Annotated in this window: 44 protein-coding genes (1 of these 44 cut by a window edge); 16 read left to right on the top strand and 28 right to left on the bottom strand. The window is 70.7% G+C overall.

Translation table 11 applies throughout. The annotated features are described in order from the left end of the window. From P8T65_RS16045 to P8T65_RS16010, 8 genes are all read right to left on the bottom strand, one after another. Positions 1-322 carry the 5' end (the start) of a transglycosylase SLT domain-containing protein gene (locus P8T65_RS16045; RefSeq protein WP_184898961.1) on the bottom strand. The gene continues 404 nt to the left of window position 1, outside the view, so 322 of the gene's 726 nt are visible here — the first part of the coding sequence; its start codon is at positions 320-322; its stop codon lies beyond the left edge, outside the window. A gap of 386 nt (positions 323-708) precedes the next feature. Beyond that, positions 709-2,034, bottom strand: coding sequence for a PhoH family protein (locus tag P8T65_RS16040; protein ID WP_316726036.1), 1,326 nt, complete (start codon positions 2,032-2,034; stop codon positions 709-711). A gap of 326 nt (positions 2,035-2,360) precedes the next feature. Continuing rightward, positions 2,361-3,134 carry an isoprenyl transferase gene (locus P8T65_RS16035; protein WP_316726035.1) on the bottom strand — a complete coding sequence of 258 codons (774 nt, stop codon included), beginning with the start codon at positions 3,132-3,134 and terminating at the stop codon, positions 2,361-2,363. Positions 3,135-3,745: 611 nt separating this feature from the next. Then, entirely contained in the window at positions 3,746-4,528 is a 783-nt protein-coding gene (locus P8T65_RS16030) for a class I SAM-dependent methyltransferase (RefSeq protein ID WP_316726034.1), read from the bottom strand. A gap of 194 nt (positions 4,529-4,722) precedes the next feature. Further along, on the bottom strand, positions 4,723-5,256 hold the full coding sequence (locus P8T65_RS16025) for a carboxymuconolactone decarboxylase family protein (RefSeq protein ID WP_316726033.1): 534 nt from the start codon (positions 5,254-5,256) through the stop codon (positions 4,723-4,725). An 84-nt stretch (positions 5,257-5,340) separates the two neighbouring features. Then, positions 5,341-7,695 carry an FtsX-like permease family protein gene (locus P8T65_RS16020; protein ID WP_316726032.1) on the bottom strand — a complete coding sequence of 785 codons (2,355 nt, stop codon included), beginning with the start codon at positions 7,693-7,695 and terminating at the stop codon, positions 5,341-5,343. Continuing rightward, the gene (locus tag P8T65_RS16015) at positions 7,692-8,396 is read right to left on the bottom strand and encodes an ABC transporter ATP-binding protein (RefSeq protein WP_184898971.1); all 705 of its coding nucleotides are present in this window, start codon (positions 8,394-8,396) and stop codon (positions 7,692-7,694) included. The genes P8T65_RS16020 and P8T65_RS16015 overlap by 4 nt, the downstream gene beginning before the upstream one ends. After that, entirely contained in the window at positions 8,393-8,917 is a 525-nt protein-coding gene (locus P8T65_RS16010; RefSeq protein WP_033531809.1) for a PadR family transcriptional regulator, read from the bottom strand. Before P8T65_RS16010 ends, P8T65_RS16015 begins: the two co-directional genes overlap by 4 nt. A 344-nt stretch (positions 8,918-9,261) precedes the next feature. On the opposite strand from P8T65_RS16010, the gene P8T65_RS16005 reads away from it, so the two are divergent. Further along, positions 9,262-11,640: a transglycosylase domain-containing protein gene (locus tag P8T65_RS16005; RefSeq protein ID WP_316731603.1), complete on the top strand. Its 2,379-nt coding sequence runs from the start codon at positions 9,262-9,264 to the stop codon at positions 11,638-11,640. A 181-nt stretch (positions 11,641-11,821) separates the two neighbouring features. On the opposite strand, the gene P8T65_RS16000 is transcribed toward P8T65_RS16005, so the two are convergent. From P8T65_RS16000 to P8T65_RS15985, 4 genes are all read right to left on the bottom strand, one after another. Next, positions 11,822-13,948 carry a SpoIIE family protein phosphatase gene (locus tag P8T65_RS16000; protein ID WP_184898973.1) on the bottom strand — a complete coding sequence of 709 codons (2,127 nt, stop codon included), beginning with the start codon at positions 13,946-13,948 and terminating at the stop codon, positions 11,822-11,824. Positions 13,949-14,291: 343 nt separating this feature from the next. Next, positions 14,292-14,984, bottom strand: a complete 693-nt coding sequence (locus P8T65_RS15995) for a DUF402 domain-containing protein (protein ID WP_316726031.1) — start codon at positions 14,982-14,984, stop codon at positions 14,292-14,294. 114 nt (positions 14,985-15,098) lie between these two features. Beyond that, a complete protein-coding gene (locus P8T65_RS15990; RefSeq protein ID WP_316726030.1) occupies positions 15,099-16,484 on the bottom strand; it encodes a class II fumarate hydratase in 1,386 nt (461 codons plus the stop codon). Positions 16,485-16,696: 212 nt separating this feature from the next. Further along, the gene (locus P8T65_RS15985; RefSeq protein ID WP_316726029.1) at positions 16,697-18,364 is read right to left on the bottom strand and encodes a fumarate hydratase; all 1,668 of its coding nucleotides are present in this window, start codon (positions 18,362-18,364) and stop codon (positions 16,697-16,699) included. A gap of 189 nt (positions 18,365-18,553) precedes the next feature. Between P8T65_RS15985 and P8T65_RS15980 the strand changes: the two genes are divergently transcribed. Continuing rightward, entirely contained in the window at positions 18,554-19,276 is a 723-nt protein-coding gene (locus tag P8T65_RS15980) for a DUF1707 domain-containing protein (RefSeq protein WP_316726028.1), read from the top strand. Between the two features lie 184 nt (positions 19,277-19,460). After that, positions 19,461-19,838 carry a WhiB family transcriptional regulator gene (locus P8T65_RS15975; RefSeq protein ID WP_184898982.1) on the top strand — a complete coding sequence of 126 codons (378 nt, stop codon included), beginning with the start codon at positions 19,461-19,463 and terminating at the stop codon, positions 19,836-19,838. A gap of 91 nt (positions 19,839-19,929) precedes the next feature. Here the strand turns inward: P8T65_RS15975 and glpX are convergent, their stop codons facing one another. After that, the gene (gene glpX / locus P8T65_RS15970; protein WP_184898984.1) at positions 19,930-20,964 is read right to left on the bottom strand and encodes a class II fructose-bisphosphatase; all 1,035 of its coding nucleotides are present in this window, start codon (positions 20,962-20,964) and stop codon (positions 19,930-19,932) included. Positions 20,965-21,098: 134 nt separating this feature from the next. Between glpX and P8T65_RS15965 the strand changes: the two genes are divergently transcribed. After that, positions 21,099-21,608 carry a DUF4245 domain-containing protein gene (locus P8T65_RS15965; protein WP_316731602.1) on the top strand — a complete coding sequence of 170 codons (510 nt, stop codon included), beginning with the start codon at positions 21,099-21,101 and terminating at the stop codon, positions 21,606-21,608. Positions 21,609-21,706: 98 nt separating this feature from the next. On the opposite strand, the gene P8T65_RS15960 is transcribed toward P8T65_RS15965, so the two are convergent. The 3 genes from P8T65_RS15960 to xseA all read right to left on the bottom strand — a co-directional run bounded on the left by P8T65_RS15960 (position 21,707) and on the right by xseA (position 24,029). Beyond that, positions 21,707-22,297 (bottom strand): malonic semialdehyde reductase, encoded by a 591-nt coding sequence (locus P8T65_RS15960; protein WP_184898986.1) that lies wholly within the window; start codon positions 22,295-22,297, stop codon positions 21,707-21,709. 192 nt (positions 22,298-22,489) lie between these two features. Beyond that, complete coding sequence (locus tag P8T65_RS15955) at positions 22,490-22,768, bottom strand: exodeoxyribonuclease VII small subunit (RefSeq protein WP_316726027.1); 279 nt, start codon at positions 22,766-22,768, stop codon at positions 22,490-22,492. A 10-nt stretch (positions 22,769-22,778) separates the two neighbouring features. Continuing rightward, complete coding sequence (gene xseA / locus P8T65_RS15950) at positions 22,779-24,029, bottom strand: exodeoxyribonuclease VII large subunit (protein ID WP_316726026.1); 1,251 nt, start codon at positions 24,027-24,029, stop codon at positions 22,779-22,781. A 285-nt stretch (positions 24,030-24,314) separates the two neighbouring features. Here xseA and P8T65_RS15945 point away from each other — a divergent pair, with 285 nt between their 5' ends. Together P8T65_RS15945 and ppgK are read left to right on the top strand one after the other, a co-directional pair. Next, the gene (locus P8T65_RS15945; protein ID WP_316726025.1) at positions 24,315-25,325 is read left to right on the top strand and encodes a 4-hydroxy-3-methylbut-2-enyl diphosphate reductase; all 1,011 of its coding nucleotides are present in this window, start codon (positions 24,315-24,317) and stop codon (positions 25,323-25,325) included. Between the two features lie 141 nt (positions 25,326-25,466). Next, complete coding sequence (gene ppgK, locus P8T65_RS15940) at positions 25,467-26,213, top strand: polyphosphate--glucose phosphotransferase (RefSeq protein WP_316726024.1); 747 nt, start codon at positions 25,467-25,469, stop codon at positions 26,211-26,213. 792 nt (positions 26,214-27,005) lie between these two features. Here ppgK and P8T65_RS15935 read toward each other — a convergent pair. Continuing rightward, positions 27,006-27,473 carry a DUF6542 domain-containing protein gene (locus tag P8T65_RS15935; RefSeq protein ID WP_399099015.1) on the bottom strand — a complete coding sequence of 156 codons (468 nt, stop codon included), beginning with the start codon at positions 27,471-27,473 and terminating at the stop codon, positions 27,006-27,008. A gap of 453 nt (positions 27,474-27,926) precedes the next feature. On the opposite strand from P8T65_RS15935, the gene ychF reads away from it, so the two are divergent. Further along, positions 27,927-29,015, top strand: a complete 1,089-nt coding sequence (gene ychF, locus P8T65_RS15930; protein ID WP_316726022.1) for a redox-regulated ATPase YchF — start codon at positions 27,927-27,929, stop codon at positions 29,013-29,015. Positions 29,016-29,290: 275 nt separating this feature from the next. Here the strand turns inward: ychF and P8T65_RS15925 are convergent, their stop codons facing one another. The 5 genes from P8T65_RS15925 to fxsA form a co-directional block, all read right to left on the bottom strand. After that, positions 29,291-30,340 (bottom strand): aKG-HExxH-type peptide beta-hydroxylase, encoded by a 1,050-nt coding sequence (locus tag P8T65_RS15925; RefSeq protein WP_316726021.1) that lies wholly within the window; start codon positions 30,338-30,340, stop codon positions 29,291-29,293. Next, positions 30,337-31,617, bottom strand: coding sequence for an FxsB family cyclophane-forming radical SAM/SPASM peptide maturase (locus P8T65_RS15920; RefSeq protein WP_316726020.1), 1,281 nt, complete (start codon positions 31,615-31,617; stop codon positions 30,337-30,339). Before P8T65_RS15920 ends, P8T65_RS15925 begins: the two co-directional genes overlap by 4 nt. A 90-nt stretch (positions 31,618-31,707) precedes the next feature. Next, a complete protein-coding gene (gene fxsT / locus P8T65_RS15915; RefSeq protein ID WP_316726019.1) occupies positions 31,708-35,679 on the bottom strand; it encodes an FxSxx-COOH system tetratricopeptide repeat protein in 3,972 nt (1,323 codons plus the stop codon). Continuing rightward, positions 35,669-36,970 carry a TIR-like protein FxsC gene (locus P8T65_RS15910; protein ID WP_316726018.1) on the bottom strand — a complete coding sequence of 434 codons (1,302 nt, stop codon included), beginning with the start codon at positions 36,968-36,970 and terminating at the stop codon, positions 35,669-35,671. The genes fxsT and P8T65_RS15910 overlap by 11 nt, the downstream gene beginning before the upstream one ends. Before the next feature lie 160 nt (positions 36,971-37,130). Beyond that, the gene (fxsA, locus tag P8T65_RS15905; RefSeq protein WP_184899050.1) at positions 37,131-37,301 is read right to left on the bottom strand and encodes an FxSxx-COOH cyclophane-containing RiPP peptide; all 171 of its coding nucleotides are present in this window, start codon (positions 37,299-37,301) and stop codon (positions 37,131-37,133) included. Between the two features lie 301 nt (positions 37,302-37,602). Between fxsA and P8T65_RS15900 the strand changes: the two genes are divergently transcribed. Further along, entirely contained in the window at positions 37,603-37,776 is a 174-nt protein-coding gene (locus P8T65_RS15900; RefSeq protein ID WP_316726017.1) for a hypothetical protein, read from the top strand. A 42-nt stretch (positions 37,777-37,818) separates the two neighbouring features. On the opposite strand, the gene P8T65_RS15895 is transcribed toward P8T65_RS15900, so the two are convergent. Next, positions 37,819-38,925 (bottom strand): threonine synthase, encoded by a 1,107-nt coding sequence (locus P8T65_RS15895; RefSeq protein WP_316726016.1) that lies wholly within the window; start codon positions 38,923-38,925, stop codon positions 37,819-37,821. A 247-nt stretch (positions 38,926-39,172) separates the two neighbouring features. Between P8T65_RS15895 and P8T65_RS15890 the strand changes: the two genes are divergently transcribed. The 6 genes from P8T65_RS15890 (at position 39,173) to P8T65_RS15865 (ending at position 46,134) form a co-directional block, all read left to right on the top strand. Continuing rightward, positions 39,173-40,390: a DUF4190 domain-containing protein gene (locus P8T65_RS15890; RefSeq protein ID WP_316726015.1), complete on the top strand. Its 1,218-nt coding sequence runs from the start codon at positions 39,173-39,175 to the stop codon at positions 40,388-40,390. 147 nt (positions 40,391-40,537) lie between these two features. Next, positions 40,538-41,290, top strand: coding sequence for a GntR family transcriptional regulator (locus P8T65_RS15885; protein ID WP_316726014.1), 753 nt, complete (start codon positions 40,538-40,540; stop codon positions 41,288-41,290). Between the two features lie 446 nt (positions 41,291-41,736). Beyond that, positions 41,737-41,937, top strand: a complete 201-nt coding sequence (locus tag P8T65_RS15880) for an SPOR domain-containing protein (RefSeq protein ID WP_184899060.1) — start codon at positions 41,737-41,739, stop codon at positions 41,935-41,937. Between the two features lie 45 nt (positions 41,938-41,982). Beyond that, entirely contained in the window at positions 41,983-42,390 is a 408-nt protein-coding gene (locus tag P8T65_RS15875) for a (deoxy)nucleoside triphosphate pyrophosphohydrolase (protein ID WP_316726013.1), read from the top strand. A 230-nt stretch (positions 42,391-42,620) separates the two neighbouring features. Further along, the gene (locus P8T65_RS15870; RefSeq protein ID WP_316726012.1) at positions 42,621-43,028 is read left to right on the top strand and encodes an ATP-binding protein; all 408 of its coding nucleotides are present in this window, start codon (positions 42,621-42,623) and stop codon (positions 43,026-43,028) included. A 316-nt stretch (positions 43,029-43,344) separates the two neighbouring features. Beyond that, entirely contained in the window at positions 43,345-46,134 is a 2,790-nt protein-coding gene (locus P8T65_RS15865; RefSeq protein ID WP_399099008.1) for a SpoIIE family protein phosphatase, read from the top strand. 56 nt (positions 46,135-46,190) lie between these two features. Here the strand turns inward: P8T65_RS15865 and P8T65_RS15860 are convergent, their stop codons facing one another. The 5 genes from P8T65_RS15860 to P8T65_RS15840 all read right to left on the bottom strand — a co-directional run bounded on the left by P8T65_RS15860 (position 46,191) and on the right by P8T65_RS15840 (position 52,162). Further along, on the bottom strand, positions 46,191-48,098 hold the full coding sequence (locus P8T65_RS15860) for a hypothetical protein (RefSeq protein ID WP_316726011.1): 1,908 nt from the start codon (positions 48,096-48,098) through the stop codon (positions 46,191-46,193). Positions 48,099-48,263: 165 nt separating this feature from the next. Next, complete coding sequence (locus P8T65_RS15855; RefSeq protein ID WP_316726010.1) at positions 48,264-49,040, bottom strand: succinate dehydrogenase/fumarate reductase iron-sulfur subunit; 777 nt, start codon at positions 49,038-49,040, stop codon at positions 48,264-48,266. Next, a complete protein-coding gene (locus P8T65_RS15850) occupies positions 49,037-50,986 on the bottom strand; it encodes a fumarate reductase/succinate dehydrogenase flavoprotein subunit (RefSeq protein ID WP_316726009.1) in 1,950 nt (649 codons plus the stop codon). The genes P8T65_RS15855 and P8T65_RS15850 overlap by 4 nt, the downstream gene beginning before the upstream one ends. Further along, complete coding sequence (locus P8T65_RS15845; RefSeq protein ID WP_316726008.1) at positions 50,986-51,822, bottom strand: hypothetical protein; 837 nt, start codon at positions 51,820-51,822, stop codon at positions 50,986-50,988. Before P8T65_RS15845 ends, P8T65_RS15850 begins: the two co-directional genes overlap by 1 nt. Positions 51,823-51,871: 49 nt before the next feature. Next, a complete protein-coding gene (locus tag P8T65_RS15840) occupies positions 51,872-52,162 on the bottom strand; it encodes a hypothetical protein (protein ID WP_316726007.1) in 291 nt (96 codons plus the stop codon). 611 nt (positions 52,163-52,773) lie between these two features. On the opposite strand from P8T65_RS15840, the gene P8T65_RS15835 reads away from it, so the two are divergent. Both P8T65_RS15835 and typA read left to right on the top strand, forming a co-directional pair. Continuing rightward, the gene (locus P8T65_RS15835) at positions 52,774-55,122 is read left to right on the top strand and encodes an ABC transporter family substrate-binding protein (RefSeq protein ID WP_316726006.1); all 2,349 of its coding nucleotides are present in this window, start codon (positions 52,774-52,776) and stop codon (positions 55,120-55,122) included. Positions 55,123-55,377: 255 nt separating this feature from the next. Next, positions 55,378-57,285, top strand: a complete 1,908-nt coding sequence (gene typA / locus P8T65_RS15830) for a translational GTPase TypA (protein WP_316726005.1) — start codon at positions 55,378-55,380, stop codon at positions 57,283-57,285. Positions 57,286-57,671 lie beyond the last annotated feature (386 nt).

Raw genomic sequence — 57,671 nt, 5'->3', positions numbered from 1 at the left:
CCTTCTGCTTGTCGATCGCGTCCTGGGCCGCCTTCTTACGGGCGGTCTCCTCGGCGTCCTTGCGGGCGCTCGCGTCGGCGGCGATGGCCTGGGCGTCGGCCTGAGCAGTCAGGGACGCGGTCTGCACCTGGGCCTGCTGGCCCACGGGTATGTCGGCGAGCAACGTGGTGTCGTTCGCGACCGCCTCGGCGTCGTCAGTGGTCGTCTGCGCGGTGCTGCCCGAGGCAACTCCGACGACACTGCCGACTGCGGTGACCGCGGTGGCCGAGGCCACTGCGAATCCCCGGACCGAAATCCGGCTCACACGGTTTCCTTCCAGCATCGCCCGCCTCGGTGACCCTGGCGGACGCAATCGTGCCCCTGACGCTGGCCTCCCAACTGCGGGGTCACGGAGGCGCGGGCCCGGTGGGCAACTCCCCTGCGGGGAGCGCCGCGTGGTGCTCGGGCGGCATACGACGACGCTGTTGAGTTGACCTGGTGGTGCTGTGGTTCCGTACCGCTGGGGGTACAGGTGTGTCGTATGCGGGGCCTGACAGGAATGAGACTCTGCCGTAACCCGACACCGGGAGGCAATTCAGTGGTGAGTGTGAAAGGTCACACCTCGTTTGACGCCGGAGATTCCAGGAAAAGCCCACACGCCGAGGCGCCGCCCGGCTAGGCTGCTGAGCCTTTTGCCGGGCGGCGCCCCGGGGTTGTGCGGGAGTCGGGTTAAATCTGGCCGTCCTCCAGCATTTCGGTCACAAGGGCCGCGATCTGGGACCGTTCGGACCTCGTCAACGTGACGTGGGCGAAGAGGGGATGGCCCTTCAGCTTCTCGACCACGGCCACGACACCGTCGTACCGACCGACCCGCAGGTTGTCCCGCTGGGCGACGTCATGCGTCAGAACGACTCGCGAATTCGCACCGATCCGGGACAGAACGGTCAACAGGACGTTCCGCTCCAGCGACTGGGCCTCGTCCACGATCACGAACGCGTCGTGCAGGGAACGGCCGCGGATGTGCGTCAGCGGCAGGACCTCCAGCATGCCGCGCGCGGTGACCTCCTCGATGACCTCGCGGCTGGTGACCGCGGACAGCGTGTCGAAGACCGCCTGCGCCCAGGGGCTCATCTTCTCGGACTCGGAACCGGGCAGATAGCCGAGTTCCTGCCCGCCCACCGCGTACAGCGGCCGGAAGACCATCACCTTCTGGTGCTGGCGCCGTTCGAGCACGGCCTCCAGACCCGCGCACAGCGCGAGCGCCGACTTGCCGGTGCCGGCCCGGCCGCCCATCGACAGGATGCCCACGTCCGGGTCGAGCAGCAGATCCAGCGCGATGCGCTGCTCGGCGCTGCGCCCCTTGATGCCGAACGCCTCCCGGTCGCCGCGCACCAGACGGATGTTGCCGTCGGGCGTGACGCGGCCGAGCGCCTTGCCGCGCTCCGACTGGATCGTCAGGCCGGTGTGGACGGGCAGCGTGCTCGCCTCGGGGACGTAGATCGACCCTTCCTCGAAGAGGATGTCGACCTGTTCGCCCGGCAGCGTCAGCTCGGACATCCCGGTCCAGCCGGAGGCGTCCGTGATGGCCAACTCCGCGCGGTACTCCTCGGCGAGGAGGCCCACGGAGGACGCCTTGATCCTGAGCGGGAGGTCCTTCGACACGACGGTGACGTCGAAGCCCTCGGCCTGCAGATTGCGGGCGACCGCGAGGATCCGGGAGTCGTTGTCCCCCAGGCGGTAGCCGCTCGGCAGCACGCTGGGATCCGAGTGATTGAGCTCGACCCGTACGGTGCCGCCGAGGTCCCCGATCGGGATGGGGGCGTCGAGGCGGCCGTACCGGACCCGGAACTCGTCGAGCAGGCGCAGGGCCTGCCGGGCGAAGTAGCCGAGTTCGGGATGGTGCCGCTTCGCCTCCAGCTCCGTGACCACCACGATCGGCAGCACGACTTCGTGCTCGTCGAAGCGGCTCAAAGCATTCGGGTCGGCCAGCAGGACGCTGGTGTCGAGAACGTAGGTGCGCCGGTCTGGCATGCGGCGCTTTGTGCTGGTCACCACGGAAGGACGTACCCCCTCGGATGAGGTCGGGGAGCGACGGGTTCGAACTGGGCCGGTCGTCGGCGCCGTTGCACGGGCCGGTGACCGGCCCTCCGCTGCTTCGTCCGTGCTGTGACCGCACGATCGGGCTGGTGCAAAGGGCCTCCCGGGCGGACGGCCCCGAGCCGCCCGCTGAGATCCGACACCCGTGGTTCGGGCGTCGACCTGACTGGCTTATGCCCTCGAACGTGCGCTGCCATGCCAAGCGGTACGACGGCGGCCCGGTGAACTCCTCGTTACTTCTGTCCCGGTGGGGGTGATACGCACCTCACGCGTATCGCGGAAGGTCAGCCTCCGTAACGGCGGTGTCGCGCAGCGTAGTCGCGGAGTGCGCGCAGGAAGTCCACCTTGCGGAAGGCCGGCCAGAAGACGTCGCAGAAGTAGTACTCGGAGTGCGCGGTCTGCCAGAGCATGAATCCGGACAGCCGCTGCTCGCCGCTCGTGCGGATCACCAGATCCGGGTCGGGCTGGTCGACGGTGTAGAGATGACTGCCGATCAGGTCCACGGAGACGTTCTCGGCGAGTTCCTCCATCGAGGTGCCGCGCTCCTGCGCGTCCTGGATCATCGACCGGACGGCGTCGGCGATCTCCTGACGTCCGCCGTACCCGATGGCCACGTTGACCAGTATTCCGTCGATGTCCGCAGTGGACTCCTCGGCCTCCTTGAGCGCGCGCTGCATCCCGGGGGAGAGCAGGTCCAGCGCGCCGACATGATGCACGCGCCAGCGACCGTCGGCGGCGAGGGAGCGGACGGTGTCCTCGATGATCCCGAGCAGCGGGACGAGCTCTTCCTTCGGGCGGTTGAAGTTGTCGGTGGAGAGCAGCCAGAGAGTGACGACCTTCACGTCCGTCTCGGTGCACCAGCCGAGGAACTCCTCGATCTTGTTCGCTCCGGCCTGGTGGCCCTGCACCGTGGTGGAGCCCGCGGCCTTCGCCCAGCGGCGGCTGCCGTCCACGATGACGCCGATGTGCTCGGGCACCTGGGCGTGGTCCAGGTGGCCCTCGACCCTGCGTGCGTAGACCTTGACCAACAGGCCGCGCAGTGTGTCGCGCAGGTTCACGTCTTCCAGCCCCTCCGGTGCGGTGGCAGTCCCCTAGGTTGGCAGAGCCTACCGGGGCTGGAGGCCAACTACGCCAAGGGGTGCGCGGGGTCGGACGCCCTCCGGGCCCCGGCGGCGGCCTCGTCGGAGGGCCGCCTTCCGGGCAGAAAAAACGGGCCGGTCCGTGGGGGGGAGACGGACCGGCCCGAGGGGGGGTTTCCACCATAACCCTTCGTGAGTGATGCTGCGTGCATCGGCGTGCCACAACTACTCTCCGAAGTCGGACGACAGCGTGACGGTGAGCGCGTAGCCGTTCATTCAGGGTGTGATCGAGGGTGAGCATGGCCGAATTCCGGCGGATTCCAAGGGGAAATGAAGGAATCCCAGTGGGAATATGGGGTTTGGGTACCCTTGTGCGACTTTCGAGGGGGAGGGTCTTCGCGCCCCCGTACGGGTGAGCGCGGGCGGAACGCGCGCTTGACGCCGACGGCGGGGCGCACGGCTTCGCGCAGCCCCCTCCACCGCGCGAGGCCGTGCCGCGCAGCTTTGCTCACGCGAATTACCTTGGTCTGAACCTATGCGAGTAGACCCGGATAAGCCAAGCCGCGGGCGATAACGATGTGGACACCGGCTCAGCCGGCCGACGGCCTGCGGGCCTCGAACAGATGGCGGGCGCTGTGCGCCACGAACGGGCCCTCGGCCTCGATCCGCTCGTGCAGGGCACGGAGCTGCGGGAGATACGCCTCGACGGTGAAGCCGGGGACCATCCAGACGACCTTCTTGAGGAAGTGCACGACCGCCCCGATGTCGAAGAACTCCATCCGCAGCCGCTCGGCCCGCAGATCCACGATCTCCAGGCCGGCCGCCTCCGCGCCGGCGCGCTCCCCGTCCGGGTGGCGGGCGTTCCGGTTCTCCTCGGGCAACGGTCCGGTGAAGTGCTCGACGAGTTCGTAGACACTGCCCGGCCCCACGTGCTGCGCGAAGTACGTGCCGCCGGGCCGCAGCACCCGGGCGATCTCCGACCAGTGCGCCCGCACCGGGTGCCTGCTGGTGACCAGGTCGAACGCCCCGTCGGCGAACGGCAGCGGCGCGTCCTCCGCGGCGGCCACCACCACCGCGCCCCGGGGGTGCAGCAGGGCGGTCGCCTTCGCGACGTTCGGCGGCCACCCCTCCGTGGCCACGGTCACCGCCGGAAACCGGGGAGCGGAACCGAGCACTTCACCGCCCCCGGTCTGGATGTCCAGCGCCGCCGAGGCCCGCCCGAGCCGCTCGGCCATCCCGCGCGCGTACCCCCACGAGGGCCGGGCCTCGGTGGCCCGCCCCTCGAACCAGGAGAAGTCCCACCCGTCGGTGGGCACGGCATCGTCCTCGGCGACGAGGCTCTCGAAGGTACGGGGGAAGGGGGAGGAGGCCATGGGGCGAGCTTCCCAAGGAGGCGAGTGCGCGCGCGACCGCATTTGTGAAGGGCCGCAGGCTCCTTCAGGGGCGCGGGGAACTGCGCGATCAACCACATCCGACCCGCGGCCGCCCCACGACCCCGCCCCCCGAGCTCGTAGGCGATTCCAGGCCACCCCGCTCCCGCCGACCTGCTCGGAGAGAATCCCGCGCCCTACTCGCAGAGAATCGACTCCGCCTCCACCGTGACCCCCACCGCCTGCACCACCGACGCGACCCGGAACGCCTCCTGCACGGTCTCCCGGCTGACGCCGGCCCCCCGCAGCACCCGCTCGTGCGAGTCCAGACACGCCCCGCACCCGTTGATCGCGGACACGGCCAGCGCCCACAACTCGTAGTCGACCTTGTCCACCCCGGGGTCGCCGATGACATTCATCCGCAGCCCCGTGCGCAGCGCCCCGTACTCGTGGTCGGAGAGCAGATGCCGCGTACGGAAGAAGACGTTGCTCAACGCCATCGCCGCGGCCGCGGACTTCGCCGCCGTGTACGCCTGCGGCGACAGCCGCGCCCTCGCCTCCGGCGCCAGCTCGCGCAGCACGACCGGCGAGCGCGAGGCGATCGCCGTGGCCAGCACCGTCCCCCACAACCGCTGTGCCGACAGCCCGGACTCACCGAGCACCGCGTCGAGGTTCCGGCGGAGATCCTTGGCGTAGTCCGGGATCAGGGACCTCAGGGTGTCGAGCGACATGGCGTCCTCACTTCGTCCTCACTGCCGGGCGAGCGGCTGGCGGGGTCCAGTGTGACGGCGCCGCGGGGCCGCCGCGGCACCCGTCTACTCCGTCCGCAGCCCCTCCGGACGCATCATCCGCATCAGCGGCGGCATGCTCAGCGCCGTGACCAGGACGACGACGCCCGCCCCGATGCCGGTCATGGACAGCACCCCGGACCAGCCGACGGACACCTCCACGTTCGTCATCCGCAGCAGGACCGCGCCCAGGGTCACCCCGACCGTCATGGCGAGGGCCAGGCCCAACGTGATCGGGACGGCGGTCTGCCACAGCACGGACAGGCCGAGCGTGCGGCGCCGGGTACCGAAGGCGACCAGCGCCGACAGCAGCTTCCGGCGTTCACGCAGCTGCTCCAGCTGGGAGACGAGGAGGCTCGCGCCGATGAGGACCAGTACGGCGGACGCGCCGACCAGCAGACCGGTGCGGATGTCCGTGAACTCGTCGGCCCGTGTGGTCGACTCCCACTCCCAGGTCCGGATGAGCGGATCGATGGCGACGGCGGCGTTGCGCACCTCGTCGAGGGCGTCCGGAACCCGGGGATCCGCCCGTACGTAGACGGTGGTGGAGAGCTGGTCCTCCGCCTTGGCGGGCAGGGCGCTGGGAGTGGCCAGCAGCCCCCCCGTCCCGGGCCGCAGCGTGTCGGCGCGGGCGGACACCTTCCGCAACGCGTCCGGCAGTTTCCAGGCGATCTCGGCGCCCCGCTCGTCTCCGCTGTAGGACGCGTCGAAGTACAGCGTGTTCCCGGCGGTCATGAGCTTCGCCGTGACCGGGTCCTCCGAGGCCCCCAGCGTGAAGACGTCGCCGTCGCGGCAGGAGGAGATCTTTGCGAGCTCGCGCAGCGCGGCGCAGTCGCCGACGGTCACCCGGACCCATTCCTCGGGGTCCTTGGCGGTGGCGGAGAGCTCCGCGTCGGACAGCGCCGCGGCGGCCTCCGCGCCCTTGGCCCGCTTCAGCTCCTGGCTCACGGCGCTCACCGGGAGGTCGTCCGGCATGGAGAGTTCCAGTTGGGTCCGTGCGGTGTCCTTCCCGGTCGACTGGGTGAACCTGCCCTCGACTCCGTCGAACAGCATCTGCAGGGCGATCGCGCCGGCCACCGCCACCGCGATGCCGTTGACCATGCGGGCCGCCGGTCCGCTGCTCAACTGGAGCCTGCGAACGGCCAGTTGCCAGGAGAGAGGGCCGGAGCCCAGCCGGGCGACGAACGCCTCGACGACCCACGGCAGCAGCGCGGTGACGCCGACGAGGAGCAGGACGACACCGCCGGTCACCAGGTACTCGTTGAACTCCCCGTTCTCCGACCCCTGGCCGACCATCGGGTAGAGCAGCGCGAGACCGCCGAGCGGCAGCAGCAGCCGCCACCAGAGCCTGCGCCGCGCGGGCCTGGCCGTACGGACCACCCCGAGCGGTTCGATGACGACGCCGCGCAGCGCGAACAGGGTGACGAGGACGGCGGCGGCCGGCACCGCGAACGCGACCAGCAGCGCGAGGCCGGGGGAGGGGTCGAGGTAGCTCGGGAACACACTGACGTCGAACACCTCGACCGAGCCGGCGATCTGCCGGCCGAGCAGGAAGAACCCGGTGCCGAAGACCAGCCCCAGCACGGCGCCCGCGAGGGCCTCGCCCGCCGCGATCCGGCGCGTCATCCGCCCGTCGGAACCGACCAGCCGCAGTGCCGCCAGTCGGCGGTCGCGCCGCTCCCCGCCGAACCGTACGGCCGCCGCGATGAAGACGGCCACCGGCATCAGCAGCACCACGAAGACGACCAGGACGAGCAGGAGCAGGATGGGGTCCATCTCCTCGTCGGCGGGCTGCTCGGTCGCCCCGAACCGGTCGATCCGGGCCACCACCGAGCCGTCGATCCGCTGGGCGAGCCCCTCGGCGCCGGCGTAGTAGGCGAGTTCCCCCGAGCCGATCAGCCCGGCCTCGCCGATGGTGCCCGCCGTCTCGTACGGCAGCCGGTCGCGCAGCAGTTTCCCGGCGTCCGACTTCAGCAGTTCGGCGAGCGCGGGGGAGACGATCATCTCGCCCGGCGCGGGGAACTCGTCCAGCCCCGGCGGTGGCGGCGCGTGCTCGCCCTCCGGTTCGAGGAGCCGTCCCCTTATCTCACGGTGCCGGTACTCGGTGTCGGTGTCGGCGACGAGCAGACTCCTGTCGGTCGGCTTGGACCGGATGTTGTCCTCCAGGTAGCCGATCCCCCGGTCCTGCCGGGCCTCCTCCCGGGCCCCCCGCGTCGACAGCGCGTTCGGTACCGCCGCCGTGAGCAGCAGCAGCGCCACCCCGAGGCCGACGCCCACCGCGGTGAGCGCGGCGCGCACCCAGCCCTCACGGCCTCCGGTGAAGGCGAACCGCACCCCCATCGCCAGGTCCCGGTACCACTGGCGGAACACGGCGGACCTCATACGACGCGCTCCATGTCCCGGGACTTCCCGTCCCGTACGACGATCTCGCGGTCCGAGTAGGCGGCCACCCGTGCCTCGTGCGTGACGAGGACGACGGCGGCGTTGGTGGACCGGGCGGCCTCGGTGAGCAGCTCCATCACCCGCTCGCCGTTGAGGGAGTCGAGCGCGCCGGTGGGCTCGTCGGCGAACAGCACCCGGGGGCCCGTGACCAGCGCCCGCGCGACGGCGACCCGCTGGCCCTGGCCGCCGGAGACCTCACCGGGACGCTTGCGGGCGAGGTCGTCGACCTCCAGGCGTTCCATCCAGCCGAGGGCGGTCCGCTCGGACTCCTTGCGGGAGGCGCCGTTCAGCCGCAGGGGCAGGGCCACGTTCTCCACGCACGTCAGCTCCGGGACGAGCTGGCCGAACTGGAAGACGAACCCGAACTCGCTGCGCCTGAGCGCGCTGCGCTGGGCGTCGTTCATGGTGGCCATCTCGCGGCCGTGGTACGTGATCGAGCCCGAGTCGGGCGGCACGATCCCGGCGAGGCAGTGCAGCAGCGTCGACTTCCCGGAACCGGAGGGGCCCATCACCGCGACGACCTCGCCGGGGTGGATGGAGAACTCGGCGCCGTCCAGCGCGGTGGTCGGGCCGTAGGCCTTGCGCAGGTCGGTCGCGACGAGCAGGGAGCCGGCGGGGGCCGGCGAGGCGGTCGGGTTCACCGGGTCACCGCCTCGGCCAGCTTGCCCAGTCGGGCGGCGGTCAGCTCCAGCCATCGCAGATCGGCCTCCAGATGGAACAGGGCGTGGTCGCAGATCAGCTGGTCGGCCAGGTCGCCCTTGCGTTTGCGGTCGGTGAGGATGCGCATCATGCGCAGGTGCTCGGAACGCTGGGTGTCGAGGATGTCGGCCGCGTTCCGGTCGGTGAGCAGGGCGAGGACGACCTTCGTGTAGAGGGTCGACTGCAGGTACGGCTCGGGCTTCTCGGGTGTCGCCAGCCACCGCTGGACGTCCGTGATGCCGGCCTCGGTGATCGCGTACCGCTTGCGCTCGGGCCCGCCGCCGGGCTCGATGCCGTCGACCTCGACGAGGCCGTTCTTCAGCAGGCGCGACATCGTCGAGTAGACCTGGCCGTAGTGCAGCGGCCGGTCGTGACCGAACTTCTCGTCGAAGGCCCGCTTCAGGTCGTAACCGTGTCGGGGCCCGGACTCAAGGAGCCCCAGGAGAGTGTGACCGATGGACATGAGCACGACTGTACACACGAGGTATACACCGCACGTATACCTACCGTGTATAGGTCCCTGTCGGAGGGGAGGGGGCGCAGGTCAGCGGTGATTGTCACGGTTCTGTCACCGAGAACGTCAGGAACTCGTCGGAAACTCGTGAGTCGGGTGGGGCAACCATCGCCCCTGCTGGAACGTCCGTTCCGGTGGGATGAGGTCTGTGGACACGCGTCGCGCGTGCGCTTTGTCACGTCGTCACAGCGTGGACCGACTCCCTCTTGTCATAGTCCTCGGTGTTAGCTTGCTGAGCCGACAAGACCCGAGTGACGTATGAGACCGAGCAGAAGGCGGAGCGGACCGGAGCCATGGGACGAGCGGAAGAAAGACGAGCGCGGCAGCGCGGCGGTCGCCGCGCGGCGCCCCAGCCCTCGTCCGGAGGCGATGCGGGGGCGACGGCGGTCATAACCCCGCCGGAGGGCGGAGGTCGGGCGGCGGCCCGCGCTGCGGCCAAGGCCGGCAACAAGAAGCAGAAGAAGGGCCAGAGGAGCTTCCTGCGCCGCCTCTTCACCTGGAAGAAGATCCTCGGCGCCTTCTTCGGTGTCTGTCTCCTCGGCATGGGCGCCTTCATCGTGCTCTACCTGATGATCGACATCCCCAAGGGGAACCCCGAGGCGACGCAGGAAAGCAACGTCTACAAGTACTCCAACGGCAAGATCTTCGCCCGCACCGGCGACACCAACCGCGAGATCGTCGAACTCGACAAGGTCCCCAAGAAGGTCCAGCTGGCCTTCGTCGCCGCTGAGAACAAGACCTTCTACAACGACCCCGGCGTCGACCTCAAGGGCATGGCGCGCGGTGTCATCAACACCCTCTCCGGCAAGGGCAAGCAGGGTGGCTCGACCATCACCCAGCAGTACGTCAAGAACTACTACCTGACGTCCGACCAGACGGTGACCCGCAAGCTCAACGAACTGGTCATCTCCCTGAAGCTGGAGCGCGAGGAGACCAAGGACTACATCCTCGCGGGCTACATCAACACCAGCTACTACGGCCGCGGCGCGTGGGGCATCCAGGCCGCCGCCCAGGCGTACTACCGCAAGGACGCCAAGGACCTCGACGTCGAGGAGGGCGCGTACCTCGCCGCGCTGCTCCAGGCCCCCAGCCAGTACGACCTGGCCACGGCCACCCCGACCGGCAAGAAGCTGGTCACGGCGCGCTGGAACTACGTGCTGGACAACATGGTCGAGATGGGGGAGTTGACCGCCTCGGAGCGGGCGGACCTGAAGCTCCCCAAGCCGAAGGCGCCCCAGGCCGCCGCCGGCATGGCCGGCCAGAACGGCTACCTGGTCGAGGCCGCCAACAACCAGCTGGCCAAGCAGCTCGTGGCCTCGGGCAAGGCGGACGACACCGAGGACGCCAAGGCGCTCATCGACCTGCGCGGCTGGACGATCACGCTGAACATCAACCCCAAGAAGCAGGCCGCGCTGGAGAAGGCCGTCAAGGAACGCCTCACCAGCAAGCTCGACCCGAAGAAGCGCAAGGTCGACAAGCACATCCAGGCCGGTGCCGTCTCCGTCGACCCGAAGACGGGCAAGGTCGTCGCCATGTACGGCGGCGTCGACTACGTCAAGCACTTCACCAACAACGCCACCCGCCGCGACTACCAGCCCGCCTCCACCTTCAAGCCGGTGATCCTCGCCGCGGCCGTCGACGAGAACGCCGAGACGCAGGACGGCGACCCGATCACCGCCAGCACGGTCTACGACGGTGACAGCCGGCACAAGGTCAAGGACGACGGCACCGCGGTCGGCTTCGCCCCGCCGAACGAGGACAACGTCGACTACGGCGACGTCACCGTGCAGACCGCCATGAACAAGTCCATCAACTCCGTCTTCGCGCAGATGGGCGTCGACGTGGGCATGGAGAAGGTCATGGAGGTCGCCGGGAAGCTCGGCATGGACACCGAGGGCATGCAGGCGGTCCCCGCCCAGACCCTGGGTTCCATGGGCGCCAGCCCGCTGGAGATGGCCGGCATCTACGCCACCCTCGACAACCACGGCAAGAAGGTCACCCCGACCATCATCGCCGAGGCCAAACGCCGGGACACCGAAGTCGAGTTCGACGACCCGATCGGCGAGCAGGTCATCACCCGCGAGGCCGCCGACACGGTCACCTCGGTCCTCACCGGCGTGGTCGACGACGGTACGGCCAAGACGTCCGTCCGCGACAACCCGGCCCGCAACGGCCAGCAGGTCGCCGGCAAGACGGGTACCTCCGACGAGAACCGCTCCGCCTGGTTCACCGGCTACACGCCGAACCTCGTGACCTCCGTCGGCCTGTTCGGCGAGGACATGAGCAAGAACGGCAAGCACGTCTCCATGTACAACGCCCTCGGCGTCCCCCGGGTCAACGGCGGTGGTTTCCCCGCCCAGATCTGGGCCACGTACACCTTCGGCGTCATGGGCAAGACCACCAAGTTCGACCTCGACACCAAGCAGGGTGCCGCGGTCGCGCCGACGGAGTCCCCGACCCCGTCGCAGACGCCGTCGGAGACTCCTTCGGAGACGCCGTCCGAGACCCCGTCGGAGACGCCGTCCGAGACTCCTTCGGAGACGCCCACCACGGAGGAGCCGACCAGCGAGCCCCCGACGACTCCGCCGACCTCCCCGGACGAGACCCCGTCGGGCGACAGCGGCGGCATCGAGTTCCCGACGAACCCGAACGATCCGCAGGCGAACGGCTAGCGCAGACGACAAGCGAAGGGCGCCCGGTGATCTCACCGGGCGCCCTTCGCTTGTGTTGCTTGTGTCTTTTGCTTTTGAGGGGCGCGGGGAACTGCGCGACCAGCCACGACGAACCCGCACCCCGCGGAGCACAGCCGCTCCCGAGCTCTCAACGGCTCAACGGCTCGACCCAGCAGAGCGCTCACGCCTGGTTGAGCTCGAACCACACAACCTTCCCCGCGCTCAACCGAGTGGCCCCCCACCGCTTGGCCAGCCGATTGACCAGGTAGAGCCCACGGCCCCCCTCGTCCGTCGCCCGGGCCTGCCGAAGCCGTGGCAGCTGAGGCACGTCATCGGTCACCTCGCACCGCAGCACATCGGTCCGCAACAACCGCAGGGTGACGGGCCGCGTCGCATACCGCACCGCGTTCGTCACGACCTCGCTGATGAGCAGCTCGACCGAGTCGGTCAGTTCCTCAAGACCCCAGCGGGACAAGGCGTGCCGGGCCAGCCGACGCGCCCGCCCCGGAGCCATCTCCTCCGGTTCCAGGAACCAGTACGCGACATCGCTGGGAGCGATCCCATCGAAGCGCGCGGCGAGAAGCGCGATGTCGTCGTCCCGGTCCCCCGGGCCGAGCATGTCCAGCACCTCGTCGCACAGCGCTTCCAGCGGCGGCGGATGATCCGGCCCGGTCAACTGCGCGGTCGCGGCCAGCTTCTCCCGCAACTGCTCTATCCCGGTCCACACGTCCCGCAGCCGGGACTCCACGAGCCCGTCGGTGTACAGCAGCAGCGTGCCACCGGCCGGCGCGTCCAGCTCGACGGCCTCGAAGTCGACCCCGCCCACACCGATCGGCGCGCCCGGCGGCACCCGCAGCACCTCGGCGCGCCCGCCGAGATGCAGCAGCACCGGCGGCGGATGCCCGGCGTTGGCGATGGTGATCCGGTGCGATACCGGGTCGTACACCGCGTACAGACAGGTCGCCATGCGATCCGTACCGAGCCGCTGGGCCTGCTCGTCGAGGTGGTGCAGCACCTCCTGCGGCGGAAGGTCCAGCCCCGCCAGCGTCTGCGCGGTGGTCCGCAGCTGACCCATGATCGCGGCCGAGGTCATCGAATGACCCATCACATCGCCCACGACCAGCGCGACCCGGCTCCCCGGCAGGGGAATCGCGTCGTACCAGTCGCCGCCGACCCGCGCGGTCTCGGCGGCCGGCAGATACCGGTGCGCGAGCCGCACGCCGGTGCACTTCGGCAGCGCCTCCGGCAGCATCGTGCGCTGCAACTCGTCGGCGATGTACGCCTCGCGGCCGTACAGCACCGCCTTGTCGATGCCGAGCGCGCTGTGCGTGGCGAGCTGCGCGGCGACCAGCAGGTCGTCCTGCTCGAACGCCATCCGCTCCGGGCGGCGCAGGAACACCGCCGCGCCGATCACCCGGCGCCGGCCGCGCAGCGGGGCGAGGATCGCCCGCTGGCCGGTCGGCACGGTCAGTTCGGCGTCCGGGCCGAGCAGTTCCGGCAGCGCGTCGTGCGCGGCGGGCGCGTCCGCGAAGACCGGGCGCACACCCCGCAGCACCTCGGCGAGCGCCCCTCCGGGCCGCACCTCGCACTGCTCGGCGGTGACGACCGCCAGGTCCATGGGCTGCTCGGGCTGGAGCGAGGAGGGCATGAAGCCGCCCTCGGTGTCCCGTTCCTCCGGGATCCGGTCGGTGCGGCGCAGCCGCAGCACCATGGGCCCGGTGGGCCGCTCGTCGCCGACCGGCAGCGGCTCGCGCAGATACACGAGGATCGCGTCCGAGAACGTCGGCACGGTGGCCCGGCACAGACCCATCACGATCTCGTCGAGGTCTATGCCCCGGGCGATCCGCCGGGTCGCGGCGCCCACGAAGCGCAGCCGGTCGCCGTCGCGCCGCATCGGCATGGGGGCGCCGGGCGGCACTCCCTGCCCGCCGCGCCGCTCCGGACCGCCGCCGGTGCCGCCGCCCGACCGGTCCGGCTCGCCGCCGGGCTGCGCCGGGATGGTCTCCGGCGCGGGCCTCGGACGGTGCGGGTCGGGCTCGGTCGCCGCGGGCTGCGAGTGCTCGGAGACCGCCGGCTGGGCGTGCTCCGAGGGGGCCTGTCCGGCCTGTCCGCTCTTCGCGCACGAGGCCGCGGTACCCGGCTCGGCCGACGCGTCACCCTTGCGTGCCTGAGCGGGTAAGGCCGTGGCGGGCGCGGTGCGCATCGGCTCCTGGGTACGCAGAAGCGCCCCGCGGGGGTCCGTGGGGCCGGCGCCGCCCTGAGGGCGCTCGTGGGAGGTGGGGTGCTCCGTCACGCGTGTCGAATCCATCCGTCCGGGACTGCGCGTCGTGAGCGCAGTGCGTCCCGCAAACCCGATCCTTCGTCCCGCAGAAAGGCCGATACCCGGATTACGTGTCCTGGGAACGGAATTCCCGCGTGGTCAGAGGCAGTTTCTGTGCCACACACGGTACCGGCGGGCTCGGCGAACGACAGTACTGCCCGTCCGTCGGGCCGTCTCCGGCTCGTCCCGGTGTAACCCTCGTACCCCTTGATCACGTCTTGCCGCCCCTCGGTGACGTACGGTCAAGCCCTGCCCGAACTGCGGGAGTTGCCCCTGTGAACCATTGCGGAGGACGATCCTACGGTTGCGGACCGGGGGCGCATCAAGGGTCTCATGAGGACAAGTGCGCGGGCGTACGGTCCCAGTCGTCCGGGAGAGACGGTACTCCCCACGCCGGATTCGGGCGCCAGTGCTGCCAGCCGTCCGAGAACGGCGCGCCCCACGCGTGGATCACCTCCACGGCCGAATGCCCCGCTTCCCGTACCCGCTCCGCCGCCTGAGCATCCATCAGACCGTCCTGCTGGGCCTGCGCGAACTCGTCCTCGTCGAGCCAGTTCCACGTTCGGTCCGGATACACGCAGATGTCCAGGAAGTGGTCCTCGGAGTCCACGCCGCCGCCCCAACGGGCCAGCGGCGACTCCAGGTTGACGTACCAGTTCTTGAAACGCCAACCCTGCTCCCAGAACAGCCACACCGACCACGGCTCTCCCGGCCGCGCCAGCTTCAGCACTCCGGAGCCCGACCATCTGCCGAGCCGTACGCCGCGCGGCTCCTTGTAGCGGGACGCGAGGGGGACCGAGTTCAGCGAGGCACCGTCCGCCAGCACGGGCCGTACACACTCGGTACCGGGTGCCATCCACACGGCCAGCAGCTCCGCGTCGTCGCGCACCACCGTGACGGGACGCGCGATATGGAAGCGTTCGCCGCTGTTCTCCCGGTAACGCCACAGGATCTGACTCCCCGGCTCCCAGAACGCCGCCGACCCGCCCGCTTCCACTCGTCTCACCACTCCGTCGTCTCCCATGCGCAGATATTAGGTGTCATGCGCATATGACGCTGCGGTACCGGTCACGGTTCACGCCTTGGCGGGAATCGGTTACCCGGGTGACACCCACGAAGGCCGGAACCCGCCGTCCGGTCACGGCCGCGTCATCCGCAGGACATCCAGTGCCTCGTCGAGCTGTTCCAGTGTCAGGTCGCCGCCCTCGACGTACCCGCCGTCCAGGACGACCTCCCGGATGGTCCTGCGCTGCGCCTGCGCCTTCTTGGCGACCTTCGCGGCCTCCTCGTACCCGATGTACTTGTTGAGCGGGGTGACCACGGACGGGGACGACTCGGCGTACTCGCGGGCCCGCTCCCGGTTCGCGACGATCCCGTCCACGGTCCGGTCGGCGAGCAGCCGCGAGACGTTCGCCAGCAGCCGGACGGACTCCAGGACGTTCTTGGCGATGACCGGCAGCATGACGTTGAGCTCGAAGTTGCCGGAGGCGCCGGCCGTGGTGACCGTGACGTCGTTGCCCGTGACCTGCGCGGCGACCATGAGCACGGCCTCCGGGATCACCGGGTTGACCTTGCCCGGCATGATCGAGGAGCCGGGCTGGAGGTCGGGCAGGGCGATCTCCGCGAGACCGGTCCTCGGGCCCGACGCCATCCACCGCAGATCGTTGGCGATCTTGGTGAGGGAGACGGCGATCGTCCGGAGCTGCCCGGAGGTCTCGACGATCCCGTCCCGCGCGCCCTGCGCCTCGAAGTGGTCCCGCGCCTCGGTGAGCGGCAGCCCGGTGGTCCGCGCGACCTCCGCGATGACGGCCGCGGAGAACCCGGGCGGCGTGTTGATGCCGGTCCCCACCGCCGTTCCGCCCAGGGGGAGTTCGGCGAGCCGGGGGAGCGAGGCCGTGAGCCGCTCGATCCCGTACCGCACCTGGGCCGCGTACCCGCCGAACTCCTGGCCGAGAGTGACCGGTGTGGCGTCCATGAGATGCGTACGACCGGACTTCACGACATCCGCGAACTCCACGGACTTGCGGGTGAGGGCGTCGGCGAGATGCTCCAGCGCGGGGATCAGATCACGGGTGACGGCGGCGGTGGCGGCGATGTGGATGGAGGAGGGGAACACGTCGTTGGACGACTGCGAGGCGTTGACGTGGTCGTTCGGGTGCACGTCCCGTCCGAGCCGCTCGCTCGCCAGGGTGGCGACGACCTCGTTGGTGTTCATGTTCGACGAGGTCCCGGAGCCCGTCTGGAACACGTCCACCGGGAAGTGCTCGTCCCAGCGGCCCTCCGCGACCTCCTCGGCCGCCTCCCGGATGGCCTCGGCGATGTCCTTGTCGAGCACACCCAGTTCGGCGTTGACCTTCGCGGCCGCGCCCTTGATCCGGGCCAGGGCCTCGATGTGGGCGCGCTCGATGCGCTGCCCGGAGACCGGGAAGTTCTCGACCGCCCGCTGGGTCTGGGCCCGCCACTTGGCGTCCGCCGGCACGCGGACCTCGCCCATGGAGTCGTGTTCGACGCGGTAGTCACTCATGACGGGTACAGCGTCCCGACCGCCCGTGGTGTTCCCGGCGGTAGGCCATGAGGGTGGGCCCGGATCAACCCGTCCGGCGTTCGAGGACGAGGCCGTTCAGACCGGAACGGGGTCGGGGGCGGAGTCCCAGCGGGGTCGAAGGGGCGCAGCGCCCGGGATGGGACGGGTAGGGGCGGCGGGGGCGGGATTCATCCCACGCCGCCCCGAAGGCACTACGCCAGCCCCGGCCCCCGCACCGGGATCGACGTGAACGTCGGCGCCGGGGCCGGGTCCTTGAAGAAGTCGTTGCCCTTGTCGTCGACGACGATGAACGCCGGGAAGTCCTCGACCTCGATCTTCCATACGGCCTCCATGCCGAGCTCCTCGTACTCGACGACCTCGACCTTCTTGATGCAGTCCTGCGCGAGGCGCGCGGCGGGGCCGCCGATGGAGCCGAGGTAGAAGCCGCCGTGCGACCCGCACGCGTCCGTGACCTGCTGCGACCGGTTGCCCTTCGCCAGCATCACCTTGGAGCCGCCCGCCGCCTGGAACTGCTCCACGTAGGAGTCCATGCGCCCGGCCGTCGTCGGACCGAACGAGCCCGACGCGTACCCCTCGGGGGTCTTCGCCGGTCCCGCGTAGTACACGGGGTGGTCCTTGAGGTACTGCGGCATCTCCTCGCCCGCGTCGAGCCGCTCCTTGATCTTGGCGTGCGCGATGTCGCGCGCCACGACCAGCGGCCCGGAGAGCGAGAGCCGCGTCTTCACGGGGTACTTGGTCAGCTCGGCGAGGATGTCGTCCATCGGCTGGTTGAGGTCGATCTCGACCACGTCGCCGTCGGCCTGAAGGTGCTCGTCCGTGGTCTCCGGCAGGAACCGCGCCGGGTCCGTCTCCAGCTGCTCCAGGAAGACCCCCTCGGCGGTGATCTTCGCGACGGCCTGGCGGTCGGCCGAGCAGGAGACGGCGATCGCGACGGGGCAGGAGGCGCCGTGCCGCGGCAGCCGGACGACCCGCACGTCGTGGCAGAAGTACTTGCCGCCGAACTGCGCGCCGATCCCGATCTTCTGCGTCAGCTCGAAGACCTTCTCCTCCAGCTCCTTGTCCCGGAAGCCGTGCCCGAGCGGCGATCCCTCGGCCGGGATCTCGTCCAGGTAGTGCGCGGAGGCGTACTTCGCGGTCTTCAGCGCGTACTCGGCGGACGTACCGCCCACGACGATCGCCAGGTGGTACGGCGGACAGGCGGCCGTACCCAGCGAACGGATCTTCTCCTCCAGGAACTTCATCATGGAGGCCTCGTTGAGGACGGCCTTCGTCTCCTGGTAGAGGAACGACTTGTTGGCGGAGCCACCGCCCTTGGCCATGAAGAGGAACTTGTACGCGCCGCCGTCGGTCGCGTACAGCTCGATCTGCGCCGGCAGGTTCGACCCGGTGTTCTTCTCCTCCCACATGGTGAGCGGAGCCATCTGCGAGTAGCGCAGGTTCAGGTTCAGGTACGCGTCGTAGATGCCCTGGGAGAGGGCCCTCTCGTCGCCGCCTTCGGTGAGCACGTTCTGCCCGCGCTTGCCCATCACGATCGCCGTACCGGTGTCCTGGCACATGGGCAGCACACCGGCAGCCGCGATGTTCGCGTTCTTCAGCAGGTCCAGCGCGACGAACTTGTCGTTGCTCGACGCCTCGGGGTCGTCGATGATCCGACGGAGCTGCGCGAGGTGCGCCGGACGCAGATAGTGCTGGATGTCGTGGATCGCCTCGGCGGCCAGCTTGCGCAGCGCCTCCGGCTCCACCTTGAGGAACGTCCGCCCGTCGGCCTCGAAGGTGGAGACACCCTCGGAGGTCACCAGCCGGTACGGGGTGGTGTCCTCTCCCATGGGGAGCAGATCGGTGTACTCGAACTCAGGCATGTCGCCCATTCCTCACTCGGCACTCGGCGCTCGGCGCTCGACAAGACGGCGCGGCTGGCCTCCATCGGCAGCGTCCACCAGCGTAGGACCTGGCTCGCGGGGCGGGCTTGTGAGGTAAGGCTCAGTTCGCCGGTCCCGAGTTGTCCACACCCCTGGTCGCGATCTATCGCGAGTGGGTACGCTGCTGCCGTGGACCTTCACAAGCGCCCCACCCAGGAACCGCCGTTGTCCGCCGCCGAGCTGCGCGCCTCCGACGCCGACCGCGACCGGATCGCCGACCTCCTGCGCGACGCCCTCGCCGAGGGCCGTCTCACCGCCGACGAGCACGCCGAGCGGGTCGAGGGCGTGCTCGCCGCGAAGACGGTGGGCGAGCTGGACGTCTTCGTACGGGACCTGCCGGCCGGCCAGGCCCGCAAGGCGGGCCCGGTCTATGTGCCGGCCGTCTCCTCCGTGCCCAACCGGCCGACGCCCGGCGCCATCCCCGTCGACCCCGACGACCGCCTGGTCGCCGTCTTCAGCGCCTCCACGCGCAAGGGCCGCTGGCGGCCCGGCCGCCGTATCCACGCCTACGCGATATTCGGCAGTGTCGAGCTGGACCTGAGCGAGGCGCTCTTCGAGCACCGCCAGGTGATGATCAAGGTGATATCCGTCTTCGGCAGCGTGGAGATCCGCGTTCCGGAGAACGTCTCGCTGCGCGGCAGTGGCGGCGGCATCCTCGGCGACTTCACGGTGGACGCGCTGGACTCGGGCGAGACCGACGCCCCCGTGGTCTATGTGGACGGACTCGCGGTCCTCGGGAGCGTCGAGGCCAAGCCCAAGCGGGGGAAGGTGATCGCGGACCTCCTCGGCCGGGTCACCGACCATGTGGCCCGCAAGGTCGACGACCATTTGCGCAAACGCATGGATCGTTGACGCTTGTGAATTCGACCACGCCCGGACAGCTCCGAAGGGATCCGATCCGGTGCCGATCCGGTGGTGACCACGCGGTGTTGACAACGAATTCCAGCGGTTCGGGACTCAGTGCATAGGCCCGCGCACAGCGGGTATCCCTTGCTGCATCGTCTCTCGCTCGCGAAGCCGTCGTCAGGAGTAGACCGTGCTGCATCCGCCGCATTCGTCCCTGCAGGTCGCTGCTGTACCGCCCCAGCGGGTGCCAGTGCGAGACAGGGACCAGGACGCCCCGTGGCACACGGAGGCCGTGTGCCGGCGTGACGAGGCCGGGCTGTTCTTCGCCCCCTCCAAGGAACCCACTGCGTCCCGGCTCTCCCGCGAGGAGGCCGCCAAGCGAGTCTGTGCCCGCTGCCCCGTCATGGTCGAGTGCCGGGAACACGCACTCCTGCAACCCGAGCCCTACGGTGTCTGGGGCGGCCTCACCGCCGCCGAGCGCCGGGTGGTGCTGGCCCGCAGGCGCCGCCGCGACCTCGAACTGCAGAAGGCCGCGCGGGCGAACGGGACGATAGCGGCGGCGGGTTGAACCCCGCCGACACCGTAGAGGGCGCCCTCTCCGTACAAGAGGGCGCCCTGTCGGTGTCGAGGGGCAGCGCCCCGTCAGGGGCGAGCTCGACCTACTTGGCCTTCTCGAAGTCGATGGAGCTGTAGGCCCGCAGCTTGCTCAGCCGGTGCGTCGAATCGATCCGCCGCACCGTCCCCGACTTGGACCGCATCACGATCGAGTCGGTGGTCGCGGTCTCCGACCGGTACCGCACCCCACGCAGCAACTCACCGTCGGTGATCCCCGTGGCCACGAAGAACACGTTCTCCCCGGACACCAGGTCGTCGGTCGTCAGCACCCGGTCCAGGTCGTGCCCCGCGTCGATCGCCCGCTGCCGCTCCGCGTCGTCCTTCGGCCACAACTTGCCCTGGATCGTGCCGCCGAGGCACTTCACCGCGCAGGCCGAGATGATGCCCTCGGGCGTACCGCCCACCCCGAGCAGCAGGTCGACGCCCGTACCCTCACGCAGCGCGAGGATCGAGCCGGCGACGTCACCGTCGGAGATCAGCTTGATCCGCGCCCCGGCCTCCCGGATCTCCTTGATGATCCCCTCGTGCCGGGGCCGGTCCAGGATGACCACGGTCACATCGTCCGGGGCGGACCGCTTGGCCTTGGCCACCCGTCGGATGTTCACCGAGATCGGAGCGTCGATGTCGACGAAGTCGGCCGCCTCGGGACCGGTGACCAGCTTGTCCATGTAGAAGACGGCCGACGGGTCGAACATCGTGCCCCGGTCGGCCGCGGCCAGTACGGCGATCGCGTTCGTCATGCCCTTGGCCGTCAGTGTCGTGCCGTCGATCGGGTCCACGGCGATGTCGCACTCCGGGCCGGTGCCGTCACCGACGCGCTCGCCGTTGAAGAGCATCGGGGCCTCGTCCTTCTCGCCCTCCCCGATCACGACGACACCGTTCATGGACACGGTGGAGACGAGGGTCCGCATGGCGCGCACGGCCGCTCCGTCCGCCCCGTTCTTGTCCCCGCGGCCGACCCAGCGGCCCGCGGCCATCGCGGCCGCCTCGGTCACCCGTACGAGTTCCAGGGCGAGGTTGCGGTCGGGGGCCTCGGAGGGGACTTCGAGCTCGGACGGCAGATGATGGTTCTCGGTCATCGGAACGCACCTTTCTGATACGGCGACGGCCGGATGAGGGTTCCGTTCGACTCTATCGTCAGTTCGACAGAATGAGCAGGGGACCCCACGGATGAGCAGACCAGGGCACCTGCGACGATGAGGGCGTGGCAGGTATGAAAGGCAAGCAGACCGTTCGCGACATGGTCCTCTCCCTGGGGCTCATCGTGCTGGCGGCGTGCGTCATCTATCTCTTCATCCCGCATGACGAGACCGAGCAGGAGCCCAAGCGCGTCGACTACCGCGTCGAACTGCTGACGGCACGGCGCGCGGCGTCCTATCCGGTGGCCGCGCCCGAGGGTCTGCCCGCCGACTGGAAGGCGACCTCCGTCCGCTTCCGGGGCGACGAGTCCGACCGGTGGCACCTCGGGTTCCACGATCCCGACGGGCAGTACGTGGGGATCGAGCAGTCCGCCGAGAAGCCGTCCCGGTTCATCGCGGACGCCACGCAGGACGCGAAGAAGACCGGGACCACGCAGGAGATCGGCGACGAGACCTGGACCCGCTACGAGGGCGGCCGCTACGACGCCCTGGTCCTGGAGGGCACGGACTCCACCACGGTGGTCACCGGCTCCGCGTCCTTCGCGCAGCTGACGAAGATGGCCGAGGCGCTCAGGACGGAGTGACCGGCGCTCGGACGGAGAGACCGCGCGAGCGGTGGGACGAGACGTGCGAAGGGCCCCGGCGAGGTCGCCGGGGCCCTTCGTCATGCCTGCGGTGGGGCTCAGACCGTGGTGACGACGTGGTCGAAGTCCAGGCGCGGGGAGCGCGGGTACGAGGCGCCCTCACCCGGCCGGCCGATGTTGACGACCATCAGCGGGGTGTGGTCGTCGTCCAGGAACTCCTTCTGGACACCGGCGAAGTCGAAGCCCGTCATCGGACCGGCGGCCAGGCCCGCGGCGCGGACGCCGATGATGAAGTACGCGGCCTGGAGGGCGGCGTTCATCCCGGCCGCGGACTCACGCGCCGCGCGCTCGGCGAAGAAGAGGTCCTTGGCCTGCGGAAATGCCGGGAACAGGGTCGGCAGTTCCTCGTGGAACTCGTTGTCCGCGGCGAGGATCGCGACCAGCGGGGCGGTCGCCGTCTTGGCCTGGTTGCCCTCGGACATGTACGGCACGAGACGCGCGCGAGCCTCGGCGGAGCGGACCAGGACGATGCGCAGCGGCGTCTGGTTGAAGGCCGTCGGGCCGTACTTGACCAGGTCGTAGATCGCCTGCACCTGCTCCTCGCTCACCGGCTCGTCGGTGAACGTGTTGGCGGTGTGGGCCTCACGGAACAGCAGGTCCTGGGCGGCGGGGTCGAGAACGAGCGACATGGAACAACCTTCGTGCGTCGGGCGGTGCGAGGTGTGCGTCCCCACCGTACGGCAGAAAAATTCAACTTTCAATCAAAGTGGGCTGTGGTGAGCCGCTTCACAGTGGCTCCAAAGGTGTAAACAGTGACGCCGCAGGTGAGAACAGTGGCTCCACAGGTGAGAGGTGTTGCTGGGAGAGCCGTCAAGAGGAGGTCAGCCGGACTCGGCGTGCCCTTCGCTCTCCTCGCCCTCCGCCAGCGCCGCGTCCAGCCGCGCTCGGGCTCCGTCGAGCCAGCGTCGGCAGACCTTGGCCAGCTCCTCGCCCCGCTCCCAGAGGGCGAGGGACTCCTCCAGCGTCGTACCGCCCGCCTCCAGGCGCCGGACGACCTCGATCAGCTCGTCCCGCGCCTGCTCGTACCCGAGGGCGCGGTCGATCTCCGAGACCCCGGCGGCCTCGCTCGTCCCCTCGGCCTCACTCACGTTGCTGGTCATACGGCCCACCCTATGCGTCCCCTCCGACAGTGCCGGTCTCCTGCACGGCCCCCGCTCCGTCGACCCGGACGGCGAACTCGCCCTCGGCCACCCGCGCCCGCAACGGCTCCTCCGGTCCCACCTCGCCGGGGGCGCGGACCACATGCCCGTCCGCCTTCTGCAGCACCGCGTATCCCCGCCGGAGCGTCGCCGCGGGGGAGAGGGCCACCACGCGCGCGTGCGTGTGCGTCAACTCCGAGGAGGCGCGGTCCAGATGGTGCCCGAGGCAGCGGCGCCCCCGGTCGAGCAACGACGCCACGTGGTCGGCGCGTTCGTCGATCATGCGGTGCGGGTCCTCCATCGAGGGACGCGCCAGCGCGTGGGCCAGCCCCCGCTCCTCCCGTTCCACGCTCGCCTGCACGCACCTCCGCGCCCGGTCCCGCAGCCACCGCACCCGCTCGTACTCCTCGCCCACGTCCGGTACGACCTTCTTGGCCGCGTCGGTGGGCGTGGACGCGCGCAGGTCCGCCACGTAGTCCAGCAACGGGGTGTCCGGCTCGTGCCCGATCGCCGACACCACCGGCGTACGACAGGCCGCGACCGCCCGTACGAGCTGCTCGTCGGAGAAGGGCAGCAGGTCCTCCACGCTGCCGCCGCCGCGCGCCACCACGATGACGTCCACGCCCTCCATCGCGTCCAGCTCCTTCACCGCCTGCACGACCTGCGGCACCGCGTGCACGCCCTGCACGGGGACATTGCGCACCTCGAAGCGGACGGCCGGCCAGCGGTGCCGGGCGTTCTCCAGCACGTCCCGCTCGGCGGCCGAGGCGCGGCCGCACACGAGGCCGATGAGCTGCGGCAGGAAGGGCAGCGGTTTCTTCCGCTCGGGCGCGAAGAGCCCTTCGCCGGCCAGCGACTTCTTCAACTGTTCCAGCCGGGCGAGCAGTTCACCGACCCCGACCGGCTTTATCTCGGTGGCCCGCAACGACAGCTGCCCACGCGGCGCGTACCACTCCGGCTTCGCCAGGACGACGACCCGGGCGCCCTCGCTCACGACGTCGGCCACCGCGTCGAACACCTGGCGGTAGCAGGTGACGCCCACGGAGATGTCGTGCGACGGGTCCCGCAGCGTGAGGAACACGACGCCCGCGCCCGGGCGCCGCGACAACTGGGTGATCTGCCCCTCCACCCACACCGCGCCGAGCCGATCGATCCAGCCGCCGATGAGGCGGGAGACCTCGCCGACGGGGAGGGGGGATTCGGCGGACGTGTTCAGAGCCATGCGGCCGAGCGTAGCGGGGGGTTCGGACAAGGCCGCCCGCACAGCTCGGGGGTTCGCGTGTTCTGGTGGGCGCGAGTGGGTCGTGGTTGCCCGCGCAGTTCCCCGCGCCCCTGAAGAGCCAGGCCCCTGCGGGCCTGAAGAGCACGGGGCGCAGCCCCTGTTTCTCAGGGGCGCGGGGAACTGCGCGAGAAGCCCCACGCACCCGTACCCGCCAGAACATGCGAACTCCCGAGCTATCGGGCGCCCCCGCCCCACGGCGGAGCCCCCGCCCGGGAACCCCCTACGATGGAAGACATGACCGCTTCGCCTGGCCGCCGCCGTGTCCTCCTCGCCGCCCCGCGCGGCTACTGCGCGGGTGTCGACCGCGCGGTGATCGCCGTCGAGAAGGCCCTGGAGCAGTACGGGGCCCCGATCTACGTCCGCCACGAGATCGTCCACAACAAGTACGTCGTGCAGACGCTGGAGAAGAAGGGCGCCATCTTCGTCGAGCAGACGGAGGAGGTCCCCGAGGGCAACATCGTCATGTTCTCGGCCCACGGCGTCGCCCCGACCGTCCATGAAGAGGCCGCGCGCGGCAAGCTCGCCACCATCGACGCGACCTGCCCGCTGGTCACCAAGGTCCACAAGGAAGCGATCCGGTACGCGCAGGACGACTTCGACATCCTTCTGATCGGGCACGAGGGACACGAAGAGGTCATCGGGACCTCGGGCGAGGCGCCGGACCACATCCAGCTGGTCGACGGCCCCGAGGACGTCGCCAAGGTCGAGGTCCGAGACCCGTCCAAGATCGTCTGGCTTTCCCAGACCACGCTGTCCGTCGACGAGACGATGGAGACCGTCGGCGCGCTCAAGGAGAAGTTCCCGCTGCTCGTCTCGCCGCCCAGCGACGACATCTGCTACGCCACGCAGAACCGTCAGCTCGCCGTGAAGCAGATGGGCGCCCAGGCGGAGCTGGTCATCGTGGTGGGCTCCCGCAACTCCTCCAACTCGGTCCGCCTCGTCGAGGTGGCCAAGCTCGCCGGCTCCCGCGAGGCGTACCTCGTGGACTTCGCCAGTGAGATCGACGAGGCCTGGCTGGAGGGCGTGGAGACCGTCGGCGTCACCTCGGGCGCCTCGGTGCCGGAGGTCCTCGTCGAGGAGGTCCTGGAGTGGCTGTCCCAGCACGGCTACGAGGACGTCGAACTGGTGAAGGCCGCCGAGGAGTCGATCACCTTCTCCCTGCCCAAGGAACTCCGCCGCGACCTGCGCGAGGAGGCGGCCTCCCTGGTCGCCGAGCGCACCGGCCAGGGCGCCTGATCCCTCCGCACGCGCGCGTACGGCCCCGGAACGTGAAGGTTCCGGGGCCGTACCCGTCCGGCGAGGTGAGGATTCCGACCGCCGTCGGCGGTGGGCGACCTCGCGAACGTGACTGTCAGTCGTACGACGTAACGTAGGGCCATGCACATCTTCGGCGTGGACATCGGCGGTTCCGGGATCAAGGGCGCTCCCGTGGACCTGGACCTGGGCGACCTGGCGGACGAGCGGTACAAGGTGCTGACCCCGCACCCGGCGACGCCCGAGGCGGTGGCCGACGGGGTCAAGGAGGTCGTCGGCCACTTCGGCTGGACCGGCCCGGTCGGCATCACCTTCCCCGGCGTGGTCACGGGCGGTGCCACGATCCGTACGGCGGCCAACGTCGACAAGAGCTGGATCGACGTCGACGCACGCGCGTTGCTGAGCGAGCGGATCGGCGGGCTGCCGGTGACCGTGGTGAACGACGCGGACGCCGCGGGTGTGGCCGAGGTCCAGTTCGGCGCCGGGCGCGACCGGCAGGGCACGGTCATCCTGCTCACCTTCGGCACGGGCATCGGCAGCGTCGTCTTCTCCGACGGGGTCCTCGTCCCGAACACGGAGCTCGGCCACCTGGAGCTGCACGGCCACGACGCCGAGACCCGCGCCTCCACCAAGGCCAAGGAGGACCACGAGCTGACGTGGGAGCACTGGGCCAAGCGCGTCACCAAGTACCTCGCGCATGTCGAGATGCTCTTCTCGCCCGAGCTCTTCATCATCGGCGGCGGCGTCAGCCGCAAGTCCGCGAAGTTCCTCCACCTCATCGAGGGCATCAGGGCGGAGATCGTCCCGGCCCAGCTGCAGAACAACGCGGGCATCGTGGGAGCGGCGATGAGAGCGGCAAAGGCCGAGTAGCGAGGGGGCCGGCGAAGGCCCACGCCTACTTTCGTACGACGGCACCCACCAGAGACGCAGGGAACTGCGCGCCCCGCTCCGACGGCGCGGCAGTCGCATGACGGCGGGTCGGTCGGGCCCCGGGAGGGCTGGCCTTCTGCGCCGGACGGCATTCCCCGAAGGGGCGCGGGGAACTGCGCGCCCCGCTCCGACGGCGCGGCAGTCGCATGACGGCGGGTCGGTCGGGCCCCGGGAGGGCTGGCCTTCTGCGCCGGACGGCATTCCCCGAAGGGGCGCGGGGAACTGCGCGCCCCGCTCCGACGGCGCGGCAGTCGCATGACGGCGGGTCGGTCGGGCCCCGGGAGGGCTGGCCTTCTGCGCCGGACGGCATTCCCCGAAGGGGCGCGGGGAACTGCGCGCCCCGCTCCGACGGCGCGGCAGTCGCATGACGGCGGGTCGGTCGGGCCCCGGGAGGGCTGGCCTTCTGCGCCGGACGGCATTCCCCGAAGGGGCGCGGGGAACTGCGCGCCCCGCTCCGACGGCGCGGCAGTCGCATGACGGCGGGTCGGTCGGGCCCCGGGAGGGCTGGCCTTCTGCGCCGGACGGCATTCCCCGAAGGGGCGCGGGGAACTGCGCGCCCCGCTCCGACGGCGCGGCAGTCGCATGACGGCGGGTCGGTCGGGCCCCGGGAGGGCTGGCCTTCTGCGCCGGACGGCACTCCCCGAAGGAGCGCGGGGAACTGCGCAACCGACCCCGACGACGCCGCAGCCGCACGCCCCCCGGACCCCCGGACGCGGCCCTCGCGCGGAGCGCTCAGCGGCCTCGAGGGACGGTACGGCGCGGCTGGGCCGGAGGCCTCGGCGTCCGGGGCCCCATGGGCCGGTGGTCGGACGGAGGCCGGTCCCGCTCGGCGGCCCGACGGGACATCAGTCGCAGCTTGCGCACGGTCACGATCACCCCGGCGGCGAGCGTGCCGCCGTACAGCCAGCCGGCCTGCATGGCGAGGGCGGTGACCAGGGCCATGAGATGCCCCCCGAGCCCGCCCTCGCCCTCGGTGAGCAACGGCAGCCCCACCGCGTAGGCGATCGGCACGACGACGGGAGCGCTCGCCAGGTCACCGCGCCGCACCCACCCCGCACCCAACGCGCTGACCAGCAGGAACAGCACGCCGTACACGGTGGCGGAGGAACCGAGGAGCAGCCGGTCCAGCCCCGCCAGCACGAACATGGACACTCCGCAGAACACCCCGCATCCCAGCCCGGTGAGACGCGGCTCCGGCATCCGACGCACGGCCCGGCGGGCGCCCCGTACAGCTCGCGCGACACTCCGCACCGCTCGGACCGGAGGCGGCACGGGCCCGCGCGCGACCGGAGCTCGACGTGGCGCCCCCGCGCCGGGAACCCGGCTCCCTCCGCCGGCCTGCGGCGGAAGCGGAGAGACGCCGCGGCGCGGCCCGGTCCGAGAGGGCTGCGGGGGGTATGTCCGTTGCTGCTGGTCCACTCGCCCAACTTAGGTCGGTTAATGTGCCGAATGGGTTCACAGACACGCCGTCGAGCGGACCTTGGCCAAGCGTTCGATACGTCGCCGGGGCGGGTGCCGGTACGCCGTAAACTGGGGGATCGGCCGGCCCTCCGGCCGCTGGGGCACGATCCGCGGACAGGCTCCGGGCCGGCCCCAGGCCCAGCCGCTCCAGCCCCGGCCGCCTGGCCCTTCTACGTACGGGAAGTCGCAAACGTGTCGCTCACGATCGGAATCGTCGGTCTGCCCAACGTCGGCAAGTCGACCCTGTTCAACGCCCTGACCAAGAACGACGTGCTGGCGGCCAACTACCCGTTCGCCACGATCGAGCCGAACGTCGGCGTCGTGGGCGTCCCGGACGAGCGCCTGACGAAGCTGGCCGAGATCTTCGGCTCGCAGAAGATCCTCCCGGCGACGGTCGACTTCGTCGACATCGCGGGCATCGTGCGCGGCGCCAGCGAGGGCGAGGGCCTCGGCAACAAATTCCTCGCGAACATTCGCGAGTCGGACGCGATCTGCCAGGTCATCCGTGCCTTCCAGGACGAGAACGTCGTCCACGTCGACGGCAAGGTCTCGCCCAAGGACGACATCGAGACGATCAACACCGAGCTGATCCTCGCCGACCTGCAGACCATCGAGAAGGTCCTGCCGCGCCTGGCGAAGGAGTCGCGCATCAAGAAGGACATCGCGCCGAAGGTCGCCGCCGTCGAGGCCGCCAAGGAGATCCTGGAGAGGGGCGACACCCTCTTCTCGCAGGGCATCGTGCAGGGCTCCGGCAACGAGGAGCTCCTCCACGACCTGCACCTGCTCACCACCAAGCCGTTCCTCTACGTCTTCAACGTCGACGAGGACGAGCTGACCGACGAGGACTTCAAGAACGAGCAGCGCGCGCTGGTGGCCCCGGCCGAGGCGATCTTCCTCAACGCCAAGCTGGAGGCGGACCTCGCCGAGCTGGACGAGGCGGACGCGATGGAGCTCCTGGAGTCGGTCGGCGCGGAGGAGCCGGGCCTCGCCACCCTCGCCCGGGTCGGTTTCGACACCCTGGGCCTGCAGACCTACCTCACGGCCGGCCCCAAGGAATCCCGCGCCTGGACGATCAAGAAGGGCGCGACGGCCCCCGAGGCGGCCGGCGTGATCCACACCGACTTCCAGAAGGGCTTCATCAAGGCGGAGGTCATCTCCTTCGCCGACCTGGTCGAAACGGGCTCGGTGGCCGAGGCCCGCGCCAAGGGCAAGGCCCGCATGGAGGGCAAGGACTACGTCATGCAGGACGGGGACGTGGTCGAATTCCGCTTCAACGTGTAGCGGCTGGCCTGCCACTCCGCCGCTGATCCGGCGCGCGGTTCGTGACCGGGCGGGGCAGGGGCACCGTCAGTGCCCCTGCCCCGCCCGAACGGTCACTGCCCGGCGGCCCGGTCCGCCAGCCGTCCGGCGACGAACGCGACGGGCGAGATCGAACAGCCGGTAGAGCCGAGAGCGCGCTCAGCATGGTCTCCGCGCCGCTGGAGGCGGGCCAGGCGGTACTCGGGGCGGGGTGTACGAGGAAGGTGACCCCGGCCTGGAGCCCCGGTCCGTGGCGGTCATGAGTGAGGTCCGCCGCTGCCGTGCGACGCCTCCGCCCGCGCGGGACGGCGCACGGCCTCGCGCAGCTCCGTCACGAACCGCTCGCCCGCGGGCAGGAGTTCGCCGCTCGCGAGCAGCGTGCGGGCGGCCGCCTCGGTGTGCTCGCGCCAGGTGTCGTACTCGCGCCCGGCGCGCTCGCCTCCCGCCCCGGAGGCGAGTTCGGTGCGCCAGAAGTCCGTCACACCCAGATGCGCGTACGTTCCCTGGAGCAGCGCTCCGGCGGGCCGCGGATCGGGCCGCCACGGTGCGTGGTAGCGGGCCTCCGTCGGCGGACCGTGCAGCGGCAACAGGTCGAGCAGTGCGCCGAGTTGGACATGCAGAAACTCGTGCACAAGGGTCAGCGCGAGAAGCACCGGGTCCTCGGGGAGGGAAGCGGCGACGGCCCCGAAGGCGCGACGGGCTGCCGAGCTCACCTCGGTGCCGTCGGGGTGGGGAAGCAGCGGCACCACTGTGGTCAGGCCCGCGGCGATGGTCTGGGCGTGCCAGGGGTGCCGCCGCGCGAGCACCGTCCAGGCCGCATCCAGCGCTCGTGTCCACTCCCGAACCTGCCCGGGGGTGAGGGGCTCGGCGAGTTCGTGCCCGTGCGCCTCACGGAAGGGGCCACGGTCGGCGAGCCGCAGTTCGAGTGCCGCGCCGTCACAGACGGCTTCGACGTGCTGCCATGCCCGTCGGCCCGGGTCCACCATCAGCTGTTCCAGCCACCGCAGGTCCGCAGGCCCCCCGCGATCCAGCGCGATGAGAGCGCGGTTCAGACCCTCGTCCAGATACGGATGCAGCATGACCTCGCGCCAAGCCGCGCGGTCCCGCCGGTTCAGTTCGACCAGGCCGCGGTACACCGCCACCGTGGCGCCTTCGTCCGGATGCCCGTGCGCCGCCTGGCGCAACGCTCGCACCATCAGCATGCGCTTGCTCAGTTGCCCGCTCCGCAGCAGATCCACGGCGGGCGCACCACCGCGGGCGCGGGCCAGAGCCGTGAAGACGGGGGCGGGCACGGTGTGCGCTCTCATCGGGACGCCTTCCGTCGGGGCACGGCCAGCGCGGCGACGTCCTGGCGCAGCCGGGCGCCGATGTGGTCGACCAGTACCGACAGGTCGTCGCAGTACACGGAGGGCGCCGAGAAGACCGGAGTGGCTCCGGGAGCGTATCTGTGGGCGTACAGGCCGCCGCCGCACACGCGGGAGCGGGTGCAGGAGCGGCAGACCGGGCCGAGCCCGCCCAGCCCTCGCTGCCGGGCACGGAAGGATGGATGCGCGGCGGCGTCGGCGAAGGTGTCGCGCAACACGTGTAACCCGGTCTCGGGGGCCCCGGGATAGCTGACCTTGAGCGAGTCGGCCTGCTCGATCGCCCCGTCGGTCTCGACGACGACGAGGTCGACGGGTGTGAGGCCGACCACCTCGCTGCGGGCGGTGCCGCCGAGCAGCAGCACCATGATCTCCTCGAACAGCCGGATGCCGGTTTCCCTGCGCGGGGCGCCGTACCAGCGGTCGAAGACCGTGCACAGCCAGTCGGCGTACGGGGTGGAGCACGCGGCCGCGCCCGGCGCGGGCGCGGCCGAGGGCGGGGAGATCCGCGCGTCGAGGCCGGGCGGCGGAGCCTGCCAGGTCCCATGGGGGAGTAACAGGTCCAGCCGGGGCGGAGCGAACCGCAGGAGCGCGTCGTACGTCTCCAGCGGGTCGGTGGTGGGATCGATCACGCACAACAGGCCGGCGAACAGGTGCCGGTGGGCCGGGTCCCTCAGCAGTTCGAGCGCGCGTGCGGTGGCGGCGTAACTGCCTCTTCCGTCGGCCCGCCGCCGATGCCGGTCGTGTGCTGCGGGGGTGCCGTCCAGGCTCACCCCGATCCGGACCCCGTGACGGTCGAGTACGGGGAGCAGGCGCGGGTCCTCGACGAGCCGGATGCCGTTGGTCTGCAGGGAGAAGCGCGGGGTGGCGATCCCGGCCAGGGCATCCGTGACCGTCCCGAGGAGATCTTCCAGGTACTGCGCTCCGACCAACAGGGGCTCGCCGCCGTGCAGCACCACATGCACCTCGGACAGCGCGTGCTCCGTGGCGTGTTCGGCCATCAGCCGCGACGCCCGCCGTACCGTCGCCGGAGCCATGCTCCTCGGCCGTTGCCGCCAACTCTGGTCGGCCGCCTCGTACATGTAGCAGTAGGTGCAGGCCAGGTTGCACCGGCTGTGCACCTTCAGCAGGAACTGTCGGAAGGGCACGGCCTCCGTCCCGCTGTCCGGTGCGGAGTGCACGGAGGGCGCGGCGGGTGGGGCGTTGGTGGCGGACATCGGCATCGATCGCTCTGCTGCGGCGGCGGAGGAAAGAGGCCATCATAGGTACCCCGGGGACGCCGTGTGGCTCGCGGGGCGGATGACGTCCTCTGATCAGGTGGTCGGCGGTTCGATGTCCGAGTCGAGTCGTTTCCCGGACAGAATCGCCCGGGTCGTGGGGTGTGCCTCGCCCAGCTTCTCCCGGGCCCTCAGCGCGGCCTCCTCCGCCAACTGCCCCGCCTCCTCGGTGCGGCCGAACGCCCGCAGGCTCAGGCCCAGGTTGGAGGTGATGCTGATGGCGTCGTAGTGGTCGGGCCCCAGGATGTCGAGGAAGTACCGCCGCGCACGCCGGTCCCACTCGACCGCCTGCTCCAGGTCGCCCGCCAGGAAGAGGTCGTTCGCGTGATTGATCATGCAGCTGAGGCTGTACGGGTGACTCTCCCCGACGATCCGTGACATCTGGTGCAGAGCCCTGTGGGACAGCTCGCAGGCGGATTCCGTACTGCCCGTCAGTCGCCGGTACACCGAGAGGTTGGTGGCGCAGGCCAGCGTGACGGGGTGTTCCGCGCCCAGGTAGGCGCTGTAGCGGTCCATCGCCCGCTCGGCCAGCTGTCGTGCCCGCTGTGGCTCCCCGAGCGCCGCCAGGTCGCAGGCGAGACCGCAGGCCGCGGCGAGCGTGTCCGTGTGCTCCGTGCCGTGCGCCTCGACGTACCGGGAGTGGATGTCCTCGTCGATCTTTCTCGCCTGTTCGTAGTCACCCGCCCGACGCAGCGCCACGGCGAGGTTGCGGCGCGTCCTCAGCGTCTCCATATGGCTGTCCCCGAGGGTCTGTTCGTACCACTGGACGGTGGCGCGCAGCAGGTCCAGGGCTTCCCTCAGGCTCCCCGTCTCCCGCAGATCCCGGGCGTAGTTGCTGGCGAACAGCAGGGAGTAGAAGTTGTCCCGGCCGCGAGCCTCGCTCTGCTGCCGGTAGGCGAGTTCGTGGAGATCCAGGGCCGCCCGGCGATCGCCCGCGAGGTACTCCGACATACCGAGGTTGTTGGTGTACATCAGCGTGCGCGGGTGGTCGTCACCCAGTGTCCGCAGGGCTCCGTCGAGGGTCTGACGGTCGAGCTCCCGGGCCTCGAGGTAGCGGCCCAGGGCACGCAGGTCGGCGGCGACGTTCCCGGCGGCAGCGAGCGTGTGCGCGTAGTCCGGGCCCTTGGTGCGGTGGAACCGCTCGAAGGTGTCGTGGTCGATCTCGTACGCCGTCTCCAGCCGCCCCCTGGAGCGGAGCACGTTGCCGAGCTGGATGCGCAGCATCAGGGTCTGTGGGTCGTCGGGGTGCCCGATCCCGCACGCCTTCCAGCGGGCCAGCGTGCGTTCCGCGAGCTCCTGGCCATCCGTGTGCAGGCCGCGTTTCCACAGGTATCGCACGGAATCGGTGACCCACTTGCGCACTTCGGGGTCCGGGCTCTCGGCTGCCAGGCTGGGCCGCAGATGGGGAAGGAGTTCCGCATAGCGGTCCCAGTCTCCCGGTACGTCGGGGTCGCCCGGGTCGGCGTCCACCAGCGCGGCGTGCACCACACCGCGGGCCTGTGGTGTGCGTGTCTCGTCGACCTGGTCGCGGATGACGGCCTGCACCAGTCGGTGCACTGTGAGGGTCGCGCTGCTCTGGTCGCTCTTGGCCAGGCCGAACCGGTTGATCGCCCGGACGAGTTGGGCCACCGCCATCTCGTCGCGCGGCTCACCCGGCGGCAGGGTCAACGCCTTGGTGACGGCCTTGCTGTAGAGGAGTCGCAACGGAATGGGATCGGGTCCGAAGAAGGAGCAGATCTCCAGCATCTCGGCCGCCGCCTGGTTCACCCGGCGCAATTCGTCCACCGCCAGGTTCCAGGTCGCCGCGGCGGAGCGCGGGTAGTCCCGCTGCGGCAGCCGGGTCGTCTGCAGCACTTCGGTGAGGCGGCCCCTGAGCAGCTCCAGATAGGTGGCCACCGGCATGCTGCTCTCGCTCAGCCACACCGCGGCCTGGGCGACCGCGAGCGGCAGGTCGCCCAGCTCCCTGGCCACCTCGTCGGCGTCGGAGGCCGTGAGCCCGGTGTTGAGGCGGTGCAGCAGGTCGGTGCTCTCCTGGCGCTGGAACACCTCGACCTCGACCAGCCCCGCGTCGTTCACCCAGGTCCGGTCACGGGAACTGAGCAGGACGTGTCCGCCGGGCGGCCCGGTCGGGATGAACTCCGCGAGCTGTTCGGGGCGTCCGGCGTTGTCGTAGACCAGGAGCCAGCGGTCGAAGGGTTCCCCCCGGCGCAGCGCCCTCAGCACCGACTCCGCGGTGCTCACCATGTCCTCGCCGACCTCCAGGCCGAGACGCGGCGCGAGATCGGCCAGGGCCGGGCGGATCAGACCGGGTTGCGCGGCGGTTACCCACCAGACCACGTCATAGGCCGCTTTGAATCGGTGTGCGTATTCTTGGGCGATTTGCGTCTTTCCTACGCCTCCGAGTCCGTAGAGGACCTGGGTGGTGCTGCCGGAGGTGAAGCCGTTGCGCAGCCGCTCCAGCAGGAAACCCCGGCCGGTGAAGGAGACGTTCCTGGAGGGGACGCGCTGCACCGCGGGGGACGTGCCGGGGAACGGCGGGGCGGGCGAGCCGGGAGCCGGTGCGACGCTGCCCGGGATACGGGCGCGGCGGACCGGGCCGACGACCGACAGCAACTGGGCCTCGGCCTCCTCGGGGGTGCAGTGGGTGAGGTCGGCGGCGTACCGCCCCCCGAAGGGATCCCGAGCAGTGGTTTCGCCCTCCTGGACGCGCACCGCCAGCAGTGCTCCGTCGGCGCTCTGATGACCTCGCAACTGCTTCCAGACGTCCTGGGCGCGCCGCTGCACCATGTACTCGGGGGAGAGCAGTGCGAGCAGCCGTCCGCGTCCCTTCAGGACGGGGGTGACCTCGGGCAGTGCCCCGGCGCCCGGCTCGGCGGCGCTGTGCAGAGAGACCTGGTATCCGATGCCCTCCAGCCGGGCCGCGATCCACTCCGCCCACATGCGGTCGGCCGAGGCGTAGCTGACGTGGATGCGCGGCCACGACGTCCTGGGGTCGAGGTAGGCGGCACGCATCCGCTGCCGCTCCTCCTCCGGATGGGGGACGAGGGATCGCACCCGGCCGTCGGTGACCCACGCGGTGAGCCGCTCGAAAGCCGCGAGCAGGTTGCCCGGCTGGGAGGGCCGGTCCCGGACCGTGGTCGGGATCTCGGCGTAGGCGTAGTACTTCTTGTAGGGGATCTCGACCTCTCCCCAGTACTGTTCGTGCTCCGGCTCGGCCAGCCAGGCGAGGAACGGTCCGAACTCGGCACGAGCCAGGTCCCGGCCCCATTCGAGCAGTTCCTGTTCGCCGTCCTCGACCCGCATGGGGACCGGGAGGATGCGTACGGGGTGGCGCGCCTCCGAGGCCACCGACTGCGCGACGTCCAGGCCGCCCTCGATGCTCTGGTGGTTCAGCACGAACCCGTCGACGAGGACGTCCGGCATCACGGTGGTGCAGATCCCCGAGATGTCACTGACACCCGTGCGGCTGTCGATGAGGACGTAGTCGTACGAGGCCTTCATCTCCTCCCGCAGTGCCTGGAGGAAGGCACCGCCGCCGAGGCGTTCGTAGAACGCGCGCCAGTTGAAGCTGGTGACGTCCGCGGAGTACGAGGGGGACATGCGCCCCGCGGGCAGGAAGTCGAGCCGGCCACCCGCGGGGAACCGAAGGTCCAGGCCGGTGGTGCGAGCGCCGAGCCGTGCGTGGGACCGCAGTTCGTCGTCGCTCATCACCGTGGTCTCGGCGCCGGAATCAGGCGGCTCCCCGGGGCGTATCACCTGTCCGACGAAGGCGTTCACCATGTTGATCAGGCCGTCGGTGTCCCGCAGCTTCGGGTCGAGGAGGAAAGGGCGCAGATAGCGGTGCAGGCCGGGAGCTTCGAGGTCCCAGTCGACCAGCAGCACCCGCTTGCCGTTGCTGGCCATGATCCAACCGACGTTGACCAGGGCCATCGTGCGGCCTGTGCCACCTTTGTAGGAGTAGAAGGTGACTATCCTGCCGGCGTCCCGAGCCTCGGCCTCAGAGCTCATCGTCCTGATCCTTCTGCAGGGGGGTACGACCCGGCTGCTCGGTCGGATCGTCGGTGCTGGGCGGTGGTGTGTACGGGACACTGAGTCCAGGCATGGGCGGTACCGACGGTGCGGCGGGCAGCCGCCGCGGAGCGGCCTTCTCCATGAGACGGTTCTGGGCGACCACCACCATGCGGGCCAGCCGGTCCTCGAACCGATGTCTTTCGACCTGGACCTGGAACAGCGGATCGTAGGGGTCGTTGCGCCGCATCCAGTTCCGTCTGAAGACCTGTTGAAGGTCGGTCCACAGCGTCTCGTCACCGGATTCCTCGTCCGTCTCGTGACACGGTACGAGGACGCCGGTGACGGGGTGGTTCTGCCGGTCGTAGTCGGACAGCGGAGCGCGGTACTGGCTTTCCCGGGCCGCCCACGCGTCGACGAGCAGCACGGACGTCTGGTTGTTGTACATGGCCTCGTCGAGCTTCTCGCCGAGGCCCCGGTCGACGACTTCCAGACTGGTCGTGCACCCCTCGTCGATGATGACGCGCTGAGCCCGTAGGGCCACGGTGGGATGGATCGGAGGGTGGTACGGCGTCCAGTCGAGCGGTGAGGGCCCGTAGTACTCGCGCCGCTGCCGGCCCGCGGGCAGGGGGTCGGTGACGCCCGCCGCGATGAACATCCGGACGTGACCCGTACTGTGTCTCCCCGGCCCCGCGGGTTCCCGTCCTTCGAAGGGGCTGCGCACGGCCCCGAGGTCGAGGCCCGGCGCGCGGGGCAGCCGGAAGTGATCGGCCACGTGGTGCACCCGCTTCGCGACGAGTTCCAGCACGGCGCGGTAGGCGCGGCCCCCGGGGGCCGAACGCAGCAACCCCATCAGACCCTGCTCCAGGTACTCCTGGCCCATCGCCGGTTCGAAGTACTGGTACTTGCTGATCTCCGGCGGCATCGCATGGTGCAGGGGGGTCCACAGGACCGGTATGAGCGCCGGAACCTCTATGTCGGTCTGCTCGCGATACCTCAGCAGCCGGGACTCGAACGCGGCCCATTCCTTGCCGCAGTAGAGGCTGTTGACGTAACCGGGCGAGCACAGGGCCACCACGGCCCGGCAGTGCCCGATCTCGCTGCCGAGCGTGCTCTCCCAGTCCATGCCCAGGCCGATCCGCTCGATGTCGAGGAACGGCTGTTGTCCGCTGCAGTCCGCGCCCAGACGGCTCAGCTCCGCGACCAGGTCGTCGTAGAAACGGCCCACGAAGGCGCTGCCACGATCGTCCCGGCGCGCATAGCTGAGGAAGAAGTACGGCTCTCTCTCCAAAGCACCCCCCGGCCGCCGTATCCGGCCGCAGGCGTTTCACCGCGCCTGAGAGCCGGGACACGTGCGTAGCAACGTGATACCCAGCGGGGCGGAGGCTCAACTCACCGCGGAGGGACGGATCGTAGTTGGCCGAAAGGAGGCGAGACGGGCTGCCGGTGCGTCAGAGAAGGGCCGACGAGAACGCGGCGAAGCTCTCGCCCGAGGGGAAGCGCACGTCGTGGAGCACCGACGCGAGGACCGTGTCCGGCAGGTCGTCCAACGCGTCCATGGGCAGGTCGGTGATGTCCACCAGGTCCGAGACGTACTCGGAGCCGCTCGTCTCTCTCAGCACCTGCAGTGCCTTTCTACCCCGCACGCGCCGACTTCGGCGGGCGTGCCTGTTGTCCGGTGCCACGCCGGAGCACCGGGCGACTTGAGAGAGCCTAATGCCCAAAAGCAGCTCTGATACGCAGTCCGACGCCCGGTGCCAGGAAATTCGTGCCCTTTGTCGACGGTGATCGGTTGTAGCAGTTCTGGCCGGAGAAGGACACTCCCGTGCGGGGCCTGCAGGAAGGTGGGGTTCCGGGGTGTCGATCTCTTGGGGTGGGCAGGGTTTTCGGCAGGTAGGTGTGTCGGGCCGGGAGGGGGACCACATGTGGGTGGCGTTGGCGATACTCGGCGTGCTTGTCGTGTTCAACGGAGAGTTCCGGGTGCTGGCGGTCGCCGCCGGAGCGCTCCTGTTGTGGGTCGGGCACAAACGCAGCAGCATGCTGGTGACGGCGGTCGGGGCGGGTTTCCTCGCGCTGATGCTGTACGCGGCGTACTGAGCCCGGCCCGCCCGTGCCCCCGAGGGCCCTCGTCCTCGTCGGTCAGCTCCCCGCCAGCCCCGTCTTCACGCCCGCGCCGCACAGCGGCACCACCGCCGTGCGCGACCCGAGCGCTCCCTCCCGTACCGCCGCCCAGCAGGCCACGCCCGTGGACTCGACGTACAGGCCGCGGGAGGCCAGGTCGCGTTGGGCGTGGCGGATCTGGTCCTCCGTCACGGTGAGGAAGGCGCCGCCCGAGTCGCGTACGGCGCGGAGGACCTGACGGGCCCGGGGCGGGCGCGGGATGGCGATGCCCTCGGCGAAGGTGGGTGCCACGGGGGTGGTCCCGACGAGGTCGTCCGCGCCCTCGGTCCAGGCGTGGGCGAGCGGCGCCACGGCGGCGGACTGGACGGCGTAGAGGGCGGGCCGGCGGTCGATGAGGCCCGCCGCGTGCAGTTCGGCGACGGCCAGGGACGCGCCCAGCAGCAGTGTGCCGTTGCCCACCGGCACGACGATCACCTCGGGAAGGCGCCCGCCGAGGTCCTCCCACAGTTCGTGGACGTACGTCTTGGTGCCGTGCAGGAAGTACGGGTTGTAGACGTGCGAGGCATAGAAGACGCCGTCCTCGTCCGCCGCCGCGCGGGCGACCCGGGCCGTGGCCTCGCGATCGCCGTCGACGAGGTGGAGCTGCGCGCCGTGCGCTCCGATCTGCTCCAGCTTCTTGTCCGACGTGCCGGCCGGGACGTACACCGTGCAGGGCAGCGCGGCCCGTGCGCAGTACGCGGCGACCGCCGTGCCGGCGTTGCCGCTGCTGTCGGCGATCACCTGCCGGGGCCCCAGCCGAAGGGCCAGCTCGGCGAGGAGCACCGCGCCCCGGTCCTTGAAGGACAGCGTCGGCATCAGGAAGTCGAGCTTGGCCCGGATGCCCTCCCGCAGTTCTACGAGCGGGGTCCGGCCCTCGCCCAGCGAGACCGTGGGCGACGCCAGGGGGAGGCATTCCGCGTAGCGCCAGAGCGAGTTCACCCGGCCGGAGAGGGACTTGAGCGATGCCGGCGTGGGCGCGAAGTCCAGGTCCAGGGGGCCTCGGCAGGCCGGGCAGCACCAGGCGAGGGAGGCGGCGGGGACGCGCGTTCCGTCCGTCGGGCAGAAGCGATCCGGCAGAGGGGTCATGCACGCAGGTTAGTTCGGGGGAGGCGGGTCGGCAGGTGCGGCAGAGACGGCTGTGGTCGCGGCGGAGGGGGAGGGGATGGCGGCCGCGAGCCCCGCGTACGCCGCGAGCCCCGCGTACGCCGCGAGCCCCGCGTACTCGGCGGCGACCGGGGCCGCCCCGGCGTGTTCAGCGCGCCCGGCGCCCGCTTACCATGCGCCCAGTCGTACGTCAGTTCCCCTCTGCTCGCCGCAAGGAGTACCCGCACCCGTGGCCACACCCCCGCCCTTCGGGCCCCAGCCGCCTCACGGAGGTGGCCCGTTCCCGCCGCCGGGGCAGCCACAGCCGGGGGCCGGGCAGCCGTATCCGCATGGGGCGGCCGCCGAGCCCTGGGGTCGGGCCTGGGGGCAGCCGTATCCGGCGTGGGCGCCCACCCCACCCGTCAACGGGCTCGCGATCGCCGCGCTCGTGCTCGGGGTGCTCTGCTTCCTGCCGGGGATCGGGGTGGTCCTGGGCGTCGTCGCGCTGGCGCAGATCAGGAAGAGGGGGGAACGCGGCAAGGGCATGGCGGTGGCCGGAATCGTTCTGTCGACGGTGGGCGCGCTGCTGATGACCCTCGCCTTCACCACGGGCGGCGCGCGCGACGCGTATGAGGGCTTCCGTTCCGCGGCGAGCGGCGCGGGTGGCACATTCTCCGTGGCGAAGGGCGAGTGCTTCGACTCGCGCAGCGGCTCCCTGGAGGGGTACGCGTACGACGTCGACATCGTGCCGTGCGACGGTGCGCACGACGCCGAGGTGTTCGCTTCCTTCGCGATGCCGGACGGCGGCGGTGACTTCCCGGGCGACGACGCCGTCACCGAGGTCGCCGACGACCGGTGCCACCCGTACTCGGAGGCGTACGCGATGGACACCTGGGCGCTCCCGGCCGACGTCGACGTCTACTACTTCACGCCCACGCGGGAGAGCTGGCGGTACGGCGACCGCGAGATCACCTGCATGTTCGGCAACGTCGACCCGAAGGCCCACCTGACGGGCTCGCTGCGGCAGGACCGGACGACCCTCGACGACGACCAACTCGCCTTCCTGGAGGCCGACGCGATCCTGAACGGCGCCTTCGACGAAATGCCTGGGACGGAGTACGTCGAGGACGACCTGGCCGGGCACAAGGAGTGGGCGGCGCAGGTGGTCGACGCCTTGGAGCGGCAGGCGGCCGCCTTGCGCGTGCACGACTGGGAACCCACCGCCGAGCGGGACGTCACCGACTACGCCGAGGCCCTGGACGAGGCGCGCGAGGAGTGGGAGGCGGCGCACGAGGCGGACGACGCCGACGATTTCACCGACCACTGGGACGCGGCGCACCGGCTGACCGACGGATCCAAGGCCATCACCGCGCGCGAGGCTCTGGGGCTGGCCATCGAACCGCCGACGTACGACGACGAGGGCACCGGCGGGGGCGACGGCGAGGACGGGCCCGGCGCGGAGGTGTGATCGCATCCATAGTGGGGAGAAAGTGCCTGCGTAAAGCCCTCCCCGGGTGCATGTCATCACATCGAGTGATTCTCTGGCCTTTGCTTGCATGGCTGAACCCACGGTTGCCAGGCTGTTGCTGTCTGTACATCCAGATGGGAGCGGCTAGTGACTTTCGGTGAGCAGCCGGCGTACTTGCGTGTCGCGGGTGATCTCCGCAGGAAGATCGTGAACGGATCGCTGCCGCCCCACACCCGCCTCCCCTCCCAGGCCCGTATCCGCGAGGAGTACGGCGTCTCGGACACGGTCGCGCTGGAGGCCCGCAAGGTCCTCATGGCCGAGGGGCTGGTGGAAGGTCGCTCAGGGTCGGGCACGTATGTGCGAGAGCGGCCGGTGCCGCGCCGGGTCGCCCGCTCCGGGTTCCGGCCTGCCGGGGGCGCCACCCCCTTCCGGCAGGAGCAGGCCGACGACGGGGCGCGCGGCACCTGGGAGTCGCGCAGCGAGCAGGTCGAGGCAGGACCCACGGTCGCCGAGCGGCTCGCGATCCAGCCCGGCGACCGCGTGATGTGCACCAGGTACACCTTCCGGGACGCGGGCGAGACGATGATGCTCTCCACCTCCTGGGAGCCCCTCGCCCTCACCGGCCGCACCCCCGTGATGCTTCCGGAGGAGGGGCCCCTCGGCGGTATGGGCGTCGTCGAGCGCATGGCCGCCATCGACGTGGTCGTGGACAACGTCACCGAGGAGGTCGGTGCCCGCCCCGGCCTGGCCGACGAACTGCTCGCCCTCGGCGGTGTCCCCGGGCATGTCGTCCTGGTCGTCCACCGTACCTACTTCGCCTCCGGACGCCCGGTGGAGACGGCGGACGTGGTGGTGCCGGCGGACCGGTACCAGGTGGCGTACCACCTGCCGGTGAAGTGAGGCCGGAAGGCGGCCCGTTCGGGAATCCGGCGGAATCCGTGTGTAACGGACGGTGGCGCGGGCATGGGGCAAGTGGCCCTTGCCGGAGGGAAGTTGAAACCGCCCCAGCCTTGGGGGAATCGTCCGAACGTAGTTCGAATTCGGTCGTTCTTGGCGGCGGGTCGTCATGGCGCCCGGTAGGTGCCCGTTTCGCGCGAAGGGCGCGGGACCGCTGCTCGTCGGAGCGTTGGGGGGCGCGCGGGTGGTGATCGGCGGCGCGTTCGACGGGGTGCGCCCGCCTCGTCCTGGCTGGTTGCGTACCTCTTTGTGAGAAGTCGGATTCGCTGTGTGAAGGTTAGGCGTACGCTCGGGCATATGCGGATTGCGGTTTCCTTAGGTGGCGGGGCGCGGCGACATCCGGGGGCGGGGCCTGGAGGGGCCGGGGCGGGAAGGAGCGGTGGGGGTCGATGAACGACGGCACGATCACTCTTCCCTGGCTCGTCATACGGCAGGACGACAACGGCAATCGCTACCGGGTGGGCAGGTACGCGACGCGCGCCGAAGCGCAGAAGATCGCGGACAGTCTCGACGACCGCGGTCACAAGCAGCTCTACTGGGTCGAGCGCATCGGGCAGAACAGCCAGAGCGGGATGAATGGGAGCAAGTGACGCACCCTGCCCGGCGTCCGTGTCCGCTCCCGTAGGCTCCCGCGCATGACCGAACCGATCGTGGTGGTGGGCGCCGCTCTGCTGAGCGGCGGCCGACTGCTCGCCGCGCGCCGCAGCGCACCGCCTGAGCTGGCCGGACGGTGGGAGCTGCCGGGCGGCAAGGTGGAGCCCGACGAGTCTCCCGAGCAGGCGCTCGTGCGTGAGCTGCGCGAGGAGTTGGGTGTCGAGGCGAAGTCCGCGGAGCGGGTGCCCGGTGAGTGGGTGGTACGGCCGGGCTATGTGCTGCGGGTGTGGATCGCGCATCTGCTGTCGGGTGAGCCACGAGCGCTGGAGGACCATGACGAGCTGCGTTGGCTGACCGCGGACGAGGTGTGGGACGTCGACTGGCTGGACCAGGATGTCCCGGCGGTGATGGAGGCGGCTCGGCTGGCTTGGGGGGACGGGGGAGCCTGATCCCGCCCCATCCGCCCCGGCTTCGGCGGCGTCAAAGACTCGGGGCTCTGCCCCGGACCCCCTTCGCGCAGTTCCCCGCGCCCCTGTAGGGCTGGGGCGACAGTTGGGGGTTGTCGCCCCTACGCCGTTCGTGCCACAGTGCGCCCTCGTGCGCGGTACTTCGGGCTGGATATCGGGTATGTGCCCATTAACCCCATGAAACCGGACAGGGTCTGCTTCTGGACTGGGAAGTGATCGGCGTGATCGACAGCGGAGACGACTGCGCCGAGTGGACCTTTCCCGCGCAGCCGGGGGCGGTGCGGGACGCCCGTGCGGTGGTGCGGGCGCGGCTGCGCGAGTGGGGACTGGAAGTGCTCGCGGACATCACCGCCCTGTTGGTGAGCGAACTGGTGACCAACGCGCTGCGGCACGCGACGGGACCCATCGGAGTGCGGCTCGTGCGTCCCACCGACCCCTCCGGGACGCTTCTGGTCGAGGTCTCCGACCCGTTGCCCGATCCACCACGCGAACGCGCGGCCGATATCGACGACGAGAGCGGCCGGGGGCTGCAGTTGGTGGCCTGTTCCTCGCGTGCCTGGGGTACCCGCCCGGGAGAGGCGGGCAAGACCGTCTGGTTCGAGCTGGCGGTTCCCGGCTGAGCGACCCCGTCGACGTACAGGGCGACGGCGCGGGTGCACGGAGGGGGTTCACGGCGTACGGCCGGGGGAGGGGGCGGCTCCCGGGGGCGCGTGTGCGACCGACTGGTTCAAGCCAGTAGGGCTGGCTGGAGTCTTTGATTCGAGGGGGCAACGCCTGGTTAGAAGACTTGGGAGTATGTCGCAGCCGGTCCAAAAACGATCGGGACCGTGCTGTGATCGTGAACACCGTGTTGCGCGGCGCCGTAGTGCTGGATACTGCGGGCAGCCGCCCCTGGTGACCGAAGCCGGACGCGGTGAGCTGGAGGGGACGGTTCGCGTGAGCGAGATACCAGCGAAGGCCACGAAGGCCACGGGGTCAGGGAACCCGTCGGACCGTGCGAGGCCCGAGGCCGCAGACGATTCCGGCCTGGGCGGAGCCACTCGCGACAGCGGTGCCGCACGCGACAGTACGGCGGCCGCGTCCGCCGGCGGGGCGGCCGGATCGACCGACGGGGCGACCGAATCCGCCCAGAGGGTGGTCGGTTCCGCCGCCGGGACGGTCGGATCCACCGACGCTCCGGGCTTCATGGGTGGTCACGCGGTCGGTGACCCGATGTGGCAGACCAGCCCGCCCGGGTCCATGTACGACTACATCAAGGTCGCCTCGTTCTCGATCGGTCCCGACGGACTCGTCGACCAGTGGAGCCTGCGAGCCGAGCAGTTGTTCGGTATCTCGGCGGAACGGGCCGTGGGGATGGACCCCATCGAGGTGTTCGTCGACCCCGATCGGCGTGCGGAGGGCCAGCGGAAGATGGCCGAGGTCCTCGACGGCCGGGAGTGGACCGGGGTGGTCCCCTTTCGGATGCCGGGCCCCGGCGGGGAGGAGGGGCTCGCCGAGGTCTATGTGATGCCCACCACCGCGGAAGGCGGTGAACGGGCCGCCGTGTGCATCGTCGTGGACGTCCGGACCCTGCGCCGCATAGAGACCGACCTTGCCGCTTCGCAGGCCATATTCGGCCAATCTCCGTTCGGGTTCCTTCTGATAGACACCGATCTCCGGGTCAGGCGCGCCAACCGGCGTTTCGCCTCCATCTACGGTGGCGAGGTCGACGACCACCGGGGCCGGGGCGTCCACGACTATCTGCAGTCCCCGGAGGCCGAGCGGGTCGAGGCGACCCTGCGGCGGGTCATGGAGACCGGCGACTCGATCACGGACATGCACATCACGGGCTTCGTGCCCGGCTCCGAGGAGCGCCGCCACTGGTCCATCAACCTCTTCCGCGTGCACAGCGGCACCGGCCGCCCCATCGGCATCGCCTGGCTCGCCACCGACATCACGGCCCGCCGCTCCGCCGCCCGTGAAGCGGCCGCCGCCCGGCGGAATCTGGCCCTCCTCAACGAGGCCGGGACGCGCATCGGCAACTCCCTCGATCTGGAGACCACCGCCCGCGAACTCCTCGACGTCGTCGTCCCCGGCTTCTGCGACCTGGCCACCGTCGACCTCTACCAGGGCCTGCTGGTGGGCGACGAGACTCCGCCCGGACTCGCCGACGGCAGCGCCGAGTTGCGCCGGGTCGCCTTCTCCAGCGCCGTCTCCGACGCGCCCTTCGTCGGCGGACCCGCCCCTGTCAGGGTCGGTGCCGTCCACCACTATCCGTTCAACTCGCCCTGCGCGGACGCCCTGCGCACCGCCCGCCCCCAACAGGTGCCCGAGGAGGGCAACCTGATCCAGTCGACGCTCGCCGTGCCGATGGTCGCGCACGACACCGTCGTCGGACTCGTGCAGTTCTCGCGGACCAAGGGCAGCGAGCCGTTCGGGGATCGCGACCGGGGCCTCGCCGTCGAACTGGCCGCGCGCGCCGCCGTCTGCATCGACAACGCGCGCCTCTACCGCCGCGAACACGAACGCGCCCTCATCCTGCAGCGCTCCCTGCTGCCGCCCGGCGACCCCGAGGCCTCCGGGCTGGACATCGCCTGCCGCTATCTGCCGGGCAACGCGGCCACCGAGGTCGGCGGCGACTGGTTCGACGTCATCGAACTCCCCGGTCACCGCACGGCGCTCGTCGTCGGCGACGTGATGGGCCGCGGACTGCGGGCAGCGGTGGCCATGGGTGAACTTCGTACGGCCGTACGCACGTTGGCTCTGCTGGACCTGGAGCCCGCCGAAGTCCTCTCGGCGCTCGACGAGATCGCCCGGGGCCTCGGCACCCCCGGCGGCGTCCAGTCGGCCTCCCGCACCGCCGCCAGCCGGCCCCACGACAAGGACCTCTCCGAGGTCTACCTCGCGACGTGCGTCTACGCCGTCTACGACTCGGTGACCCGTCGCTGCACCTTCGCCAACGCCGGCCATCTGCCGCCCGTGCTGGTCGAGCCGGGCGAGAGCGCGCTGATGCTCGACGTGCCGCCCGGCATGCCGCTCGGTGTCGGCGGCGAACCGTTCGAGGAGGTGGAGGTCGAACTGCCCGAAGGGGCACTGTTGGCGCTCTACACGGATGGACTGGTCGAATCCCGCGACCACCCCCTCGACGAGGGGCTCCAGGCGTTCGTCGGCGCGCTCACCGACCCCGGTCAGCCGCCGACCACGCTCCGCGCGGACACGCCCCGGTCCCTGGAGGACGTGTGCGACCACGTCCTCAACACCCTCGACACCCACCACGGCGAGGACGACATCGCGCTGCTGATGGCCCGTGTGCAGGGGCTGCCGGAGGACTCCGTCGGCGACTGGACCCTGCCGCGTGAGCCGCGCAGCGTGGGGCGCGCCCGTGAGTACGCGCGCGGCCGGCTGCTCGCGTGGGATCTGGAACCGCTCGTCGACACGGCGGAACTGCTGGTCAGCGAGCTGGTCACCAATGCGCTGCGGTACGGCGAGGGCGAGATACGGCTGCGGCTGCTGCTGGACCGGACGCTGGTGTGCGAGGTGTGGGACGCCGGGCTCGTGCAGCCGCGTCGGCGTCGTGCGCGGGACACGGACGAGGGCGGACGGGGGTTGCAGTTGGTCGGGCTGCTCTCCGCCGCGTGGGGCTCGCGCCGGACGCCTCGCGGCAAGACGGTGTGGTTCGAACTGCCGTTGCCGGGCGGGGAACACCGGCTGACGGATCCGGCGGAGGCGTTGCTGAGCCTGTTCTAGGGCCGGATCGCGCGGTTCCCCGCGCCCCTGCCGGGGGTGCGGTGTGACCCGGCTGTTCAGAACCGGCCGCTCCTCGCCCTGCGGGCACGGGTGGCCGTTCCGCCGTAGCAGGCGGGGCCCCGTAGGTCCGCTCGGCCGGTGCCGTCGGGGGGCTCGCCGAGGATGATGCCGCCCAGGAGGGCTCCGGCGAGGCCGTCACCGACCGGGCCGCCGTACGGGTTGCCGTATGCCCGTACGTCCTGCTCGGCCAGGTCGCGGGCCTCCCGGGCGAGGGTGTCCGCGCGCCGGGCGTGGTCGGAGTTCTCGGCGTCGCCGTCGTCCAGTCCCAGGTGCCGTTCCGCCTCCGACAGCCGGGTCCTGGCCCGTACGCCCACCGCCGCCCGGTGGGTGGTGATGAAGTCGGCCGCGGCCGCGACGGCGCTGCGGGACGGCAGCCGCCAGCGGCTCTGGCGGCGCAGGACGTCGAGGGGGTCGTCGTACGGGCCCGTGTAGGGGGCGCCCTGCTTCGCGAGCTCGGTCGCGCGGGCCAGCTCCGCGGCGAGCCGCTCCACTCCGGTCACGAACAGGTCCGCCTGGTCGATCGCGCCCTCGGCGGCCCGTAGGTGTACGGCCGCGATGTCCAGGTCGCCGGGGTAGGCGCACTGACGGGCCCGGTTCAGTTCCGTGGTGGCGAAGACCAGGCGGTCCTTGGCCTGCTCGACGTGGCCGGTGACGGGGAGGGAAGCGGCGGGGGCGTAGGTGTCGCGGAGGGCGGTGAGGGTGGTGGACGCGGTCGCGGTACGGCCGGTCAGCTCACGGAAGCGGGCCTCCGCGTGCTCCAGGGCGGGGGTGATGTCCCGCTCCAGGGAACGGAGTTGATCGAAGGCGGGGGTCGCCGTGTCGAGTCGCCGCTGTGCCGTGGTGCACCGGGTGAGGATCTCCTCCAGCAGCGCGCGTTCCTCTTCGGGCGTCAGCGAGTCGCCCTCCTCGTCCAGCCGCTGGCCCGCCCCGAACGCGGCCACCAGCTCACCCCGCGCGTCCGCCAACGCCTCCACGAACGGCCGCACCGCGTCCCGCGCCGCGGGCGTCTCCGCGAAGGGCTGAGCCGGATCGAGCGTGAACGGCTTCGGCGTGTGGGGTCGGCTGGGGCCGACCGCCGGTGGGTTCTCTTGGTGGGACCCGCCGGGGGTGGCTGCCGAGGGTTTCGCCTCGTCCGGCTGCTCCGATTCCGGCTGCTCCGATTCCGGCTGCTCCGATTCCGGGCTCTCGTGGTCCGGCACGTCGGCAGCCGGCTCCTGGGGGGCCGGCTGGTCCGCGTTCGCACTCTCCGCAGCCGGGGCGTCCGTGGCGGGCCTTGCCGCGTCCTGCCCGTTCGCGTCCGGCATTGCCGCCACCTCCTGTCCGTCCGCGTCCTGCCCGTCCGCGTCCGGTTCCCCCGGGTCCTGCTCGTCGACGGCCCGCCCTTTCGTGTCCTGTTCCGGTGGTTCCTCCCGGAGTGGGGCGGTGGGGGCTCGGCCCGGGCGGGCTGCCGCGAAGCCGAGTTCCTCCGTGCTGGTGCGGACGCTGTCGTCGGTCTCGACCAGCAGGCGTCGGGCGCGGCTGTGCACATCGGACAGGGGGGTGGTGGGAGGTTCGTAGACGCCGGTCGGGGTCGTGCGCAGCCGGGCGCGGCGCCTGCGCCGTACGAGGGAGTACGCGGCGACGGCGACGGCCGTGCCCGCGGCCGCCACCGGCAGGACCAGATCCGAGCCGGAGCTGTCGTCGGCCGGAGCCGCGCTCCCGTCGCCGTCGGTGGCCGGGGCCATGACGAGCCGACCGGGCGCGGCAGCCGCGGGCCACTCGCCGACGGGGGGACCCATGACCCGGGCCACGGACCCGTCGGGGACGTGCGGGCCCGTGGGGCGCCCCTCCGCGGCCGTCTGCGTCGCCGTGGGCAGCAGGAGCCACGCCAGGGCCACGAGCCCTCCGAACGCGGTGTGGGCCACGCGCACGGCTATGTGGGACGTTGCCCCGCGCGCTCGGCTCCTTCTCAGACGCGACGTCACATTCGGGAGCGTATGACCGGTGCCGGGTGCCCGCGAGCGGGGTGGGCCGGAGTGGGGGAGCCGCCCGGATGCGGCGGGCGGGGTGCCGCCCGCACGCCCGGGGCCTCACCCCGTCGAGGAGCGCCTCCTGATCTTCGAGCCCAGCCACACCAGCGGGTCGTACTTGCGGTCAGCCGCACGCTCCTTCAGCGGGATCAGCGCGTTGTCGGTGATCTTGATGCCCTCGGGGCAGACCTCCGTGCAGCACTTGGTGATGTTGCAGTAGCCGAGGCCGTGTTCGTCCTGGGCGGTCGTCTTGCGGTCGAGACCGCTGTCGGCCGCCGCGTCCAGGGGGTGCATGTCGAGCTCGGCGACCCGCATCAGGAAGCGGGGACCGGCGAACGCCGGCTTGTTCTCCTCGTGGTCGCGGACGACATGGCAGGTGTCCTGGCACAGGAAGCACTCGATGCACTTGCGGAACTCCTGCGAGCGGTCCACGTCCTCCTGCATCATCCGGTACTCGCCCGGGCCGAGGTCCTCGGGCGGTACGAAGGCCGGGACCTCGCGCGCCTTCTGGTAGTTGAAGCCGACGTCGGTGACGAGGTCGCGGACCACGGGGAAGGCGCGCAGGGGGGTGATGGTGATCGTCTCCTCCCGGGTGAACACCGACATGCGGGTCATGCACATCAGCCGGGGCCGCCCGTTGATCTCCGCCGAGCACGAACCGCACTTGCCCGCCTTGCAGTTCCAACGGACCGCCAGATCGGGGGCCTGCGTGGCCTGGAGGCGGTGGACGATGTCCAGCACCACCTCGCCGTCGTTGACCTCGACCGCGAAGTCCTCCAGGCCGCCGCCCCGCACATCGCCCCGCCACACCTTGAAGCGGGCCTCGTAGCTGCTCACTCGTACAGCTCCCCTTCGGCGAGGTACTTGACCAGCTCCTCCTTGTCGAACAGGGCGAGCAGGTCGGGACGGATGGGTTCGGTGGTCTCTCGGGTGAGGGCGATCGCGCCGACGGCGGCATCGCCTGTGGGATCGGCGGCCGGATCGGTGAGCCGGCACAACAGGTTGATCCGGCGCCAGTCGCGGTCCATCGTCGGATGGTCCTCGCGGGTGTGGCCGCCCCGGGACTCCGTGCGCTCCAGCGCGGCCCTCGCCACGCACTCGCTGACCAGCAGCATGTTGCGCAGGTCCAGGGCGAGATGCCAGCCCGGGTTGAACTGCCGGTGCCCCTCGACCCCCGCCCGGCGCGCCCGTACCCGCAGATCGGCGAGCCGCTCCAGCGCCTGTTCCATCTCGCCCTCGCGGCGGATGATGCCGACCAGGTCGTTCATGGCCTGCTGGAGTTCCTGGTGGAGGGTGTACGGGTTCTCCTGCGGCAGGCTTCCCGCCGCCTCGGGCTGCCCGGGCGTGGGGCCCTCGGCGGAGAACGGGCGCAGTGCCTCGGCGGCGGCCGTGTCGACCTCGATGTCGTCCACCGAAGGGCGCGCACCGGCCAGGCCCGCCGCGTACTCGGCCGCGTGCAGCCCGGCCCGGCGGCCGAAGACCAGCAGGTCGGAGAGGGAGTTGCCGCCCAGCCGGTTGGAGCCGTGCATCCCGCCGGCCACCTCACCGGCCGCGAACAGGCCCGGTACCCCGCGCGCCGCCGCCGTGTCCGACTCGACCGCGATCCCGCCCATCACGTAGTGACAGGTGGGCCCGACCTCCATGGCCTCCGCCGTGATGTCGACGTCCGCCAGCTCCTTGAACTGGTGGTACATGGAGGGGAGTCGGCGGCGGATGGTCTCCGCCGGCATCCGGGTCGACACGTCCAGGAAGACCCCGCCGTGCGGCGAGCCCCGGCCCGCCTTCACCTCGGCGTTGATGGCCCGCGCCACCTCGTCGCGCGGCAGCAGCTCGGGCGGGCGCCGGTTGTGGTCCGGGTCCTCGTACCAGCGGTCGCCCTCCTCCTCGGACTCCGCGTACTTCTCCTTGAAGACGTCCGGGATGTAGTCGAACATGAACCGCTTGTTCTCGGAGTTCCTGAGCACCCCGCCGTCGCCGCGCACCGACTCCGTGACGAGGATGCCCTTCACCGACGGCGGCCAGACCATGCCCGTCGGATGGAACTGCACGAACTCCATGTTCAGCAGCGGCGCGCCCGCGAGCAGCGCCAGCGCGTGACCGTCACCCGTGTACTCCCACGAGTTCGACGTCACCTTGAAGGACTTGCCGATGCCCCCGGTGGCGATGACGACGGCGGGCGCTTCGAGCACGAAGAACCGCCCCGACTCGCGCTCGTACGCGAACGCCCCGGACACCCGGTCGCCGTCCTTCAGCACCCGGGTGACCGTGCACTCCTGGAAGACCTTCAGCCGGGACTCGTAGTCACCGGTCTCCCTGTGGTCCTCCTGCTGCAGGGCGACGATCTTCTGCTGAAGGGTGCGGATCAGCTCCAGGCCCGTACGGTCGCCGACGTGGGCGAGGCGCGGGTACTCGTGGCCGCCGAAGTTGCGCTGCGAGATCCGGCCGTCCTTCGTACGGTCGAAGAGGGCGCCCCAGGTCTCCAGCTCCCAGACCCGGCCGGGGGCCTCCTTGGCGTGCAGCTCGGCCATCCGCCACTGGTTGAGGAACTTGCCGCCGCGCATGGTGTCGCGGAAGTGGACCTGCCAGTTGTCACCGGAGTTGACGTTGCCCATGGCGGCCGCGATACCGCCCTCGGCCATCACCGTGTGGGCCTTGCCGAACAGGGACTTGCAGATCACTGCCGTACGAGCGCCCCGCTCGCGGGCCTCGATCGCGGCGCGCAGTCCGGCGCCGCCGGCGCCGATCACGACGACGTCCCACTCCTGTCGCTCGACCACGGACATCAGAACAACCTCGGATCGTCGAAGGCGCCGGACGCGACCAGGTACACATAGAAGTCGGCGAGCGCCACGCTCACCAACGAGGCCCAGGCGAGCAGCATGTGACGGGCGTTCAGGCGGCCGACCCACTGCCACATCCGATAGCGCACGGGATGCTTGGAGAAGTGCTTGAGCTTGCCGCCGACGATGTGCCGGCACGAGTGGCAGGAGAGGGTGTACGCCCAGATCAGCACGATGTTGACCAGGAACACGAGGGTGCCGAGGCCCATGTGGCCCCACTCGTAGTGCTCGTCACGGAAGGCCAGGACCGTGTCGTAGGTGAGGATGCCGGCGACCAGCAGGGCGGCGTAGAAGAAGTACCGGTGCAGGTTCTGCAGGATCAGCGGGAATCGGGTCTCGCCCGAGTACTTCTTGTGCGGCTCGGCCACGGCGCAGGCGGGCGGGGACGCCCAGAAGCCCCGGTAGTAGGCCTTGCGGTAGTAGTAGCAGGTCAGGCGGAAGCCGAGCGGGAAGATCAGGATGATGATCGCCGGTGAGATGCCCCACCAGCCGCCGAAGATCTCCCAGTTGGGGCCGCCGTGCATGGGCTCGCAGCGTTCCGCCAGACAGGGCGAGTAGAACGGCGAGACGTACGGGGCCGCGTAGTAGTACTCGTCCGCGAAGGCCCGCCAGGTCGAGTACACGATGAAGGCGAGCAGCCCGGCGGCCGTGGCGGCGGGGGCCAGCCACCAGCGGTCGGTGCGCAGGTGCGGGTCGGAGATCGCGGCGCGCGTACGGGTCCGCACGCCGCCGTGCTGTGGAAGGGGTTCTGTTGCCGGTGGTTCCGTACCAGTGGCCAACGGGGGACTCCCGGTCGGGTTGGTTGTCGGGGTGGGCGGACGGCAGCGGTCAGGGGGCGCGGCGGCCGCGGGAGCCGAGGCCCTCGTCGTCCGAGTCCGTCCACAGGGAGCTGTCGTACGGGGTGTCGGGGATGGGGACGAGGTCGGGGCGGCGCGGCTTGGCCGGGGAGGCCGCGGCCTCGCTGAGCAGCGCGATGCTCTCGCGCAGGTGGTCGGCGTCGGTGCGGACGCGGCGTATCTCCAGACCGCTGCCGCCGAGTTGCTGTTCCAGGCGGTGTACGGACCGGGTCAGTTCGTCCAGGCAGCGCCGGACCGACGTCAAGTCGTCGTGCACGGACATGACTTGCCCTCGCTTTCAGGGGGTGTGGGCCCCAAGGCGGCAACGTTCATGCGCCTGCGAGTGTCGCGCGTCACACCTGCCGGTGGGAAGCGGTTTGCGGTTTTCTTTTGCGCGGGTGGGGTGGGGGCCGGGTGGGTGCGTTGTCGGGTGCGGCTCCGGTGGGGCTTCTCGCGCAGTTCCCCGCGCCCCTCAAAAGACCACGGCTCCGTGGCCTGAAAGACCACGGCTCTGTGGCCTGAAGGGCGACGGGGCCGCGGGCCTGAAGGATGACGGGGCCGCGGGCCTGAAGGATGACGGGGCCGCGGGCCTGAAGGATGACGGGGCCGCGGGATGAAAAGCACGGGGCGCAGCCCCGGCTTTTCAGGGGCGCGGGGAACTGCGCGAGCAACCCCCACCGGACCCGCACCCGACAACGCACCCACCCGCCCCCACCCCGGAGGGGCCGCGCGGCCAAACGGGTGGGTTCCGGCGCCCCCTCGTCGTGTCGGCGGCCCCGCGCCCGCGTCGTCCTCTTCAGTGGGCCGCATCCGTCTGATCAGCTCCATATACCGCCGAACGTGATCAGAGCCACCCCCGTCCCCGTTCTCCCACCGCGGAGCGAGGAGGTCGCCATGACGCCGATTCCCCACGACCGCGTTCGACCGCGCGCCCCGCGCCGCTCGCTGGTGTTCCTCGCCGCCGGCGTGCTCACGATGCCCGTGCTGAGCGGATGCGGTGAGGAGGACCCGGCGGGCAGGCCGGTCGCCGAGCAGGACATCGCGCCCGCCGCACGGAACCGGGTCGCCGACGGCGGCACCCTCCGCTGGGCCGTGGACGCCGTACCGGAGACGTTGAACACGTTCCAGGCGGACGCCGACCTGGCCACCGCGCGGATCGCCGGCGCCGTACTGCCGTCGATGTACCGCCTGGACGCCAGCGGGCGCCCCGAGCTCAACTCCGACTACGTGGAGTCCGCCAAGGTCGTCGAACGCGAGCCCCGGCAGGTCGTCCTCTACAAACTGAACCAGCAGGCCGTGTGGAGCGACGGCCGGGAGATCGGCGCCGCCGACTTCGCCGCCCAGTGGCGTGCCCTGTCCGGCAAGGACTCCGCGTACTGGACGGCCCGGAACGCCGGCTACGAACGCATCGAGAAGATCGAACGGGGCGAGAACGACCTGGAGGTCCGGGTCACCTTCGCCCGTCCGTACGCCGACTGGAAGTCGCTGTTCTCGCCGCTGTACCCGAAACAGGTGATGGGCACCCCGGACTCCTTCAACGACGGCGCCCGCAAGAAACTCAAGGTCACCGCCGGTCCGTTCGCCCTGAAGGGCATCGACCGCAAGGGCGGCGAGGTCACCCTCACCCGCAACCCCCGCTGGTGGGGCCGTACCGCCAAGCTGTCGACCCTGGTGCTGCGTGCCGTGCCGCGCGACGAGCGGGTCGAGGCGCTCGCCGGTGACAGGGTCGACATCGCCGAGATCGACTCGGTCCAGGCCGGGCGGATCACGCTCGCCCACCGTGACAAGAAGGACACAGGGGCGGCGGGGCCGCTCGCGCAGCGCGAATCCGCGCAGGCGCTGCGCTCCTGGGCCATCGCGCACGGCTCGGACGAGAAGGCCGCCGAGAACGAGATCGGCGCCCGGAAGAAGCGGCGCGAGGCCCTCGCCGAGTACACCGCCCAGCAGTCCGCCCTGCGCGGCATCACCGTGCGCCGCTCCCTGGAGCCCGCCTACACCCAGCTCGCCCTGAACGGTTCCGACGGCCCTCTCGCCGACGAGCGGGTCCGCCGCGCCGTGGCCCGCGCGATCGACCGGGAGAAGCTCGCCGAGCTCGTCCTGAAGCCGCTCGGGCTGCCCGCCGTCCCCGTCGGCAGCCACCTCGCCCTCGCCGGCCAGGCCGCCTACGCGGACAGCAGCGGCGCTCTCGGTGGCCAGGACACCGACGAGGCGCGTGCCCTCCTCGCCGACGCCGGCTGGGAACAGGGCGGCCCCCTCGCGCCCGGCAAGAAGGCGGCCGGCGCGGAGGGCGAGCGGGAGCACGGCTCCAAGGACGCCAAGGACTCCGAGGCCAAGGACGCCAAGGAGTCCGAGGACAAGGACGCCAAGGACGCCAAGGACGCCAAGGACAAGGAGCGCAAGGACTCCGGGGACTCCGAGGACTCGAAGGGCGCCCGGGACTCCCGGGGCTCCGCGGACGAGAGCACCTACATCGTCGGCCAGGACGACAAGCCCTCCGACGCGGGCCTCGACGCCGACGTCGACGAGCAGGAGGGCGAGCGGGGCGCGAACCTCGCTCAGGACGGCAAGCAGTTCAAGCCGGGCGGGGTGCCCGGCGCGTACGCGCCGCGCGGGACGCGGGCGCCCGCCGATGCCGCCAAGGGGCCCCTCGCCAAGAACGGCAAGCTGCTGACCCTGCGGTTCGTGCTGCCGTCGGGCCCGGGCACCGAGTCGCTGCGGGCCGTCGGCGAGCGGATCGCGGCCATGCTGGACCGCGTCGGGATCCGTACGGAGATCTCCAAGGTCGCGAACGAGAGCTACTTCAAGGACCACATCGCGAACGGGCAGTACGACCTCGCGCTGTACTCCTGGCCGACCTCTGCCTACCCCGCCACCGACGCCCGGCCGATCTACGCCAAGCCGGTGCCCGCCGCCGACGGCTCGCTGAACGTCGAGCAGAACTACACGCGCGTCGGCACCGACCGGGTCGACCAGCTCTTCGACCAGGCCGTGGCCAGCCTCGACGAGGGCAGGACGCGCTCCCTGATCCGCAAGGCGGACGCCCGGATCTGGGCCGCCGCCGGGTCCATCCCCCTCTACCAGCGGCCCCAGCTGGTCGCCGTCCGCACCGGCCTCGCGAACGCGGGTGCCTTCGGCTTCCAGACTCCGTACTACGAGGACATGGGCTTCCTGAAGAAGGGCGCCAAGGGGCCGGCACGGCCCACGGGCAAGCAGTCCGCCGAGCAGCGGCCGGTCGACGGATAGCGGACCGTCCCTGACGGACCCCGGCCGCCGCCCCGTATCGCACGGGGCGGCGGCCGACGTACGCGGGCCGGGCGGCCCGGAACCCGTCTGAGCTGGGGCTGAGCCGGTCCGAGCTGGGCCGGAGCGGCCCGGGGAGCCTCGGTGCCCGCGGCCCCGTACCATGGGGTGAGGCCGTGGCGTGTCCAGCCCGGCAGGGTCCGCGCGACACAGATGTCAGCGCAGGCCGTCCTCACACTCCGGGAGAAGCGCCTCACTATGGCCACGCGCCACGACATCCGCAACGTTGCCATCGTCGCCCACGTCGACCACGGCAAGACCACTCTGGTCGACGCCATGCTCAAGCAGGCCGGTGCCTTCGCCGCGCACGCCGCCGAGTCGCTCGACGACCGCATGATGGACTCGAACGACCTGGAGCGTGAGAAGGGCATCACGATCCTCGCCAAGAACACGGCGGTCAAGTACCACCCGAAGGATGGCGGCGACGTCATCACCATCAACATCATCGACACCCCCGGCCACGCCGACTTCGGCGGCGAGGTCGAGCGCGGTCTGTCGATGGTCGACGCGGTGGTCCTGCTCGTCGACGCCTCCGAGGGGCCGCTGCCGCAGACCCGCTTCGTGCTCCGCAAGGCGCTCCAGCAGCGCCTGCCCGTCATCCTGTGCATCAACAAGACGGACCGCGCGGACTCGCGCATCGACGAGGTCGTCAACGAGACCTACGACCTCTTCCTCGACCTCGACGCCGACGAGGACCAGATCGAGTTCCCCATCGTCTACGCGTGTGCGCGTGACGGTGTCGCCTCGCTGACCAAGCCGGAGGACGGCACCGTCCCGGCCGACAGCAACAGCCTGGAGCCGTTCTTCTCCACGATCCTGTCGCACGTCCCGGCCCCGTCGTACGACGAGGAGGCCCCGCTCCAGGCGCACGTCACCAACCTGGACGCCGACAACTTCCTCGGCCGTATCGCGCTGCTCCGCGTCGAGCAGGGCGAGCTGCGCAAGGGCCAGACCGTCACGTGGATCAAGCGTGACGGCACGATGTCCAACGTGCGCATCACCGAGCTGCTGATGACCGAGGCGCTCACCCGCAAGCCCGCAGAGGTGGCCGGACCGGGTGACATCTGCGCCGTCGCCGGTATCTCGGACATCATGATCGGCGAGACCCTGGCCGACCCCGAGAACCCGATCGCGCTGCCGCTGATCACGGTCGACGAGCCGGCGATCTCGATGACCATCGGCACGAACACCTCGCCGCTGGTCGGCCGTGGCGGCACGGGCAAGGGCGCGGACAACAAGGCCGCGGTCAAGGACCGCAAGGTGACCGCCCGTCAGGTCAAGGACCGCCTGGACCGCGAGCTGATCGGTAACGTCTCCCTCCGTGTGCTCGACACCGAGCGCCCGGACGCCTGGGAGGTCCAGGGCCGTGGTGAGCTGGCGCTGGCCATCCTGGTGGAGCAGATGCGCCGTGAGGGCTTCGAGCTGACCATCGGCAAGCCCCAGGTCGTCACCAAGGAGGTCGACGGCAAGATCTACGAGCCCGTCGAGCGCATGACGATCGACGTGCCCGAGGAGCACATGGGCGCGGTCACGCAGCTCATGGGTGTCCGCAAGGGCCGGATGGACAACATGTCGAACCACGGCTCCGGCTGGGTGCGCATGGAGTTCGTCGTGCCGTCCCGCGGCCTCATCGGCTTCCGGACCGAGTTCCTGACGCAGACCCGCGGCACGGGCATCGGGCACTCCATCCACGAGGGCCACGAGCCCTGGTTCGGCGCGCTCCAGACCCGTAACAACGGCTCGCTCGTCGCGGACCGCGCCGGTGCCGTCACGGCGTTCGCGATGACGAACCTCCAGGAGCGCGGTGTGCTCTTCACGGAGCCCGGCACCGAGGTGTACGAGGGCATGATCGTCGGTGAGAACTCGCGCTCCGACGACATGGACGTGAACATCACCAAGGAGAAGAAGCTCACGAACATGCGGTCCTCCTCGGCCGACTCGTTCGAGGCCATCGTGCCGCCGCGCAAGCTCTCCCTGGAGCAGTCCCTGGAGTTCTGCCGCGACGACGAGTGTGTCGAGGTGACCCCGGAGGCCGTGCGCATCCGCAAGGTCAACCTGGACGCCCGCGAGCGCGCGCGTGCCGCGAGCCGCGCCAAGCACGGCTGACGTTCGGCCGACACGGCTGACGCTGCGTCAATTGCCTTGAGCGAAGCCCCGGTTCTCCGCGTACTGGAGGACCGGGCTTCCGGCCTGCCCGCATACGGGGGAGATGCGGTGGGGATGCAGGGGATTCGGGGGAGCGTGTGAAGAGGCCGCGGGGGAGGCTGGACTTCCGTGCGCGATCTTTCGGTTCACTGTCTGTGTGCTGTGAAGCGCTGTTCGGATATCGGTGTTCCAGCGATCAAGTTTCGGACATGTAAACAAAAATCGTTCCGCGTATGCCCGATTCGCCGGGTTCTCGTCTCACCTGTCAAGCGCGACCAGGTGTCAATCTTTGCAATTTTTGCTCAAAATATGGACGGTAGGGAGATCCCTATGCCTTCCGCCCTTGA

Origin of the sequence: Streptomyces sp. 11x1 (assembly GCF_032598905.1) — a bacterium.
Lineage (GTDB): Bacteria > Actinomycetota > Actinomycetes > Streptomycetales > Streptomycetaceae > Streptomyces.
The sequence above is the reverse complement of the archived record's forward strand: the minus strand, read 5'-3'. Positions and strand labels throughout refer to the sequence as shown.

Bases quoted from the DNA above. Each gene is read 5' to 3' on its own strand.
- ppgK (WP_316726024.1), top strand. From the start codon at position 25,467: ATGCACATCTTCGGCGTGGACATCGGCGGTTCCGGGATCAAGGGCGCT.
- P8T65_RS15960 (WP_184898986.1), bottom strand. From the start codon at position 22,297: ATGTCGCTCGTTCTCGACCCCGCCGCCCAGGACCTGCTGTTCCGTGAG.
- P8T65_RS15875 (WP_316726013.1), top strand. From the start codon at position 41,983: ATGACCGAACCGATCGTGGTGGTGGGCGCCGCTCTGCTGAGCGGCGGC.
- glpX (WP_184898984.1), bottom strand. From the start codon at position 20,964: ATGACCGAGAACCATCATCTGCCGTCCGAGCTCGAAGTCCCCTCCGAG.
- P8T65_RS15835 (WP_316726006.1), top strand. From the start codon at position 52,774: ATGACGCCGATTCCCCACGACCGCGTTCGACCGCGCGCCCCGCGCCGC.
- P8T65_RS16010 (WP_033531809.1), bottom strand. From the start codon at position 8,917: ATGTCCATCGGTCACACTCTCCTGGGGCTCCTTGAGTCCGGGCCCCGA.
- P8T65_RS16020 (WP_316726032.1), bottom strand. From the start codon at position 7,695: ATGAGGTCCGCCGTGTTCCGCCAGTGGTACCGGGACCTGGCGATGGGG.
- P8T65_RS15900 (WP_316726017.1), top strand. From the start codon at position 37,603: ATGTGGGTGGCGTTGGCGATACTCGGCGTGCTTGTCGTGTTCAACGGA.
- P8T65_RS16005 (WP_316731603.1), top strand. From the start codon at position 9,262: ATGGGACGAGCGGAAGAAAGACGAGCGCGGCAGCGCGGCGGTCGCCGC.
- typA (WP_316726005.1), top strand. From the start codon at position 55,378: ATGGCCACGCGCCACGACATCCGCAACGTTGCCATCGTCGCCCACGTC.
- P8T65_RS15995 (WP_316726031.1), bottom strand. From the start codon at position 14,984: ATGGGAGACGACGGAGTGGTGAGACGAGTGGAAGCGGGCGGGTCGGCG.
- P8T65_RS15985 (WP_316726029.1), bottom strand. From the start codon at position 18,364: ATGCCTGAGTTCGAGTACACCGATCTGCTCCCCATGGGAGAGGACACC.
- P8T65_RS15955 (WP_316726027.1), bottom strand. From the start codon at position 22,768: ATGACCAGCAACGTGAGTGAGGCCGAGGGGACGAGCGAGGCCGCCGGG.
- P8T65_RS15945 (WP_316726025.1), top strand. From the start codon at position 24,315: ATGGAAGACATGACCGCTTCGCCTGGCCGCCGCCGTGTCCTCCTCGCC.
- P8T65_RS15935 (WP_399099015.1), bottom strand. From the start codon at position 27,473: ATGCCGGAGCCGCGTCTCACCGGGCTGGGATGCGGGGTGTTCTGCGGA.
- P8T65_RS15925 (WP_316726021.1), bottom strand. From the start codon at position 30,340: ATGAGAGCGCACACCGTGCCCGCCCCCGTCTTCACGGCTCTGGCCCGC.
- P8T65_RS15840 (WP_316726007.1), bottom strand. From the start codon at position 52,162: ATGTCCGTGCACGACGACTTGACGTCGGTCCGGCGCTGCCTGGACGAA.
- P8T65_RS16025 (WP_316726033.1), bottom strand. From the start codon at position 5,256: ATGTCGCTCGACACCCTGAGGTCCCTGATCCCGGACTACGCCAAGGAT.
- P8T65_RS16030 (WP_316726034.1), bottom strand. From the start codon at position 4,528: ATGGCCTCCTCCCCCTTCCCCCGTACCTTCGAGAGCCTCGTCGCCGAG.
- P8T65_RS15920 (WP_316726020.1), bottom strand. From the start codon at position 31,617: ATGCCGATGTCCGCCACCAACGCCCCACCCGCCGCGCCCTCCGTGCAC.
- P8T65_RS15850 (WP_316726009.1), bottom strand. From the start codon at position 50,986: ATGTCCGTGGTCGAGCGACAGGAGTGGGACGTCGTCGTGATCGGCGCC.
- xseA (WP_316726026.1), bottom strand. From the start codon at position 24,029: ATGGCTCTGAACACGTCCGCCGAATCCCCCCTCCCCGTCGGCGAGGTC.
- P8T65_RS15880 (WP_184899060.1), top strand. From the start codon at position 41,737: ATGAACGACGGCACGATCACTCTTCCCTGGCTCGTCATACGGCAGGAC.
- P8T65_RS15895 (WP_316726016.1), bottom strand. From the start codon at position 38,925: ATGACCCCTCTGCCGGATCGCTTCTGCCCGACGGACGGAACGCGCGTC.
- P8T65_RS15965 (WP_316731602.1), top strand. From the start codon at position 21,099: ATGAAAGGCAAGCAGACCGTTCGCGACATGGTCCTCTCCCTGGGGCTC.
- fxsT (WP_316726019.1), bottom strand. From the start codon at position 35,679: ATGAGCTCTGAGGCCGAGGCTCGGGACGCCGGCAGGATAGTCACCTTC.
- P8T65_RS16000 (WP_184898973.1), bottom strand. From the start codon at position 13,948: ATGGATTCGACACGCGTGACGGAGCACCCCACCTCCCACGAGCGCCCT.
- P8T65_RS15990 (WP_316726030.1), bottom strand. From the start codon at position 16,484: ATGAGTGACTACCGCGTCGAACACGACTCCATGGGCGAGGTCCGCGTG.